At 30.3% G+C, this 57,671-nt stretch carries 50 protein-coding genes and 1 pseudogene (1 of these 51 running past the window's edge); 12 read left to right on the top strand and 39 right to left on the bottom strand.

Going from position 1 to position 57,671, the window contains the following annotated elements; genetic code table 11:
* Together LGK95_RS08920 and LGK95_RS08915 are read left to right on the top strand one after the other, a co-directional pair.
* On the top strand, positions 1–66 hold the 3' end of the coding sequence (locus tag LGK95_RS08920) for a Crp/Fnr family transcriptional regulator (RefSeq protein ID WP_226124233.1). 645 nt of this gene lie to the left of the window's left edge; only the last 66 of its 711 coding nucleotides appear in the window; its start codon lies beyond the left edge, outside the window; it ends in the stop codon at positions 64–66.
* 192 nt (positions 67–258) lie between these two features.
* Positions 259–1,014 carry a DUF438 domain-containing protein gene (locus LGK95_RS08915; protein ID WP_226124232.1) on the top strand — a complete coding sequence of 252 codons (756 nt, stop codon included), beginning with the start codon at positions 259–261 and terminating at the stop codon, positions 1,012–1,014.
* Between the two features lie 127 nt (positions 1,015–1,141).
* On the opposite strand, the gene LGK95_RS08910 is transcribed toward LGK95_RS08915, so the two are convergent.
* From LGK95_RS08910 to LGK95_RS08865, 10 genes are all read right to left on the bottom strand, one after another.
* Positions 1,142–1,471 carry a hypothetical protein gene (locus LGK95_RS08910; RefSeq protein ID WP_226124230.1) on the bottom strand — a complete coding sequence of 110 codons (330 nt, stop codon included), beginning with the start codon at positions 1,469–1,471 and terminating at the stop codon, positions 1,142–1,144.
* A gap of 262 nt (positions 1,472–1,733) precedes the next feature.
* Positions 1,734–2,162, bottom strand: coding sequence for a hypothetical protein (locus LGK95_RS08905; RefSeq protein ID WP_226124228.1), 429 nt, complete (start codon positions 2,160–2,162; stop codon positions 1,734–1,736).
* A gap of 457 nt (positions 2,163–2,619) precedes the next feature.
* A complete protein-coding gene (locus LGK95_RS08900) occupies positions 2,620–3,435 on the bottom strand; it encodes an FTR1 family iron permease (RefSeq protein WP_226124226.1) in 816 nt (271 codons plus the stop codon).
* A gap of 367 nt (positions 3,436–3,802) precedes the next feature.
* Complete coding sequence (locus LGK95_RS08895) at positions 3,803–4,969, bottom strand: iron-containing alcohol dehydrogenase (protein ID WP_226124224.1); 1,167 nt, start codon at positions 4,967–4,969, stop codon at positions 3,803–3,805.
* Positions 4,970–5,132: 163 nt separating this feature from the next.
* Positions 5,133–6,212 carry a 2,3-butanediol dehydrogenase gene (locus tag LGK95_RS08890; RefSeq protein ID WP_226124222.1) on the bottom strand — a complete coding sequence of 360 codons (1,080 nt, stop codon included), beginning with the start codon at positions 6,210–6,212 and terminating at the stop codon, positions 5,133–5,135.
* Between the two features lie 339 nt (positions 6,213–6,551).
* Complete coding sequence (locus tag LGK95_RS08885; RefSeq protein WP_226124220.1) at positions 6,552–8,516, bottom strand: sigma-54-dependent Fis family transcriptional regulator; 1,965 nt, start codon at positions 8,514–8,516, stop codon at positions 6,552–6,554.
* 487 nt (positions 8,517–9,003) lie between these two features.
* Entirely contained in the window at positions 9,004–9,573 is a 570-nt protein-coding gene (locus LGK95_RS08880; RefSeq protein ID WP_226124218.1) for a hypothetical protein, read from the bottom strand.
* Positions 9,574–10,538: 965 nt separating this feature from the next.
* Positions 10,539–11,501, bottom strand: coding sequence for a hypothetical protein (locus tag LGK95_RS08875; RefSeq protein WP_226124216.1), 963 nt, complete (start codon positions 11,499–11,501; stop codon positions 10,539–10,541).
* Positions 11,498–14,113: a UvrD-helicase domain-containing protein gene (locus LGK95_RS08870; RefSeq protein WP_226124214.1), complete on the bottom strand. Its 2,616-nt coding sequence runs from the start codon at positions 14,111–14,113 to the stop codon at positions 11,498–11,500. The genes LGK95_RS08875 and LGK95_RS08870 overlap by 4 nt, the downstream gene beginning before the upstream one ends.
* Positions 14,114–14,465: 352 nt before the next feature.
* Positions 14,466–14,699 (bottom strand): hypothetical protein, encoded by a 234-nt coding sequence (locus LGK95_RS08865; RefSeq protein ID WP_226124213.1) that lies wholly within the window; start codon positions 14,697–14,699, stop codon positions 14,466–14,468.
* Positions 14,700–15,164: 465 nt separating this feature from the next.
* On the opposite strand from LGK95_RS08865, the gene LGK95_RS08860 reads away from it, so the two are divergent.
* From LGK95_RS08860 to LGK95_RS08835, 6 genes are all read left to right on the top strand, one after another.
* Positions 15,165–16,238, top strand: coding sequence for an ABC transporter ATP-binding protein (locus LGK95_RS08860; protein ID WP_226124212.1), 1,074 nt, complete (start codon positions 15,165–15,167; stop codon positions 16,236–16,238).
* Positions 16,239–16,247: 9 nt separating this feature from the next.
* Positions 16,248–17,105: an ABC transporter permease gene (locus LGK95_RS08855; RefSeq protein ID WP_226124211.1), complete on the top strand. Its 858-nt coding sequence runs from the start codon at positions 16,248–16,250 to the stop codon at positions 17,103–17,105.
* Entirely contained in the window at positions 17,105–17,887 is a 783-nt protein-coding gene (locus LGK95_RS08850; protein ID WP_226124210.1) for an ABC transporter permease, read from the top strand. Before LGK95_RS08855 ends, LGK95_RS08850 begins: the two co-directional genes overlap by 1 nt.
* Positions 17,888–17,939: 52 nt before the next feature.
* Positions 17,940–19,016, top strand: a complete 1,077-nt coding sequence (locus LGK95_RS08845; protein WP_226124209.1) for a polyamine ABC transporter substrate-binding protein — start codon at positions 17,940–17,942, stop codon at positions 19,014–19,016.
* A gap of 200 nt (positions 19,017–19,216) precedes the next feature.
* On the top strand, positions 19,217–20,170 hold the full coding sequence (locus LGK95_RS08840) for a ketopantoate reductase family protein (protein ID WP_226124208.1): 954 nt from the start codon (positions 19,217–19,219) through the stop codon (positions 20,168–20,170).
* 67 nt (positions 20,171–20,237) lie between these two features.
* A complete protein-coding gene (locus LGK95_RS08835; RefSeq protein ID WP_226124205.1) occupies positions 20,238–20,609 on the top strand; it encodes a YkvA family protein in 372 nt (123 codons plus the stop codon).
* Between the two features lie 117 nt (positions 20,610–20,726).
* Here the strand turns inward: LGK95_RS08835 and LGK95_RS08830 are convergent.
* The 19 genes and pseudogenes from LGK95_RS08830 to LGK95_RS08740 all read right to left on the bottom strand — a co-directional run.
* Positions 20,727–21,227, bottom strand: a pseudogene (locus tag LGK95_RS08830) (pyruvate, water dikinase regulatory protein); the annotation flags it as partial.
* Positions 21,228–21,248: 21 nt separating this feature from the next.
* A complete protein-coding gene (gene ptsP / locus LGK95_RS08825; RefSeq protein ID WP_226124203.1) occupies positions 21,249–22,961 on the bottom strand; it encodes a phosphoenolpyruvate--protein phosphotransferase in 1,713 nt (570 codons plus the stop codon).
* Between the two features lie 203 nt (positions 22,962–23,164).
* Positions 23,165–23,638 (bottom strand): PTS sugar transporter subunit IIA, encoded by a 474-nt coding sequence (locus LGK95_RS08820; RefSeq protein WP_226124201.1) that lies wholly within the window; start codon positions 23,636–23,638, stop codon positions 23,165–23,167.
* A 63-nt stretch (positions 23,639–23,701) separates the two neighbouring features.
* On the bottom strand, positions 23,702–24,976 hold the full coding sequence (locus tag LGK95_RS08815) for a PTS transporter subunit IIC (protein WP_226124199.1): 1,275 nt from the start codon (positions 24,974–24,976) through the stop codon (positions 23,702–23,704).
* Between the two features lie 91 nt (positions 24,977–25,067).
* Positions 25,068–25,367, bottom strand: a complete 300-nt coding sequence (locus tag LGK95_RS08810; RefSeq protein ID WP_226124197.1) for a PTS sugar transporter subunit IIB — start codon at positions 25,365–25,367, stop codon at positions 25,068–25,070.
* Positions 25,368–25,434: 67 nt separating this feature from the next.
* The gene (locus tag LGK95_RS08805) at positions 25,435–26,328 is read right to left on the bottom strand and encodes a class II fructose-bisphosphate aldolase (RefSeq protein WP_226124195.1); all 894 of its coding nucleotides are present in this window, start codon (positions 26,326–26,328) and stop codon (positions 25,435–25,437) included.
* An 82-nt stretch (positions 26,329–26,410) separates the two neighbouring features.
* Positions 26,411–27,475, bottom strand: coding sequence for a 2-hydroxyacid dehydrogenase (locus tag LGK95_RS08800; RefSeq protein ID WP_226124194.1), 1,065 nt, complete (start codon positions 27,473–27,475; stop codon positions 26,411–26,413).
* Between the two features lie 67 nt (positions 27,476–27,542).
* Entirely contained in the window at positions 27,543–28,109 is a 567-nt protein-coding gene (locus LGK95_RS08795) for a glycerol-3-phosphate responsive antiterminator (RefSeq protein ID WP_226124193.1), read from the bottom strand.
* Between the two features lie 96 nt (positions 28,110–28,205).
* Positions 28,206–29,246, bottom strand: coding sequence for a 2-hydroxyacid dehydrogenase (locus LGK95_RS08790; protein ID WP_226124192.1), 1,041 nt, complete (start codon positions 29,244–29,246; stop codon positions 28,206–28,208).
* 408 nt (positions 29,247–29,654) lie between these two features.
* Positions 29,655–30,491, bottom strand: a complete 837-nt coding sequence (locus LGK95_RS08785) for an ABC transporter permease (protein ID WP_226124191.1) — start codon at positions 30,489–30,491, stop codon at positions 29,655–29,657.
* 7 nt (positions 30,492–30,498) lie between these two features.
* Positions 30,499–31,413 (bottom strand): ABC transporter ATP-binding protein, encoded by a 915-nt coding sequence (locus tag LGK95_RS08780; protein WP_226124190.1) that lies wholly within the window; start codon positions 31,411–31,413, stop codon positions 30,499–30,501.
* 422 nt (positions 31,414–31,835) lie between these two features.
* The gene (gene arcC / locus LGK95_RS08775; RefSeq protein WP_226124189.1) at positions 31,836–32,786 is read right to left on the bottom strand and encodes a carbamate kinase; all 951 of its coding nucleotides are present in this window, start codon (positions 32,784–32,786) and stop codon (positions 31,836–31,838) included.
* A gap of 28 nt (positions 32,787–32,814) precedes the next feature.
* On the bottom strand, positions 32,815–33,936 hold the full coding sequence (locus LGK95_RS08770) for an aminotransferase (protein WP_226124188.1): 1,122 nt from the start codon (positions 33,934–33,936) through the stop codon (positions 32,815–32,817).
* Positions 33,937–33,959: 23 nt separating this feature from the next.
* The gene (gene arcD, locus LGK95_RS08765; RefSeq protein WP_226124185.1) at positions 33,960–35,381 is read right to left on the bottom strand and encodes an arginine-ornithine antiporter; all 1,422 of its coding nucleotides are present in this window, start codon (positions 35,379–35,381) and stop codon (positions 33,960–33,962) included.
* Positions 35,382–35,476: 95 nt separating this feature from the next.
* A complete protein-coding gene (argF, locus tag LGK95_RS08760) occupies positions 35,477–36,475 on the bottom strand; it encodes an ornithine carbamoyltransferase (protein ID WP_264174511.1) in 999 nt (332 codons plus the stop codon).
* Positions 36,476–36,519: 44 nt separating this feature from the next.
* Positions 36,520–37,743, bottom strand: a complete 1,224-nt coding sequence (arcA, locus tag LGK95_RS08755) for an arginine deiminase (protein WP_226124184.1) — start codon at positions 37,741–37,743, stop codon at positions 36,520–36,522.
* A gap of 910 nt (positions 37,744–38,653) precedes the next feature.
* Complete coding sequence (locus LGK95_RS08750; protein ID WP_226124183.1) at positions 38,654–39,748, bottom strand: GerMN domain-containing protein; 1,095 nt, start codon at positions 39,746–39,748, stop codon at positions 38,654–38,656.
* Between the two features lie 85 nt (positions 39,749–39,833).
* Positions 39,834–41,378 (bottom strand): MBL fold metallo-hydrolase RNA specificity domain-containing protein, encoded by a 1,545-nt coding sequence (locus LGK95_RS08745; RefSeq protein ID WP_226124182.1) that lies wholly within the window; start codon positions 41,376–41,378, stop codon positions 39,834–39,836.
* 229 nt (positions 41,379–41,607) lie between these two features.
* A complete protein-coding gene (locus LGK95_RS08740) occupies positions 41,608–43,173 on the bottom strand; it encodes an FAD-dependent oxidoreductase (RefSeq protein ID WP_226124181.1) in 1,566 nt (521 codons plus the stop codon).
* A 382-nt stretch (positions 43,174–43,555) separates the two neighbouring features.
* On the opposite strand from LGK95_RS08740, the gene LGK95_RS08735 reads away from it, so the two are divergent.
* From LGK95_RS08735 to LGK95_RS08725, 3 genes are all read left to right on the top strand, one after another.
* The gene (locus tag LGK95_RS08735; protein WP_226124180.1) at positions 43,556–44,185 is read left to right on the top strand and encodes a TetR/AcrR family transcriptional regulator; all 630 of its coding nucleotides are present in this window, start codon (positions 43,556–43,558) and stop codon (positions 44,183–44,185) included.
* A 136-nt stretch (positions 44,186–44,321) separates the two neighbouring features.
* On the top strand, positions 44,322–45,557 hold the full coding sequence (locus LGK95_RS08730; RefSeq protein WP_226124179.1) for a macrolide family glycosyltransferase: 1,236 nt from the start codon (positions 44,322–44,324) through the stop codon (positions 45,555–45,557).
* Positions 45,558–45,598: 41 nt separating this feature from the next.
* Positions 45,599–46,303 carry a YiiX/YebB-like N1pC/P60 family cysteine hydrolase gene (locus tag LGK95_RS08725; protein WP_226124178.1) on the top strand — a complete coding sequence of 235 codons (705 nt, stop codon included), beginning with the start codon at positions 45,599–45,601 and terminating at the stop codon, positions 46,301–46,303.
* Positions 46,304–46,398: 95 nt separating this feature from the next.
* On the opposite strand, the gene LGK95_RS08720 is transcribed toward LGK95_RS08725, so the two are convergent.
* The 6 genes from LGK95_RS08720 to LGK95_RS08695 form a co-directional block, all read right to left on the bottom strand.
* A complete protein-coding gene (locus tag LGK95_RS08720) occupies positions 46,399–47,808 on the bottom strand; it encodes a glycoside hydrolase family 1 protein (protein WP_226124177.1) in 1,410 nt (469 codons plus the stop codon).
* Between the two features lie 29 nt (positions 47,809–47,837).
* Complete coding sequence (locus LGK95_RS08715; protein WP_226124175.1) at positions 47,838–48,116, bottom strand: hypothetical protein; 279 nt, start codon at positions 48,114–48,116, stop codon at positions 47,838–47,840.
* A 28-nt stretch (positions 48,117–48,144) separates the two neighbouring features.
* Complete coding sequence (locus LGK95_RS08710; RefSeq protein ID WP_226124173.1) at positions 48,145–49,494, bottom strand: PTS sugar transporter subunit IIC; 1,350 nt, start codon at positions 49,492–49,494, stop codon at positions 48,145–48,147.
* Positions 49,495–49,522: 28 nt separating this feature from the next.
* Complete coding sequence (locus LGK95_RS08705) at positions 49,523–50,941, bottom strand: GH1 family beta-glucosidase (protein ID WP_226124171.1); 1,419 nt, start codon at positions 50,939–50,941, stop codon at positions 49,523–49,525.
* A 148-nt stretch (positions 50,942–51,089) separates the two neighbouring features.
* The gene (locus tag LGK95_RS08700; RefSeq protein ID WP_226124169.1) at positions 51,090–51,398 is read right to left on the bottom strand and encodes a PTS sugar transporter subunit IIB; all 309 of its coding nucleotides are present in this window, start codon (positions 51,396–51,398) and stop codon (positions 51,090–51,092) included.
* A 48-nt stretch (positions 51,399–51,446) separates the two neighbouring features.
* Entirely contained in the window at positions 51,447–51,776 is a 330-nt protein-coding gene (locus tag LGK95_RS08695; RefSeq protein ID WP_226124168.1) for a PTS lactose/cellobiose transporter subunit IIA, read from the bottom strand.
* 265 nt (positions 51,777–52,041) lie between these two features.
* Between LGK95_RS08695 and LGK95_RS08690 the strand changes: the two genes are divergently transcribed.
* A complete protein-coding gene (locus tag LGK95_RS08690; RefSeq protein WP_226124165.1) occupies positions 52,042–54,717 on the top strand; it encodes a sigma 54-interacting transcriptional regulator in 2,676 nt (891 codons plus the stop codon).
* Positions 54,718–55,013: 296 nt separating this feature from the next.
* On the opposite strand, the gene LGK95_RS08685 is transcribed toward LGK95_RS08690, so the two are convergent.
* From LGK95_RS08685 to LGK95_RS08670, 4 genes are all read right to left on the bottom strand, one after another.
* On the bottom strand, positions 55,014–55,148 hold the full coding sequence (locus LGK95_RS08685; RefSeq protein WP_226124163.1) for a DUF2922 domain-containing protein: 135 nt from the start codon (positions 55,146–55,148) through the stop codon (positions 55,014–55,016).
* 121 nt (positions 55,149–55,269) lie between these two features.
* Positions 55,270–55,707, bottom strand: coding sequence for a hypothetical protein (locus LGK95_RS08680; RefSeq protein WP_226124161.1), 438 nt, complete (start codon positions 55,705–55,707; stop codon positions 55,270–55,272).
* Between the two features lie 278 nt (positions 55,708–55,985).
* Positions 55,986–56,984: a hypothetical protein gene (locus LGK95_RS08675; protein WP_226124159.1), complete on the bottom strand. Its 999-nt coding sequence runs from the start codon at positions 56,982–56,984 to the stop codon at positions 55,986–55,988.
* A gap of 363 nt (positions 56,985–57,347) precedes the next feature.
* Positions 57,348–57,671, bottom strand: a 324-nt coding sequence (locus LGK95_RS08670; RefSeq protein ID WP_226124157.1) for a putative ABC transporter permease, incomplete at its 5' end; no start/stop codon positions are given.

Here is a 57,671-nt window from a genome sequence, read left to right as displayed (position 1 = left end):
AGTCTTAAGGGTAACAAAGTACTGATTATAAAACAATTAGATATGTTAAAATCATATGTGGAATAATACTTTCAAATCAACCTAGGCCTATTATATAAGCTTTTGGGTTGATTTTTTATTTATAGAGTCATTAATTTAACTTATATATTTATTTTTAAAATTTGATTTGAATCATATTTCTATCAGTCAAAACTAAGTAGAATTATGGCATAGGAAAATTAGATTTCGAAAAATAGATTTATAGAGGAGACTTTAAAAATGGATAATATAAAGATAGAAAAATTAACTCAGGTTTTGCAAAAGTTAAATCAAGAGGGTGTAACCGAATCTCTAAGAAAAGAAGCAATAGACATTGTTTCAAATATAAGCCCCATTGAACTTTCAATTGCAGAACAAAATTTAATAGAAAAAGGAATGAAGCCTCAAGATTTAAGACATCTTTGTGATATTCACATGGAAGTTTTAAAAGGCGAACTTGATAAAATTAAAACAAAAATTGAACCAGGTCATGTTGTGTATACCCTTATTGCTGAGCATGATAAAATCCTTGAATTTTTAACACAACTTGAAGAAATTAATTCTAAAATTCAAAGGACCGAAAACTATGCTAACAGTTTACAAGAAATTGAGTTATTAAAGATTGTTATATTTAATATATTAGATGCAGAAAATCACCACCAAAGAGAAGAGAAAGTACTATTTACCGAAATGGAAAACAGAGAAATTACTGGTCCAACTCGAATAATGAGAATGGAGCATGAGGATTTAAAAACCAGGAAAGAGTTTTTAAAAACTTTGGCAGAGGATGCCTCGCAATCAAACTTCGATGAATTCAAAGAAAAAGTGGATGAGACAGCAAAATATATTATATTTAACTTAAGAGATCACATATTTAAAGAAAACTATATTCTATACCCTACAGCAATAGAATCTATACAAGGAAATGAAACCTGGAATGATATGAAGAGAAGGTGCGATGAGATAGGCTATTGTGGATTTACACCTAAAGTATAATTTAAACAGGATCCCATAACAATTACACTATCACATTGGGACCCTGTTGCTAATTTAATTAGTCCCTCTCCATCTAAGTATCTATAAATTATTGTATAATATAAAAACAAGCATCCGATGCCTAATATTATAATTCATAACAGCTACAGAACCCTTTAATATAACCAACATAAAATTCTTGAGTTAAACCTTCAACTTCTGAAAATGATTTTGTAGTTCTCTCAAAAGCCTTCATCGCTTCTACCCTGATATTTTTAATATGACTAGGTAATCGCCCTTTATCTTCATTTATAAGATAGGAAAATAAGCCTACCTCAAATCCATTGATTTCTTCTAAGCAAGATGTACCTTCTTCCTCCACATAAAAGTCACGGGCAAATTGATGAATATATTCAAAAGATTCCTTTTCAGTACTATCAGTGTTCCCTTCCTTTTTCAATTCGATTACTTTTCCCATTAATATTCCCCCCCCATATTAACTTTTCAGTCCTATCTGTTATTATTTTATTAGTTATATTATCATTAATATTCCACTAATTTATTAATTTCTCTAATTTCTTTTAGTAATCTTATTAACCACTCGGTAAACCATTGTTTTTTATAGACTTAAAAATGTTTGACAAAAAATAAATAGCAACAAAAACTTTAACAGTTTTTGTTGCTAATATTATTTTCTATAATCATATCATCGATGACTTAGCAGAATATAGAATAAAAAACTAATTTGTTTGTTTGCTAAGAAGACTAAGTTCATCTTCTATAAAATTATTTATCATTTGTAATGCATTTTCGTTAATGTATTTGATATCAAACAAATCTTCTTCATCTATAACAATATCACTTTCCCATACATTATATAAATCTATTTTTATAAAATTAAAATATTCCTCATCCTTGTTATATAATTCTTGTAAATCTATATCATTAGGAAAAGCTCTTATACCATCATATTGAAGTAATATATCCATCATTTCATTTGGGCATAAATCAAAATTTTTTTCAATACTCACAGCTTTAGTTTGCAATACTTTTATTAACTTCACTAAATCTTTTTCTAACAATTCTGACTTAACATAAAACTCCTCATTTTCTTTAATACAAGTATGGACTAGTTTAAATACACTAACTTTTTTTTCATTTTTTTTCATTTTATGCCTCCTAAATGATAAATTATTATAAAGTGAATTATATTATGTGTATCTCTCTTTAATATTATTACAAAAATCTAGTTATTATTATATAATATTAAAAATAATAAAAAATGTTATATTTATTTATATATTTATATAGTATTATTTACAATATATATAAGTATCTGCTAAGTTATTTCTTATCTTATTTACATTGTAATAGTTTTGTAATATGTTACATTCAATAATTGTTTAATATTATAAACTATAAATGGTGAAACAATATGGAGTTTTATACTTATAGATTATTTTTATTTATATTTCAATAATCTTATGAATGATTACAACAAACTGGACTATACCATAAACAATATACTTATCAACTTCTTATCTTATATAGCGGACAAGTATATATAAAAAAAGAAGATATCTCAAAATGTCTTTTAATCATTTCGAGATACCTCCAAAAATTTCGCTATTTTCTTACCTCTCTATACCATATAAAAATCAAAAGGAAGGTGTAAGCATATTGAACAACAAATTGTATTATTTCAGGTTTTGAGTACCACCCAATTAAAACGTAAAGAGGAAGTCCTATTATACCTTCTTTATGGTAGAAGATAGTTTTTGAAAGGTCGAACGCCTTAATTAATAGTGGACTTGAACTTGAAATAATATTTAAAGAATGTAGCGCAGATAATCCTTCATGGATGCCGTAACCTAACAAAAATCCAGCTTGTATAATTAAATATACTAAAGTTACATTAAATAATATCTTTAAATTTATCTTTACTAAAGAGAAATAAATCAATATGCAAAAAAACAATGCGAAAACTACACCTAAAAATATTGATAATAAAATATATTTGCCAGCAAAAACAAATACTGCAATTTCAGTACCTTCACGAACAACCATAAAAAAGGTAATACTAAAAATGCCTATAGCTGAAAGATTAGTTTTTACTTGGGTTTGAACTTGCGTAACCATATTTCTTCCATGTTTTATCATCCAATAGATAAAAGTAGTTATTAATATCAGTGCCACAATACTTGATGCGCTTTCCCATAACTTAGTTAATTCATCTGTTTTGCCAATAGATTTTGATACGAATAATAAAATCCCTCCAATTCCTACTGAAGCTAAAATTCCTATTAAAGCTCCTGAAAATGCATTCTTCATAAAAGTAGTATTGTCACTCTTTTTTAAATATTGAAGTATAATTACAACGATTAAGAAAGCTTCAAGGCCCTCTCTAAAACCCATAATTAGTCCTGGTAAAAAATTCGCCATAAATATAACCTTCCTTTCTTTTATATGATATCGATTATCATTATTAATTGATTATAGTATGCAGCTATATTTTTGTCAATAGTGGGTAGTATCTCAAAGCGTAAATTCACAACGCTAAGCCAATTATTTGCAATACAATATTTGGACAAGAATCTTACATAACTCAAAGTGTGGGGTGTAGGGCTTAGAGTATAAAAAATAAGGACTTCATATTTTTGAAATCCTTAGCGTATAATCACCTTTACAGTGATATTATTTAAAAGATAAAAAAAGCAAGCTCATAAAGAGTTTGCCATAATACGAGATCCACTTGTTTAATTTTTAATTATTATTTGCCTTAGCATGCTAAATGTGGTTACAATTATTTTTAGAATGTTACATCTTCCCCGTAGTAAGCACTATTAAACATTTTTTCCATTATTTCATCATCAATTTCTCTTGGGTTAGATCCTGTACAGGCATCTAACACTGCGTTATGAGCAATGAATTTAACATTAGCTTTGAAATCTTCCTCTGTTATTCCGTAATCCTTCATTGTAAGAGGCATATTCATTTTAACGCTCAAATCTCTTACCATCTTAACTAGTGCATTGACTAAATCAGTATCTGTTTTTCCAACAAGTCCTAATCTCTTTGCAATAGTAGCATATCTATCTGCACAGTTTTTAGCATTATATTGGATAACAAATGGTAAGAAAATTGCATTAGCACATCCATGAGGAATATGGAAAACTGCACCTGTTTTATGAGCCATTGAATGAGCTATTCCAAGAAGTGCATTAGAAAATGCCATTCCAGCTAAACACTGAGCGTAATGCATTTGATTTCTAGCTTCTTTATCTCCTGCAAAAGATTTAAGTAAATGTTCATCTACCATCATTATTGCTTCCATAGCAAGTGGATCTGTAAATGCAGATCTTAAACCAGCAACATATGCTTCTATTGCATGAGTTAAAGCATCCATACCAGTAAATGCTGTAAGTTTTGGAGGCATCGTTTGTGCAAGTGCTGGATCAACTATTGCAATATCTGGAGTTAAGTTAAAGTCAGCCATTGGGAATTTTATTCTTTGTTTGTAATCTGTTATTACTGCAAAAGCAGTAACTTCAGTTGCAGTACCACTTGTTGAAGGAATAGCTACAAACTTTGCCTTTTGTCTTAGTTCTGGAAGTCCAAAAGGAATTATTGCTTGCTCAAATGTGAACTCTGGGTATTCATAGAATATCCACATAGCTTTAGCTGCATCTATTGGTGAGCCTCCGCCCATTGCTACAATCAAATCTGGCTGAAATTCTCTCATCGTAGCAGCACCACTCATAACTGTTTCCACAGATGGATCTGGCTCTACACCTTCAATTAACTTAACTTGGAATTTAGCTTCGGTCAAATAATCTACAACCTTATCTAAAAATCCAAATCTTTTCATTGAACCGCCACCTACAACAACTACAGCCTTTTTACCTTTTAATGTTTTTAAAGTCTCAAGTGCACCCTCTCCAAAATAAATATCTCTTGGTAATGTAAATCTTCCCATAATAAATTTTCCTCCCTATATTTTAATACTTCTGTTCACCTACCACTGATTTTAAAAATACTATGGCTAATTATTATATTATAATTATCAAGATTAAAAAGTAAAATCTCTAGTTTTATTGTAAAAATTAGATATAACTGGATTTTACTTGCTATTACAGTTTTCAGTCAGATAAAAGAGACTTATCTGGCGTTACAAGTATTTTAACGTGTTTCTTCTTTTCTGGTCCAGTTAAAGTTCCGAAGCCTTCTTCTACTATATCATCAAGAGCTATTTTTTTAGTTATATATCCGTCAGATTTAATTCTTCCGTCACTCATTTGTGCAATAGTTGCTGGGAATTCATGTCTATACGCTAATGTTCCTACTATTTTCTTTTCAGAGAATACTAAAACATTAGGATTAAAGTTCATTTCACCTTCCCAAATACTTGTTATAACCATAGTTCCTCCGTATTTTAAACTATCAATACCTATATCAAAGCCAATTTTTGCTCCAGTAGTTTCAAAAGCTGTATTTACGCCTAATCCACCTGTAAGTTTTTTAACTTCTTCAGCTATATTAACTTCATTTGGATCAAGAACATGGTCTGCCCCTGCTCTTTTTGCATATTCTTGCCTTATTGATTTTCTTTGTAATACTATCACCAAACTTGCCCCTGCAGCTTTTAGACATTTAATTGTTGCAAGTCCTATTGGCCCTGAACCAAGTACAATCGCAGTATCTCCAGTATTGAAATTAGCCATTCTTATTGAGTGAATAGCAACTGCTATCGGCTCAATCAATGCTGCTTGTTCATAGGACATGCTGTCAGGTATTTTATGCACATAATCTTCAGCGAATACAGTGTATTCCGCAAATCCACCGCCACTTCCACAAAGTCCATGAAATCCTAATAATGAACAAAGGTTATATTTTCCTTCTTTGCAAGCTGGGCATTTACCACAAGCCACAATAGGTTCCACTGTCACTCTGTCTCCAACTTTAATGTTAGTTACACCTTCACCAATTTCTACAACTTCACCTGAAAATTCATGACCTAAAACAACCGGTGCAACGTTACCAGTTAAAGGATGGGGTTGGCCAACTGGTATAAAAATTGGTCCTCCTAAATATTCGTGTAAATCTGATCCACATATTCCACACCATTTTACTTTTATTTTCACATTTCCTTTGATAACTTTTGGTTCTTCTATTTCCTCAACTCTAATATCTTTTTTCCCATACCATAATGCTGCTTTCATAATAAAAATTCCTCCTAAAATAATAAAATTAGTTTAAACTGTTTAACTCATCCTCTGCATGATAGGAACTTCTTACAAGGGGACCAGAAGCGCTTCAGCACAAATGGTATATGAACTGTATTTTTTCAATATATTACTGATATCACCTGTATTGGATCCAGCCTTTATTCTTATTTTTAACCACTCTGGTTTTTTTATACATATCATTTTATCACCTCATATTAAATTAATACATCCAAAATGTTTTGAAAAGATATGTAACAATCATCTTATTCAAGATTCATTTTTGAAAAAAAGTACCAAAGTGAGAATATTCATTTTCCCACCTTGGTATTATACTCAATTGTTATATTTTTTCATTTTTCTATAAAATGTAGTCTTTCCAATACCAATAAGTTTGCTTGCCTTAACAACATTTCCATCACAATATTCTAAAGCCTTAACAATTAAGTTTTTTTCAATTTCTTCTAACTTATAAGTTTTAAATCCATTGTCGTCGGGTATACCTATAGCATCTTCTATACGTTCTGCATGTTCTATCTCTTTTATATCTTCTATATGTTCATTGATATATTCAGGAATAAACAAACATGAAATTATATTATTTTCTGATAAATAATATGCTCTTTGAATAATATTTTCTATTTCTCTAACATTTCCTGGCCAATTGTATTTTTTAATGGAATTAATAAACCCTTTATCAAAAAACTTCTTGCTTTCTGAATTTTTATCATTTAACTGCTGTAAAAAAAGTTCTGCATAAACTTCAACATCTTCTAGACGCTCTCTAAGTGGAATTAGTTTTATATTAAATACATTTATTCTATAATATAGATCATCTCTAAAATTTTTTGTTTGGATTTGGTTGTACAAATTTCTATTTGTTGCAGTTATAACTCTTACATCTAGTTTTTTTTCGTACTTTCCACCAATCCTTGTTATGGTATGATTATCTAAAACTCTAAGCAACTTAGATTGAATCTCCAATGGCAATTCTCCAATTTCATCTAAGAAAATTGTTCCCTTATTTGCCAATTCAAACTTTCCAGGACATCCTTCTTTAGATGCACCAGTAAATGTACCTTTATCATAACCAAATAGCTCACTTTCTACTAAGTTCTTGGGTAAAGCTGCACAATTTATTGCTACAAATGGCCTGTCACGTCTAGTACTAGCATTATGAATAGAGTGTGCAAACAACTCTTTACCAGTCCCGCTTTCTCCAGTAATTAACACAGTACAATCATTGGCTGCAATTCTTTTAGCTTCTTCAATAAGAGATATCATTTTTAGATTTTTAGTTTTTATGTTATCAAAAGACCATTTTGAGTAAAACCCCGCTATTTTATTAACCACATGTCGTAAACTATCAGCTTTTTTAACAAGAATTACAAACCCTATATATTCTTTCTCATTTTTTACTGGTGTAACACTTACATTACATTCTACTCTGCTATTATTTAAATAAAAGCTAATTTCTCTATAGTTAATTTTATCGCTATTACTAAAATTATACATATCTTTAATTATGTCTTTCAGTAAGCCTCTTATATCAATTTTATGTATTTCTTGTCCAGATATATTTAATATTTCACAAATTTTCAAATTAAATTTTTTTATCATAAAATCATTATCTATAACTAAAATCCCATCCTCAATAGAATTAAAAGCTGCTCCCACCCACTTTCTTTGCTCATTTATTGAAAATTGTTTTTGTATAGCATTTGCAGCTTCAATAGCTATTCCAAGTGTATGTGAATGAAAATTATAAAAATGACCTGATAAATCAATAATACCTATAATTTTTCCTTTATCATTATGTATTGGTGCAGCAGAACAGCTCCATCCATGTTGTGCTTTACAATAATGCTCTGCGCTCAATGCATGAAATGGTTTATTTAGATAAAGGCATGTTCCAATAGCATTTGTACCCACATTTTCTTCATTCCAATTACATCCTTCCAAAAAGTTTAGCTCTTTATTTTTTTCAATTATCTCTTTATTTGCCATAACCTTAAGTATCACCCCATTCTCATCTGTTAATACAATGGAGTAATTTGTTTCATTTAAGAGTTTGAATATATCAAGCATTACAGGTATTGCTATTTCAATAAGTTCCTTATGTTCAACTAATATTTTATGAAATTGAACCTTATCTATCTCTACCCCTTTTATGTTTACATCAAGCTTATATTTTTTACATCTAATCCAAGAATCAAGAATGTCTTGTCTCATACCTTTAGGTATTTTGTTTTCTTCTACAAGCTCGCTCCATTTACTTTCGATTTTTGAGATATCAATCATAATTTACCACCTTCCCTAGTTATATACTAATTAATACTTCAGGTACATCATATAAAAAAGTTGATTTATTATATTTTATTTCAGTGATATGAACACTAATTTTCCTAATGATATATCAATTTTTTTTTGATTAGCTATGTTAATCACCACTTGAATTATTTATAGTTACTTTATGTTAATATTCTGCATTTCGCTATAAAAACCTCTAAAAAAAGGAAAGTCTGGATAGACTTCTCATCTAGTGTTCCTTAGTATTATAATTATCTCATTCATAATACATTGAAACTTTTAGGAAACAAATAAGGCACATGATTTCTCACATACCTTTTGGTTCTCCATATACTTTTATCATGCCATTCTTGTAATCAGTCAGGCCCTTAGACTATTCTGTTTTACTCTTTATATCCCCTCTAAGGCATCCTAATGATTATTACGTATAATCCCACATCTAAATAATTCATAAGGAATCTAATTATCATATTAGAGCCTATTTTTGAGATATTTGAGTATCTTCATTTGATTTTTCATAAGTTTTAATTGTATCTTCTAATAATTTTGAAAGTTTAACTGCATTTTTTATTAGACTATCTATTCTTTTTGAATTACCCATTTGATTAAATATTTCAGCTGATATCGAATAATAAAATGATTGTAATGCTAGGATATAATCTAACTTCTCTATATTTTCAATTGCATCACTATGTTTTTCCCATTTATCCATTCTAAGCATATTATCTAAATTTCTTTCTTTAAAATCTACAAAATCTGTTTTTTGAAGCATCATATATCTTTTCATTTCAATAAAATGATGTGAATTAAAATCTATTTCACTTTTAACTGACTTTAATGCTATTTTTTCCTGCTTTTTTTGTTCTAATTTTGCTAATTTTTTTTGATGTTTTTGTTCTAATATTGCTGAATTGTTTTGATTTTCAAGTTGTTTCTTTAGAGAATTTTTTGTAACTAAACATGTAACAATTCCTCCAACAATAGAACCTATAAATCCCGAAAAAAGAGTTGATATATATTGTATGTTAGTGTTAGTGTTAGTAAACATGTTACCCTCCTTTATTTTGTTTCTGCTGTATCTTTTTTAGACATTGGTACTGCTCGCCATATGTGCCTCTGTATAATCACTCTAGACTATTCGGCTTAATACCTATAAATTTTAATCATTGAGAATAAGAGTAACTAGAAAAAAACTAGTACAATTGCTAGGGTTTTTCTTAGATCTTAAGCCTCTAATTTTGACAATAACCCCTTATAGAACATCAAATTATATACAAAATAAAAGAGGACTAAATTAATAGTCCCCTTTTGTATGTAAAAAACAAAAAGCAGAAGGCATCTTTTGTGGAACACCTTCTCCAAATCCAATAAAGGACTTATAAAGAATACTATAAGCCTTCTTTATTATAAAGGACTTATTATAAATTATAAGCCTGTTTTTGACAAAAAGCAACAAAAAAACGTATATAAAAACGACTGATTACTTATATTATTTCCTAAAATTAAAAATCATTCAAGATAATTAAAATTATCTTGAATGATTTTATACTCTCTATTTGGAAATAGTAATGATTTTTAACATATCAAAAGACTACACTATTAAGTCTTTTTTATTATAAGATTTTATAACATTGTTATTAAAAAGCCTTTAAATTTCTAAGTAATAAAAGAGATGTAGACGTCTCTTTTATTACTTACAAAAATATAGAAAGTGGCAACTTTCACTATTTATAACATGCAATAAGTATGCCAATATTCTATATTTTTACATTTAGCTGAAAACATATTATTAAAAAGGCTTATACAAATATGGGTAAGCGAATACTACTACTCACTTTAAGGCAAACAAACTTATTAGTATTGAAAAGGGTACATCTTACAGAAAATGAAAAAGTATATCAAGTGAGTATAATCCCAAAATGGGAAAAACAGCTGAATATTTCCCACTTTGGTACTTTTTTTCCCGAAATGGGTCTTTAATAAGTAATTCATTTGTATTCCTAGCGTTTTTTGTTAAATAGAAATATCCCCCTCCTCAATTGATGTAGGAGTTAAATCATTATATAATTTAAATTGTTTTAAATCGGTGCCAATTTCAAATGTATCGTAATAGCTCTTATCTTTAAGTCTTTTTCCATATGCAATTAAGCTAAAATGTTCCCCAACTAATCTTTGCCCTATTCTTTCTACTTTAAAATAGAAATCACCAGTCCAAGATATTCTTTTTACATCAATTGGTAAATTTCTTCCTTTTGCAATATATAAATTATAGATTGTATCAGTTTCCCCTAAAGTATTATACCTAGTGATTGACTCAACAAGATTGTTTGAGATATCGTCAAATTTATTAATTAAAAATTGGTTTTTATCATTAATAGATTTATTGACACTATCATTTATCAATTTTAAGGTTACCTTTTGAAAATCCATTAACCCAGTATTTAATTGCTTATTAAATTCATCTAACATTGTTTTCTTTACTATATTATTACTCTTTATTCTTTTATTTTGGTCCTCAACATATCCTTGTAATTCATCTAATATATTTTTATTATTAATAGAATAATCATTTAACATGAAATTCACTTTTTTAATTGCATTATCCATTTGATGAGGCAAGTCATTAAAGTTGTTAAGTACAACTCCTAATTCATCTTTATGCAAGTCCAATTGTTGTTTTGATGACTGCAAAGATTTTAATAACTGTGGAATATTATCGTTAAAGTAATTAAAAATATCTTTCATGTTATCAGTAACAACAAGTAACCCTTTAATATAATCATTAGAATTTAAGTTTCTCTCTATTCCCTCTAGCTTTGTCACATTTTTTTCGACATTAAGGTATATATCCGTAAACTTTCCAACACTGTTTGATAAATCAGCAGCAGTATCAGCGCATTGTCTAAATTTCAATATCATCTCGCTTATATTTTCAACATTCTCCACCTCTAATAATTTTTTATTTTTATCATTCATGGATTGTCCCTATCCCCCGTCATTGCTATAATTCCTTTATTTATTTTATCTATATCATTTAACATATGAACTAATACATAATTTTCAATATAATTAAAATGAATCAACTGAGTAAACTCTTTATTAATAATATTATTTACCAAAACTTCATTTATACTATCTATTCCATACTCTTTTTCTAGTTCTTCAAAATTTTCATCTCCAGATAACATAGCTGCTAGTATAATCATGGATTTATCTCCACTTACCTTAGCATATTCCTTAGCATATTTATATTCACCTATTTGCAACATTATTTTAATTGCACTATCATATTCTTTTGCTTTTGCCTTTAATTTTGCTTCACACCGGGAAATGTTTTTATTATCTAAGTTTGCTCTTTTATATGCTGAAATCGCTTTGTCAAAGTTTTTAACTTCCTCAAGTTCTTTTGCCCTGAGCTCCCAGTATATAGTATCCTTATCCTCATTTTCTAAGTATAATTCTTCTGCATTAAACCCATCCACAAACTTAAACAATTGAGATAATTCTTTTTTTAAATACACATTTTCTACTTCATTATAAACACATAAGTATTTCCTTGCACGAGTAATAGAAACATAGAACATATTAAAGTAATAACGATATTTAGCATTTTTTTTCGCTTTTCCACTAAATATATCATCCCAATACGTAGAATATTTTCCAGTAAGATTATAACAAAATATATAATCGAACTCTAACCCCTTTATCTCTACAACTGTATATATATTAGTGGCCGGGCTTCCCATAATAATTTTTAAATATTCCCTATCTTCATCATCAGCCACAATTGTAGCTGCATTTGCTTTTTCATTAATTGCTAACAACATTTGTTTTAAACTATGGTCATCTTTACGTAAATACATCAATGGTTTACCTTCGTTTATAGCTTCTACTAGAAGCTCATTTTCTTCATTTAGCTTTGCAATATTTTTTTTTCTAATACTCGCAAGCTTGTTTGCAAGCTCTACTATATTTTTTTGGCTGCGATAATTCTTATTTAAATAACTTTCGCATATACTTTCACTATTGACTGAAAATAACTTTTTCAACCTACCAGAACTAAAGTATGTTGGATTAATTATTTGATTAACATCTCCTGCGAATAGAATATTTTCTTTGTTATGAATGAGATTATAAAAAAGATAGAGCTGTAATTCGGTCAAATCCTGTATCTCGTCAACAACTAAGTACTCAAAAGTTTTTTTAGGTTTCTTGCTTAATTTCATTATAGTTAATCCAGCAAGATCATTATCATCACATAGATCTTTACTGTCTATATACTCCTGATAATTTGTACATATAGAGTGTATTATTTTTCTCTCATCTTGTGAATATATAGAAACATCTTTGCTTAAATCTAGATATTCTTCCAATGATAGAATTCTTTTATCACAGTTTTTTCTAGTTTTCCTATACACAAATTTTATACTCATCTTATGTATTTTTTTTAAATCTTCAAATATTATCTTTTTTTCTTTTGTTGATATTTCTTCATCTGCATTTAGCGCTTCTTTAATTTTTTTAAATCGTTTCTCAGTTGCATCTTCACATATAATGTGTCTTTCGTCATTTCTATATCTTTTTATATATTTGTATTCATGCTCTAGTACTTTTCGTGATATCTCATTAATTTCTTTAAAAGAGATTGGACAATCCCTAATCCACTTAATTCCCATATATCCTTTAATTATTCCTCTAATCTCAGACCAAATATCAATAACATTTATATTAGATGATAACTCTATAGATCCTTTTATACCCTCAAAATTTTTATTAAACCAAACAAAATCAATAAATTGTTTTTCTTTTAATCCTAAAGTTTTTAGACAATAACTTTCAAGAGTATAAAAATCAATGTCCTTACTACTAGATGAAATTTTATTAAATAATTTTTTAGATTTGTTTTTTAATCCTTCTGAATATGTAAAATACGCTATTTCTCCTGATACTTTTTTAAAGTTATTTAATTTATGCAGGCAAACAAGTGTTTTACCACTACCTGCTCCTCCCAAAAGAATAGTAGGTTTCATATTACAAGCATATTCAGATTGTTGTTTACTAATATACACTTCTTTCATCTCATCATCTTGTTGAAATAGTTTTGATAGCTCATTTTCATTTTTTATATATACAATAGTTTTATCTAAATCAAAATAGTTTTTATCTTTATACTCATAAAATTCAAATTCTTCCTGTTTTACTTCTTCAATTTCTAAAAGTATTTCCTCAGTTTGTCTTTTAGCATCTATCTTCCGCACCTTATTTTCATCAAAATTTTTCGCTTCTTTATTTTGTTTATCATGAGGGGTATATTTAATCAAACAGATTCCTGAACCATATTCATTTCTATAGTTTTCTAAATACTTACTATAAGTAAACATAATCCTGTCTCCACTTGATGCTTTAAATTTAAACAAATGATTAGCATTATGAAATTTTTTCGTTTGTGCTGCTATAGATGTCCCATTTATTCCAGTTTTGCTATTATTTAGTTCTCTCTCTATTTTCTCGCATAATCTATCAACTTTTTCTCTTTTATTTGATGGTACACTTTTATAAAAATTATCTTGTATCAAAACTTTTCTCATATTTCTCACCTACTTTAAATTAAATAAATGCACAAATTTTATGATGATTCATAAATTAGCTTTAATACTGTATCAGTTATAGTCAGTTCTTCATACAAAAAAAAATTTCACCTTACTTAAATATACTTTATAATGTATATAGTAGAACTAACCTGCTTAACTTTTTTTATTAATAGTCTATATAAATTATAAAAGCAAACACACTTATGATAACTTGCACATACTTTTAAATAAATAGTGCAAACAAAAGCATCAATACATAAAATATATTGATGCTTTTGCATATATTAACAGTTTACCATTCTTTACTTATACAACTTTATTCTGCAACTCAAGAACTTCGAATTTATCACTATATAAAACTATTATCATAATCCCTTAGTTCATACTTTAATTCATACACTAATTTGCTTTTCTCTTCCTCCAATCTATTAAATATCTTCCCTCTAACTCTTACTAAATCGAATGCATTCGCTAAAGCTGTAATCATTTCAGCCTGATTCAAGTTATTTTCTTCTGCAAACCCTCTGAATTTTTTTATGTCGTCTTCCTGAACCCTAAAATTTTTGATCTTAACATCGCTCATTATTACGCCTCCATAGATTTTTATATAAAGTACATATACAATTGTAATATATGTAATCCATTACATTGTATTACAATTGTATATCTTATTTGCTAATAATGCAATGTTATATTACATAAAATAAACTAACTTTAGATTGCAATATAAAATGTCCAAGATTTAGAGAAAATATTTAATGAGAAATTACGGCCAAATTAACTCCAAAAAATGTCAAAATAGTTTACAAAATATTATAATACACTTATACTATTATAAACAAATATGATTGCTTGGAATATGCAAATAATTGACTTTAAAATTTCAGTATTAAGGATAGTAGAATGTTTTAAATCGCAAAAAATTTTAAGCATATATATAGTATAATAAGGAAAGAACATCAAAATAATGAACATTCTGGTATGACTTCAATAAATAATTCATAAATTATTTATTGAAGTATAAAAGATACGGGGGGAGACTTAGAAATTGTCAGAAATTATATTAGAAATGGATAATATAATAAAGAAATTTGAAAATGTGGAAGTAATTAAGAATATATCGCTTGCGATAAATAAAGGTGAATTTCTAACACTACTAGGGCCAAGTGGCTGTGGAAAAACAACAACCTTAAGAATAATAGCAGGTTTTGAAAATCCAACAAGTGGTAGTGTTCTGCTTGAAGGCCTACATGTTGAAAATAAGCAGCCTAATGAGAGAAATGTAAATACAGTATTTCAAAATTATGCATTATTTCCACATATGAATGTGTTTGAGAATATATCCTATGGTTTGAAAATTAGAAAGGTAAATAAAATAGAAATAAAAAAGAGAGTTATGGAAATGCTTAATTTAGTGCAACTAGAGGGATATGAAAAAAGAAAAATAGAAGGATTAAGCGGTGGACAAAAACAAAGAGTTGCAATAGGTAGGGCCCTAATAAATGATCCTAAAATATTACTCTTGGACGAGCCTTTAGGCGCACTTGACTTAAAACTTAGAAAGCAAATGCAAATTGAGCTCAAAAAACTACAGAAGAAGTTACAGATTACCTTTGTATATGTTACCCATGATCAAGAAGAAGCACTTAATATGTCTGATCGAATAGCAGTCATGAATGAAGGTATTATAGAGCAGATAGGAAGCCCTGAAGACATATATGAAAGACCGAAGACAAAATTCGTAGCAGGTTTTATTGGAGAATCTAATCTAATTAAGACTACTATAAAAAAAATTGATGAAGAAAAGATATTCGTTGAATTTGGTGGGTATGAAATGAACGTGAATTATAAGAATTATGATAATACAAAAAATAAGGAAAGCTATATTTTAGTCAGACCAGAAAACATTAAATATACTAGTGTAAAACCTCGTTATGGACTTAAATCAATAATAAAAGAACATAGTTATATTGGATCTATCATAAAAACTACTGTGGAACTTGAAAGTGGACAAGAAATCATGGTTTGTGATTATGATAAGAAAAAAGATTTGTTAGGTATAGGTAGTGAGGTCTGGGTGCATTTTGAACCTGAAGATGTAGTTATAGTTGAAGAAGGTTAGGTGAATAAAATGAGAAAGAAAAATGATAATATTTTAAAGAGTTTAACTATAGCGCCAATATCCTTTTGGATACTTTTTTTTGTTGCAATACCTCTTTTATATATTGTGTTTATTAGTTTTATGCAAAGAGGTGATGATGGTAGTATAGTCTATATACCAACTATCTCAAATTATACAAGAATGGCTAACTCATTATACGTTAAGGTATTTTGGGACTCTATTTTAGTAGCTTCTATTACAACTTTATTTACCTTGGGTTTTGGTTACCCTTTTGCATACTTTGCTACTAAGATAAAGAAGTATAAATTTATAATTATGATGCTAATAATGGCACCATTTTTAACTAATTCATTAATACGTACTTATGGGTGGATTGTAATTTTGAGTACAGGAGGAATGTTAAATCATGTTTTGCTTAAAATTGGTATTGTAAAAGAACCATTGAAAATGTTATATACATATGGAGCTGTAATGATTGGAATGATCTATACAATGCTTCCATTTATGGTACTTCCACTTTATAATTCTATAGATAAAATGGATAAAGCTTATATTGAAGCAGCTAAAGATCTTGGTGCAAGTAAATGGAAGACTTTTAGAACAGTTACTATTCCTCTAACTATGCCAGGAATAGTTGCTGGTTGTATTTTAGTATTTATACCATCTGTAGGGTTATTTTTCATACCGGATCTAATGGGTGGAAGCAATGTAATGCTTATTGGAAATCTAATTAAAAATCAATTCTTGGAAGCAAATGATTGGCCTTTTGGGGCAGCGCTATCAATAGTAATGATTTTTGTATCTTTAATTTTAATTTTGGTTTATGTAAAAATTATTGGTAAAAAGTTAGACGCGGAGGTGTTCTAATGAATTCAAAATTATCGACAGGACTTGAAAGAACATATATATTATGTATATTTGCGTTTTTATATGTTCCAATAGCAATCATTATTATGTACTCTTTTAATGCAGCTGAATCAAATGTAGTTTTCAGTGGATTTACTCTTGATTGGTACACTAAGTTATTTAACGATGATAATGTAATTACTGCACTTGTAAATAGCTTAACCATTGCAACTTTAAGTACCGCAATCTCTGCAATAATTGGAACGATCGGAGCATTTGGATTAAAAAGGTATGAATTTAAAGGAAAAGGAATAATAAGTTTTCTTGTTTATATCCCGATTGTAATTCCAGAAATAATTATGGGAATATCCTTACTAGTGTTTTTCTCAATTCTTGGGATTGATTTTGGTATACTTACTTTAGTACTAGCACATACAACCTTTTGTATACCATTTGTACTTATAAATGTTAAATCAAGACTCTCGGGTTTTGACTTGTCAATTGAAGAGGCAGCAATGGATTTAGGTGCATCAAAACTTACGGTGCTTAGAACAATTACACTTCCAATGATTTTTCCAGCAATTGTTTCAGGTGCCATGCTTGCATTTGCACTATCACTCGATGATGTAATCATAAATATTCTCTTAAGTGGACCAGAAAGTACCACACTTCCAATTAAGATATTCGCAATGCTTCGTTTTGGGCAGTCACCCGAAATAAACGCATTGTGTACAATAATGCTATTAACAACTTTTGTTGTTTTAATATTATCACAAGGTATAAAACTAAAAAGGGAAAAATAAAATACATTTCAAATGAAGTTTTACACTTATTAAAGAAATTAGGGGGATTTTAATGTTAAACAAGAGATTCAAAACTGTAAGCATTTTACTCGCAGCTTCCGTTATGGGACTTACACTTATAGGTTGTGGAAAATCAAATGCATCAAAAACTAATACTGAAAAAGTAGTTAATGTTTTTACTTGGGCAAATTATGTTCCAGATAACGTTATTAAAGATTATGAAAAAAAGACAGGAATTAAGGTGAATTATAGTAACTTTTCTACAAATGAAGAAATGCTTGCAAAGTTACAAGCATCTAAAGGTGGACAATATGATGTAATAATTTGTGCCGATTATATGGTTCAGATTATGGCGAAACAGAAAAACTTATTATTAAAGCCTATTAATAAATCTGCAATTCCTAATTATAAAAATTTAGATAAGGCTTATTTAGGTCAATATTATGATAAGACCAATAAGTATTCTGTGCCTTATTCACTTGGAAGTGAAATGATAGTTTATAATCCAGATAAAGTTAAAAAAGATATTAAAGGAATAAGTGATTTATGGGATCCTTCTTTGAAAGGTTCTACAGTTTTATTAAATGATCCAAGGTCTGTTATAGGTATGGCATTAACAAAGCTTGGTTATAGTATCAATGAGACAGATCCAGCAAAATTAGCCCAGGCAAAAGCAGAACTTGAAAAGCTTCGAGCTAACGTTAAAGTGTTTGATGCAGATACACCAATGACAAGCCTCATTAATGGAGATACAACAATTGGAGTTATGTGGGGTTCACAGGCATCAGCTGCAATTAAAGGTAATTCCAAGTTTAAAATAGTTTATCCAAAAGAAGGTATGCAGTTTGAAGAAGATAACTTAATAGTACCTGTAAACGCACCCCACGCAACAAATGCTGAAAGTTTTATAAACTTCGTACTTGGCGGTAAAGCAAGTAGCGATATTACATCTAGTATAGAATATATTAATGTTAATACAGCAGCTAAAAAATATATGTCACAGAAACTTCTCAATAACAAAGCTGTCTATATACCTAAAAAAGAATTCACTAAAGCTAAACATTTAGAGGATGCTGGTAGTGCATCTAAATTGTATGATTCGATTTGGTCAGAATTTAAACAACAATAGGAGTAAAATATAATAAACATGAGGCTTAAATTTATAAGCTTCATGTTTATTTGTTTAGTTAAGCAAAAATAATATAAAATTAATAATTTAATATTATTATAATAATAGATATAACTTATTTCATCAGATTTCATAGTATAATTATAAAATGACAAAGGTTTTAGTACCTAACACACCAGATATTAGAGGGAGAGATATTTATGAATAATAAGAAAGTTTGTGTAGTTGGCTTGGGCGGTGTTGGAGGATACCTGGGATGTATGCTTGCTCAGCATTATGATAATATATATTTTTTTGCCAGGGGTGAGAGGCTTGAGTCCATCAAAAAAAACGGACTACTATTGCATAGTGATGCTTTTGGTGAATTCACGACTCACCCTGCTAAGGCAAGTAATAAGGCTGATGAAATGGGTGTAATGGATTATATCATTCTTAGTGTCAAGAATTTTTCATTGGAACAGGTCTGCAATGAAATATCACCGATGATTGATCGGCATACTGTAATCATACCACTGCTCAATGGTGTTAGTGCTTCCGGTAAAATACGAAACTTAATTGGTAAAGGCCGTGTTTTGGATGGCTTGATTTACATTACATCCGGAGCCAATAAAGATTTTTCCATACACCATACCAGCTCTTATGGTGTTGTTCATATAGGTTATGAAAGAGGAAATCAATATGATGAGAACATATTATCAGAAGTTCAGAAATTACTTCAGAGTGCAAATATTACATGCGTAATAGAGAGTGATATAGAAAGTGCTATTTGGACAAAATATATATTAAATTGTGCTTATAATGTGGTAACCGCCTATTATAAAGCAACAACAGGAGACATCAGAAAAAATAAAATTGCCATCATGCAGCTGAAATCGCTCTTGGAGGAAGCTTGCAGCGTGGCACGCAAGCTAAAAATTAATATTGCAAGCGACCTTGAAGACGTACACTTTAAGCATATACTACAAAAACAGTCTGAATCAGCAACAAGTTCATTAAATAGAGATATTACCTTCGGAAGACAAAATGAGCTAGAGATTTTCTCTGGTCAATTACTTGAATCAGCATCAATTTGTCAGCTAAAAATTCCTATGACTCAATTTTTTTATGAAGAATTGAAGAAAGTCAGTCAATTTAATAAATATTTCAGCAGCTAATTAAATAAGGATACAATGCAAATTAGGGGTGATTATAATTAAAAAAATTATTGAAAGAGTGAAAATAATGTTTAGAAAATTTAAGTTAAAGCTTAAAAATTTGAAGAAGGAAATTGGAGCATTATATATTGCCTCTAAAAGAAGTGATGTACCTTGGTATGCTAAATTGATAATACTATTAGTAGTTGGATATGCTTTAAGCCCTATTGATTTAATACCTGATTTTATTCCTGTGCTTGGATACCTTGATGATTTGATTATAGTGCCTATTGGAGTAGTATTGGCAATTAGACTAATACCAAGTAATATTATGAATGAGTGTAGAGAACAATCAGAAAATACTTTCAAAGGCAGTAAATCTAAAAATTGGGTAGCAGGCGGTATTATACTTTTTATTTGGATTGTAATAATTATTTATATTTTGGAAAAGTTATTTTAATTATATTAGTACACATTGAATAGATTTTAAAATATTTATCTGAAATAAGGAAAATTAAAAACGTAAGTTTAGATTTTTGTATTGATTTACAATTAACCTAAGCCTACGTTTTTCATTTTACCCTATACTTTTCATAATAATTAAAGCAGTTTCCTCTATAGCTCTTTTAGTAACATCGATTGTTAAACATCTTGTTTTTTTCATTATTTTTTCCGCATAATCTAACTCTTCTAATATTCTTGAATCATTAGCATATTGAAAGTTAGAATTAAGTCCATTGAATTTACCCATTCTGTTTTTTCTTATTTCACTAAGCTCAAAAGGATTTATTGTAAGCCCTATGATTTTCTTTCCATGAATGTTATATAGCTCTTCTGGAACAGGCACTTCAGGCACTAAAGGTATATTTATTGCTTTAATGCCTTTATGAGCTAAATACATACATAAAGGAGTTTTTGAAGTCCTTGAAACACCTATAATCACTACGTCTGCATGTTTCAATCCATTGTAATCCCTACTATCATCATATTGTATAGCAAATTCCATAGCTTCTATTCTTTTATGATACTCCTTATCCACGTTCCATATTCCCCCCTGAATATATTCTGGCTGTTTATCTTAAAAAATGTACCTTACACTTTATAGTATCGTTACATCTTTTTCGATGTAACTCTGTATATCCTCTGAAGAAGTCATTGTTAGTATAACATCTGTAAAAATTTTCATATCACTGTAACTTAATGAGTGAATGAGTTTTCTTGCAGGTAAAATAGATATTGGACTCATACTAAATTCATCTAATCCCATTCCTAATAAAATAGGAATGAGTTTTCTGTCTCCAGCCATTTCACCGCACATTCCAACCCAAATGCCTTCTTTGTGTCCATTATCAATAACCATTTTAATAAGTCTTAAAACAGCTGGGTTAAATGGACTATAAAGGTCATGAATTTTTTCATTCATTCTGTCCACTGCACAAGTGTATTGAATTAAATCATTTGTGCCTATGCTAAGAAAATCTACATGTTTGGCCAATATATCACTTATAATTGCTGCTGACGGTACTTCTATCATCATGCCTACTTCTATGTTAGAATCATAGGAAACTTTACTTGTGTCCAGTTCTTCTTTAACTTCATTCAATATATCTTTTGCTAAAAGAAGCTCTTCTAAGCTAGAAATCATAGGAAACATAATTTTAAGATTACCGTACACACTTGCTCTTAGTAGGGCTCTTAATTGAGTCTTAAATAAAGCTGTTTCTTTCAAACAAATTCTAATAGCTCTATATCCTAAGAAAGGATTCATCTCTTTGTCAATGTTTAGGTAACTAAGTTCCTTATCTCCACCTGCATCTAATGTTCTAATAACAACTGGCTTTGGACTTAATGCTTCCAATACAGTTTTGTAGGAATCAAATTGCTCTTCTTCTGTTGGCAAACACTCTCTATTCATATAGATAAATTCAGTTCTAAACAATCCTACACCCTCCGCACCATTGTTTAAAAGTCCAGTAATATCTTCTGGTGTTCCAATATTTCCAGCTAATTCTACTTTTTTTCCATCAAAGGTTACACTTGCTTGGTCTTTAACTGATTGTAGCCCCTGTTTTATTTTTTCACACTCTTTTTTTAGCTTATTGTAGAGAGCAATATTCTCTGCATCTGGATTTATTAAAACCTTACCGCTATCTCCATCAATAATAACATAGTCACCCTGCTTAATTGTTGTAGTGATATTTTTCAAGCCAACAACGGCTGGGATTTCAAGACTTCTAGCCATAATTGCAGTATGGGAGGTTCTCCCTCCAACATTAGTTAAAAAACCAAGTACCTTTTCTTTATCCATGTTAGCAGTTTGAGAAGGGGTTAAATCATTAGAAACTAATAATACACTCTCCTTAAGTGTAGATAAATCCACTGATTTTATTCCAAGCATATATCCAAGCACTCGTTGGGAAACATCTCTAATGTCAGAAACTCTTTCTCTCATGTATTCATTATCCATACCTTCAAACAATTTTATAAAGTCTGTAGTCACTACCTTAAAGCAATAATCAGCACTGAATTTTTCAACTTCTATTTTGTCCACTGTACTTGATATCAGTTCAGGATCTTTTAGCACCATTAAATGAGCTTCAAAAATAGCGGCCTTTTCTTCGCCAAGTTCTTTTAGTGCTTTGTCTTTAATTTGTAACAATTCATTTTTTGAATCTTCTAAAGCTTTAAAAAATCTATTTTTTTCGGCTTCAATATCATTGATCATATTCTTTTTAATTACAAATTCTTCATTTTGTAAAAGTAAAACTTTTCCCATAGCAATTCCCGGTGAGACCCCTGTACCCAAAATCATATTGAAAACTCCTTCCTATTCTTCTCCAAATTTACTCTCTACTAAAATAAATATGCAAGCTCAAGATTTTTTTATGAGCTTGCACATTTATATCCACAGAAAACTAGTAATTATACGCCTTGGCACTAAAAGTATATTATTTCGTCTTCCCTCTATGTCTATTGCTAGTGCACTATAATAAAGACTTTCTCTTAAAAAATGCTTTATTTCTCTGTATTTAATATTTCACATTTGAAAATTTTATTAGCTTCATCTACAGACTTAGCTTCATAAAGTCTTGTAACATTAGCCTCAACTTTACAATAATTAACAATGTTTCTTAGATAGTTGAGATGATTATTTTCACCTTTTAATGCAAGTAAAAATATTATTCCAACATTAACTTTAGAATCTTCGTTACCCATTTCATTAAATTCAACAAAATTATCAGTTATTCCAAGCACAACTGCCTGTTTTATAACATTTTCAGCTACAGAATGTGGCACCGCAATGCCTATAGGTTTTGTAGGAAGTGCAGTCGGATAAGTTAGTTCCCTTTCTATTGTGGCAAGTCCATAATTTTCATTTACATACCCTTTTTCATGCAAATGATTAGCTAGGTAACTTATTGCCTCTTCCTTTGTTTTTATATTTTTTATCATTACTACATCATAAAATACATCAGTTTCATTATTCATAATACAATCCTCCTTTTAATTTTCTCCTTGAATATAGCACTTAGACTACAAATATTTTTCTAATTAGAAGTGAAATAACCATGAAAACATTTTATATACGATAACTATTTCAGGAGTACCTGCAGCGTCCCAAGTGGATATTAATCCTTTAGCAGGATTATATCCAAGAGTACTAGCTAACTGAGTCATAGGTCCAGCCATTAAAGTAGCACCCCAACAGAATAAGCAAGTTATTATGGAAAGTATAATTATATTGTGGGCAATATTCCCTTCAGTAATAGCATTAACTGCAGCACTTTGCCAAAGAATTATTATTAAACTTACAGAAGCAATCATTTGGTTGCCTGGAAGGAAAACAGATATAATTAACGCCAACGGATACATAATTAATGTTGTAGGAATAACTGATGGATGTCCTATAACAGTTGAACAATCAAGTGCTATACGTATATCGTCCCTTTTAAGTTTACTAACAATCATCTTTCTTGAAGCTTTTATAACTGGGAACCATCCTTCTACAAGTATTGCTGCCATTCTAGGAAGAAGAACAAATGCTGCAGCCATCTTAACTCCAAGCAAGAAAGAAGGCATAATTCCTATCTGACTAAATAAACCAATTAAGATACCTAATATTGCTCCCATCACTGAAGTTTCACCGAATATACCAAACTTTTCTTCTATGGTTTCAGCCTGGAGATTTATATTCTTGATAATAGGCGTTCTTTTTAAAACCCATTCAATAGGTATTGAAATACATGACTGGAAGGAAAAATGTCCACCATGAGGCCATGATCCACCAGGAGGAAAATTATTAATTTTCTCTATATATGGTGCCGCGATATCTGCTACCTTTACATCTACCATAAGGAATATTATTACAGCTGCTGTGGCAATTAAAAAACTTCCACTAGCAACCCCTACCATACCTCCGAGTAACATAGGTCTCCATGTATTAAAAACATCTACATACAAAGTTTGGGTATATCTTATAGACACTAAAAATACATTTGCTACTAAAAATACTAGTACACCAAAATAACCATACGTATTTCCAAAAGCATATCCCAAAGAACCCCAACCAATGTCCGTTATACTTTTATTAATTCCATAAATTGAAATCATGTTTGCTATTGGCATCGCCATCTGTGACTGTATTAAATCTACAACAAGAAATATACCGGTAAGTCCTATTGAAACCTTCAATGAACCAAGTATTGCTTTCCTCAGTGGAACTCTTACAATCAGCGAAACTATAAGAATAATACTTATTACAGTTACAGTAGAATTAAATCCGAAAAAAGCTGATAAGGTTGTATTTATTAAATGTATAAATCCCATAATACTATTCCCCCTAAAAATTATTTATAACTGTATACTAGGCCTAGTGGGTAAATTCACAATCTTATTATAGATTAAATTATAATGTTTATTATTGTATTTTCTTGATTTCTTCTACTATCTCATCCAATGCTTTTTTAGCAGCTACATCATCAAGCATTATTCCTAAAGCTCTTACCATAGGAATTGAATACGTTTTCTTTAACTGCACAGTTGTAACAAGTAGATCAGCTCCATCTATTGAATCCTCTAAATCACTTACTCTACATATTTCAATTTTTACATTTTTAAATCCTTCTTGTTTAATTCTGTCTTCAATATCCTCTTTTAAGTAATTTGATGTGCATATTCCTGCTCCACAACAACATAAAATTTTTATTTTATCTTTCATATTTTTTCGTCTCCTTCTATACATATTTATTGAATATATAAACTAAATCGAATTTTACCTAATATTTTTATTTTACCCTATTATTAGATCCTAATAATATTATTTTATCTCTAACAACATCTTTCATTGCTTCTAATGGTCGAGCATAAGCTGTAATTGGCCAAATAGACATTTGTTCCTTACTGTTTAGCAATTCCTTTAGTGATGTAAAGAACCCTGCTAGCATTTCTGAAAATATATTTAATTTACATATTCCAAGTTCAACAGATTTTTTTATTGCTTCATCAGGTGTTCCCGATCCACCATGCATTACCAATGGTAATGTTGAAATTTTATTTAAATCATCGAGTCTATCAAAGTGTAGTTTTGGCTCGTTTACATATACCCCATGTGCAGTTCCAACTGCAACAGCTAATGCATCAATACCTGTACTTTTAATGAAATATTCCATTTCTTTTGGATTTGTTAAAAAATCATCAGGATTATCATATGCATCTTTATCATCTTTTACTACGCCTGTTTCTGAATTTCCTACAATTCCATCACCAACATGGCCTAATTCCGCTTCTACGGACACATTAAATTTATGTGCATATTCCACAACTTCTTTAGTAATTCTTATATTTTCTTCTAATGGTAGTACAGATCCATCAAACATAACAGATGTAAACCCATTATCTATTGATTTCTTAATAAAATCCACATCTGTTGCATGGTCTAAATGTAAACAAACTGGTACACTAGCCTTCTTAGCCATTGCTTTTAGTGCAGTTGTCCAATATTGTAGCCTATCTCCTTCTAGATCAACCTTTAATCCCATTAAAATCACTGGTGATTTTAGTTCTTCCGCTACCTCTATAACTGCCATAGCCATATCATTATTGCTTACATCAAATGCACCTACTGCATACTTATTTTTTCTTGCATCGCTTAATATGCTTTCTAAATTTACCAATCCCATTTTAATTCCCTCCCATATCTTTACTATTGCCTCATTGACATTCCACAAGTTACAATATCTATCCTACTTTTTAAATTTAAATTTATAATTTTCTACAGCTATTTGTATTTTCGCTATAAGTGTCTTTATTTACAACATATCTTGACTTAACTCCAGTTAAAACTTTAATCATTTCAGCTGCTAAAAGTTTTGGTGAATTAGTAAATGCATCTTTAGTTCCACCAGCTAAATGAGGTGTTACAGTAATATTTTCTAAAGTAAGCAATGGATACTCTTTACTTGGTGGCTCTTCATCGAAAACATCTAATGCAGCACCAATAATTTTTTTATTTTTTAATGCATCATACAATGCCTTTTCATCAATTAACCCAGATCTTGCAGAATTAATTAAGTATGCAGTTGGCTTCATTAAGCTTAATAAATCTTTATTAATTAACCCTTCCGTATCTTTTGTTAACCTTGCATGTAAAGTCACAAAATCAGAAATTCTCATTAATTTTTCTAATGTTACCATTTCCACATCTAAAACTTTGCCCCTAAAAAAAGGATCATATGAAACAATCTTCATATCAAAACCAGCTAATCTTTTTGCAACTTTTCTTCCTATTTCTCCAAAACCAATAATTCCTACTATTTTATCAGCTAAATCAGGAACAGAATCAGCATTTGTATAATCCCTAACCCATTTACCATCTTTTAAATTCAAATGACTCTTTGATATATTTCTGCATTCAGAAATTAGAAGTCCCACTGTGAAATCGGCCACGGCATTTGCATTTCTTCCTGGTGTGTTAAATACAATAATTCCTTTTTCATCTGCATACTGAAAATTTATATTTTCATATCCACCTCTTAAAACACCAACAGCTTTTAAATTATCGCAATAATCAATCAGTTTTTTTGTTATTGGACAAAATTGCGTAATGATAATATCTGCATCTTTTACCGCGTCAAAAATATATTTGGGTGGCTCATACGCTTCACTCCCTCCAGTTTCAACCATAAGATTAATGTTTTGTAGTTCTTTATAACTTTCCAGCCTCCATTGAATAGTTTCTACTTTAACTCCCTGCTCTTCAAAGTTTTTAAATCCTTCTTTAATGTAGTTTTCTGGAATTAATGAGTCACCTATTCCAACTATTTTCATGCTCATCCCTCCTTTTATTTAAATTATTCAATGTTATTTTTAGATTATATTACACTACACAACTAATTTATTTTGTTTTCATATCCCACAAGGATTTACAACTTGTAGTAGCTCCTACAAATCCAGCTTCTTTCGCCTTATGAATCATATCTACATCATCAATGAACCCACCCAAAAACAATGGCACATTTTTAACTTTTCTTATTTTTTCGATAAATTTTATACCATAAATGCATGGTCTTATTTCTATTGCAGCACATTTAGAACCTGGAATAGATTTTAACGAAGTATCAAAAGATTTAGAATCCATTAATGTAATCCTTTGTATTGTATCTAATCCAATATTGTTCAACATATTTATCTTAGATGTACTAGCACCAATTACAACATCGACTTTATACAACTGTTTTATAAAAAGAATTCCTATTTTATCTAGATTTAAACCTCCTATCAATTCCAGATTAACTATTACCTTTTTATTAGCTTTATGACACATATCTGCAAGAGATCTTAAATTACCTATATGAGTTTCACTTAATAGTATGTATGGATTATCAAGTGTAAGCGCATATGCTAGATCTTTAATCATCCTCACAGAGGGAATTATTAAAAATTTGTTTCCTTTAATGTCCATATGTTTCATTCTCCAATTCATTCATATTTTATTTATATTACCTCCCTTTTACATTATATATTCAACACTTACTTGTCAACAATGAATCTGAATTACTTAGTTACGTACATTTTGCATTGGTACACCTTGCAAATAATTTTTAATATCATCAAAACCTATTTCAACAGAATTACGCATAGTATCACATGACGTACCTGCCAAGTGCGACGTAAGTGTAATATTTTCTAATTTCAAGAATGGACTATCAGATGGTAATGGTTCGTTATCAAATACATCGATAGCAGCACCACCAATGGATTTTGTTTGTAATGCATGAATAAGTGCATCTGTATCGACTATACCAGCACGTGCAGTATTTATAAAATATGCAGTGGATTTCATTTGAGAAAATTCTTTTTCCCCAATGAACTTATTGGTTTTGTCTGAAAGACGTATGTGCACTGTAACAAAATCAGATTGTGCTAATAACTCCTCAAATGTTACTGCTGTACATCCGGCTTCTTTGATAACCTTAGGATCCATAAATGGATCATATATAATAACTTTAGAACCAAAACCACTTAATCTTTTAACAAGCTGACGCCCAATATAACCAAAGCCAATGATACCTACAGTACATGTACGCATATCATGAATATATTCTTGGTTTACAAATTTTTTACACCATTTTCCTTCAGAAATACACTTATGACTACGTGCGATATTCTTATTTTCAGCAATCATCATACCAACAGTAAAATCAGCTACAGCATGAGCACTCCTCCATGGTGCATTTATAAGCTTAATACCACGTTCAGTTAATGCTTCTACATCAGCGTTTTCATAACCACCTCGTAATACGGCAGCAACCTTTAAATTCTCAGAGGCGTTAATAACTTCTTTATTTATGGAAGCAACATGTACCACTATAATATCTTTATCCTTGCAAGCATCTAGTAAAGGCTTGTAAGTAGGAGCAGCAGCAACACCACCTAATTCAATTTGAAGCATACGGTCAGTGATAGGTCCCATAGCATACATATCTTTGTCTTCTATCATAGATACTTCAGCACCATATTTCTCAAGCTCAAACATTTTTTTCATTAGTTTGGAAGTAACTCCACCGTCAGATACAAGTAAAATTTTTGTCTTTTTCATAATAATTCATTCTCCTTTTTTTATAAATTACGTTGCAAGAAATAAGATAATTTAAGAGATTCTCCAAAATCCATCAGTTAAGTAATTTTTATAAAAAAAATTCGACTAAAAGCTATTATAAATTATAATAGCTTTTAGTCGAATTCAATTACTCTATTCAACTAGTTATTTTGTTTTCTGAATACTTACAAAGTATATATTGATATATTAAGTAAGTTTATAATATGATTGTATACGGTTTCTTTTGATTTGTCAATACTTATATTTAGCTAAATTAATTTCCAAACTAATTATTTACAAAATTGAATATCAACTTACTTGCTTTACAATAATTGTTAGAAAATAATTTCAGAAAAAAATAACACAATGTATAAAAATACTTATACATCGTGTTATTTCTTATTATTACTAACTAAATATATCAGCCTCTTTACTTTTTGAGCGATTAATTCTTGAAAAATCAACCCTTGAAAAAACATAAGTTGATAATAGTAAAAATACGAGTCCGAAAATGATTACAATCACCATGCTGATAAGGGGCGTAATTATAAAATTTCCTATTTTAAAAGCAAGCTGTTCCGCAACCAATTGATTGGTTGTTAAAGACGTCTTTTCCAGTATGATGGTTCTAAAAAACGCTGTTGTATATGTCATAGGATTGAGATATGCAATATATTGCAATACTTTTGGTAACATTGAAAGCGGAATATATGCACCACAAAGAAATGTAAGGGGCATTGTAATCGCCGTTATTACAACTTGAAATGTTTGTGAATTCTTAACCAGAGTCGCTATAAACAATCCAAGCCCGGAAAACACAAGTCCAACGACAATCATCACAGCGATTACCGCAAATGGTGTTATCCAGGATGTAAACTTAAGTCCTATAAAGTAACCAATGAATAAAATAATAATTCCTTGCATAGTTGCTATTGTTGCTGCTGATAATAGCTGACCTGCAGCAATTTGGATTCGTTTAACTGGACTTACAAGAACTTCCTTCATAAATCCCGAAACAATATCTTCAATTGTACTTGTAGCAACGGTAAGGGCGGTTTGAAAGACAGTGGTTATCACAATACCGGCCAGCATATAGTTTACTGGATTTTCAATATTTTGATTTTTAAATACCGAACTGAACACAAATAAAAAAAAGAATGGCATGATAATCGTGAAAATAAGCTGAACGCGATTCCTAGCAAAAATTTTAATGTTTCTAAACCATAAAGCTATTATAATATCCATAAATTCCTCACTTTCTTATATCTTTTCCCGTAATTTCTAAGAATACATCATTCAATGTGCCTTTGTTAATTTCCAAATCTGTTATTGCAGCTTTATGCTCACTTATAATCTCCATAAGTTTTGGTAAATCATTAACTTCAACGCAATAATAACCAGTTTTTTTCTTGTAAATAAACCCAGCCGTATCTAGCAATACCTCTAGACCTTGCTCGTCTGTGGTTGTAATATTTGCTTTATCCTTTGTATATTGCTGTTTCAAATGATAAGGAGTGTCTAATGCAACGATTTTACCGGCATCCATAATTGCAACTTTACTGCAAATCTCGGCCTCTTCCATGTAGTGTGTTGTTAGAAAAATGGTAATATTCTTCTCCTTTTGAAGCTTTACAATATATTCCCACATATGAGCCCTTGTTTGAGGGTCAAGACCTGTGGTTGGTTCATCTAAGAACAATACTTTTGGGTAGTGCAGCAGTGCTCTGGCTATTTCCACACGCCGTTTCATCCCACCGGACAGACTGCTTACCATTGCTTTTTTCCAATCCAGTAAATCCACTAAATTTAAAACAAACTGGATACGCTCGTCGGTTTCACTTTTGGGAATACTATAAAAATGACAATGCATAATTAAATTTTCCAGAACAGTCATTTTATTATCCAATGTCGGTTCCTGAAAAACAACCCCTATAACACTTCTAACGGCATCCTTTTCATGCGAAACGTCTTTTCCGTCAATAGTCAGTGTACCTGAGGTCTTATCGAATATGGTGCACAATGTATTTATGGTTGTGCTTTTACCTGCTCCATTTGGGCCTAAAAATGCAAAAATGCTTCCTTCTTCTACCTCAAATGAAACATTGTCGACTGCTGTAAATTTATCATATTTCTTTACAAAATCCTTAACTTCTATTATGTTTCTCATGGTATCACTCCTATCAACTGTTTTCTAGATTTTCGCGGCCACATTGTCATATACTCGAAGGGCTATAATTAGTCGAAAAAGACTTCATTCATTTTAATGCTCAAAGCGAAGTTTGCCTCGCTTACGTGATCGGCTTTCCTATGTAAAATTATACCTATAATTCGCCTAAATACAACTTATTTTATAAGACGTATGAGCCTTACCCAATGGACTAGGCACTCTAAACTCGTATTATCTCTTGTTTTCATACAACAATTTTAAATATAAAGAATCCTGCTAACAAAAGTAGTTATCAGGATTCTATTCTAATATTTATTACTATTCAGCCTTAAATATCTAATATACATTTTAAAAGCAAATTGAGATAAATACTTTATATACACCTTTGCAGATGTTGTGTCATTGTATATTTCACATGTAAACTATTTTGTTATGACTGTTCCTGCTGCTTCACTTATTGCATCCTTAGCTTTTTCAAGGGATGTTATAATTGCTCTTCTACCCTCTTTTGCATCTACGAAACTAAGCGCCGCTTTTATTTTTGGAAGCATGGAACCAGGAGCAAACTGGCCTTCTTCAATATAGATTTTAGCCTCTTCTACAGTTATTCTTGAAAGATTCTTCTGGTTTGGCTTGCCAAAGTTAATAGCAACCTGTTCAACCGCTGTAAGTACAACAAAAGCATCCGCATTTAGTAGTTCCGCTATTTTGCAAGAAGCAAAATCTTTATCAATTACAGCTGGCACTCCTACAAGATTTCCATTTCCTTTATCAATTACAGGTATACCTCCTCCACCAACAGTTATAACAATATGTCCGGCCTCAACTAGTGTTCTAATGATAGGTTCTTCAACTATATCAATTGGTAGTGGCGAAGCCACAACACGTCTCCAACCTCTATTAGAATCTTCCTTCATTGTATATCCTTTTTCAACCATCAATTTCTTAGCCTGCTCCTGAGTAAAGAAAGAACCTACTGGTTTAGTTGGGTTTTTAAATCCTGGGTCATTCGCGTCAACTATTACCTGTGTAACTATTGTTGCAACTTCCTTATTTATCCCTCTTTTTCTCATCTCTGCTCTAATACTTTGTTGTAGATGATATCCTATATACCCTTGGCTCATAGCCCCACACTCAGGAAAAGGCATTACTGGGCTATTTTCATTTATAGACGCTGCTGCTTCATAAGTAGCTACAAGTTGACCAACTTGAGGTCCATTACCATGAGCAACTATCACCTCATGGCCTTCTTCAATTAAATCTACTATAGTCTCTGAAGTCTGTCTTGCGGTTACTAACTGTGCTTCTGCTGTTGTATCCTTTGGGTTTGCTTGAAGGGCATTCCCCCCAAGTGCAATTACTATTCTTGCCATATTAATTTCTCCTTTATTTAATATTAAATTATTTATCAAACTTTCTTAAATAAGCAGATAATTCTTTTAATCCGTTTTTTAATATTTCTGTATGTGTGCAATATCCTAATCTAGCATGCATTGGAACGTCAAACCGATTACCTGGAACTAAAAGGACTCCTTTTTCTTTCAAAATATCTATACAAAATTGTTCTACATCAACAGGTATATCTAATCTGATAAATGATGTAGAAACATATTTTGGCAATACTAGTGAAACACGGGGTTCTTTTTCAACCCATTCTTTAACTATTTCTAAGTTCGTATGAATAATATTTTTATTTCTTTCTAGTACCAATTCTTTATTTTTTAATACATGAACAGCTAGATAATCATCAAAAACTCCTGAACAAATCATAGTATAATCACGATATTTTCTAAATGAATCTGCTAATTCTTTATTGCTAGCAATCCAACCGACACGTATTCCTGGAACTGAATATGTTTTTGATAAACTGTTTGTTGAGATCCCTTTATCATATAAGTCTACTATGGAAGAAACAGAAATAGTAGACTCTAAAGGTTTATATACTTCATCAACTAAAATGTAAGCACCCACATTACCCGCAATCTTAATTACTTCTTTTAGAAAGTCGTCATCAAATATAGTTCCAGTAGGATTGTTTGCATTATTCAAACAAATTAATTTTGTATTTGGACGTATTAATTTGTTTAGTTCATCAAGCTTTGGTTGCCAATCATTATCTTCATAAATTTCCCAAAAATCCACTTCAGCACCAAAAGACTTTGGAATCTCATATAATTGCTGATAGCTAGGATGCATCGCAATTACATGATCACCGGGCTCGACTAATGAATATAATGCTAATAGATTTGCGCCTGTTGCTCCATTAGTTTGTAGGATATTTTCAGGTGGAACATTTTTATATAATTTACTAACTTCCTTTTTAAACTCTGGAGAACCTTCTATCCATCCATAATTCATTTTTGTTTTTAATATTCCATCAAAAAATTCCTGTGGAGTTGTACCATCTATAGATATTATTTCTTCTAATGAAAATGAAGCAATTGAGCTTCCTGCTATATCGTAAATAGCATCATTCTCCCAAACATTTAACCATTCTTCAACACCAAAATTTGCGATTTTCATATTAAAGACCCCTTTTCAGAAATTTAAATAGTAATTTTTCCTGAGGCTAATTGATAAATAACATATATTGATCCAATAGCAATTAAAGTTGTTAATATTAATTGTGTTTTTGTTAATAATTTCTTTTCACCATTTTCTTTTCTCGCCATGGCAAAAAACACGATTCCAGGAATATAAGCTATAAGGCAAAGTAGAGTATAGTTTAGTCCTGAAACTACAATTGCCCAAATTTCGAAAATTACAGTAATTAAACCTATGATTATTTGTTTTTTTTCGCCTTTTTCATGTCTGTTTAGATAAGATATTTTAAATTGGTACAATCCAACAAATAAATAACATACTAATATTGCAGCAGTACAAAGAGAATAAGCAAATTGGTATGCTTTATCTGTAAATAAGAAAGTAAAAATAAATAGTTGAATTAAGACCGCTGTGGTAATTAAAGAAAAAGTAGGCGCACCCGCTTTATTTACCTTACCAAATATTTTTGGCAATAATTTTGAACGAGCCATTAAAAGAGTTGTTTCAGATGGTAACATCGTCCAAGATAGCCATGCACCTGAGATTGAAATTATTAAACCTATATTTATGAAGGCAGCTCCCCAAGGCCCAACAATATCTTTTAAGATGTAAGCCATTGAAGGAGTGGCTAATTTTGATAACTGATCTTTACTCATAACTCCATAAGGGATCATGGAAGCTAAAACGTAAATAATTAATAAGCCCACTAATCCAAGAATAGTTGCTCTTCCGGCTTCAGATTTTTTATTAGCACGGGAAGATAACATTGAAGCTCCTTCTATACCAACAAAAACCCACATCATTACCATCATACAATTTTTAACTTGTGAGAATATATCTGATAAATTAAAATTAGTAGAAATGTTCCCCCAGAAATGATAAGTAAATAAATCCACCTTAAAAGCTATAATACCTATGACTATGAATAAAAAGATTGGTATTAATTTAAATATGGTAACTACTGTATTTATAACAGCAGCTTCTTCAACTCCTCTATTAACTATGAAAGTAAGTATCCACATAAAAATACTAGCACCAATAATTGAGGCGATATTTTGACCATTTCCAAAGACAGGAAAGAAGTAAGAAAGTGTGCTCATAAGCATTGTAGCAAATGCTACATTACCAAGCCATGCGGATAACCAATATCCCCATCCACTAATGAAGCCTCCAAATTCTCCAAAACCATCTTCTGCATAGCTAAATATACCATTTAATTCAGGTTTTTTTAACAATAAATTGTTAAATGATAACGATAACATTAAAATACCAAAACCAACAATTATCCATGCAATAACTGCAGGTCCTGCAGCAGCACCTGATGCTAAATCACCCGATATATTAAATATACCAGCACCTATTGAGGAAGTAATAACTAGTGCTGTTAGTGAAAATAAGCCTAGTTTTTTAGATTTATCAGCCATTTTATAATCTCCTTCCGTCATACTAGCAATATTGAAATTTGGCGAGAGCAATCATTTTACCCCCACCAAATTTTATAATTGTAAATTATTTTAGGCTAGTTTCCAAGTGTAGCAACCATAACTGCTTTGATTGTATGCATTCTGTTTTCTGCTTCATCAAATACAATAGAATGTTTACTTTCAAATACTTCATCTGTAACTTCTAAACCTTCAAGACCATATTTTTCAAATATTTCTTTTCCTACGATAGTCTTTAAATCATGGAAGGCTGGTAGACAATGCATAAATTTAACATTTTTATTACCTGTCTTATTAAGCATTTCCATATTAACTTGGTATGGTCTTAATAGCTTTATTCTTGATGCCCAAACTTCATCTGCTTCACCCATGGAAACCCATACGTCTGTGTAGATTACATCTGCATTTTTAACGCCTGCATCCACGTTATCTGTAATAGTGATTTTTGCTCCTGTTTCTTTAGCAATTTCATTACATTTTTGGACTAATGCTGTTTCTGGGAATAAGCTCTTAGGTGATACGATTCTAAAGTCCATACCCATTTTAGCAGCACCTATCATCAATGCATTTGCCATGTTGTTTCTTCCGTCACCAGCATATACAAACGCAATGCTACTTAATGGTTTATCAAAGTGTTCTTTTATAGTTAAAAAATCTGCAAGAATTTGTGTTGGATGATCCTCAGTTGTTAAGCCGTTCCATACAGGTACCCCTGCATATTTAGCTAAATCTTCAACAACTTCTTGACCATATCCTCTATATTCTATTCCATCATACATTCTTCCAAGAACTCTCGCTGTATCTGCTACAGATTCTTTCTTACCAATTTGAGTTCCTGTAGGTCCAAGGTAAGTTACATGTGCTCCTTGGTCTAGTGCACCTACTTCAAAAGCACATCTTGTTCTTGTAGAACTCTTTTCAAATATTAGAGCGATGTTTTTACCTTTTAAGTTCTGTTGTTCTGTACCTGCATACTTAGCTTTTTTTAAATCCCTAGCTAACTCTAAAAAGTAGTTTATTTCCTTTGGAGTAAAGTCCATCAAAGTTAAAAAGTTTCTGTTTCTTAAGTTAAACATAATAAATTCCTCCTAATATTGTTGTTTTTATTTTATTATTGTTATTATAAGTCATCTCTATTTAGTGGCATACTCATACATCTTGGACCGCCTCGTCCTCTTGATAATTCAGCACTTGGCATTGTTAGAACTGTTATACCACGTTTTGATAAAATTTCATTTGTAATATAATTTCGTTCATAAGTTATAACCTTTCCTGGTGCAATAGCTAGAGTGTTTGATCCATCATTCCATTGTTCTCTTGCAGCTACTATAGAGTCGCCACCACCACATCTTATTAATTCAACTGAAGGTAATTTTAATGCAGATTTTAATATATTTTGCAATACATCTTTCTCTTGTTTAATGCTTAATTCACCATCAACGCCTTTTGTAATTTCAAAAACATTAAGTGGTCCTTCTATCCCAGGGTGAATTGTAAATTTATCATAATCAACCATAGTAAATACAGTATCAAGATGCATAAATGCTCTACAGGCTGGAATCTCAAATACTAATACTTTTTCAAAAGAAGTATGTTTATCAAATAAATTTCTTGCTACCACCTCTATAGCCTCAGGTGAAGTCCTTTGGCTACATCCTATTGCAAGAGTTGTTGCAGATAATATAAGCTCGTCCCCACCTTCAATATTATTGGGAAGGCTCCTATCATACCAAAGTGGCACTTCAGATTGCTTAAAAGAATTATGATATTTATGAATAAATTCTAGAAACATAGTTTCTCTCCTTCTAGCTTCAGTTTGCATGGTATTTATAGTAATACCATTTCCAATTGAAGCACCTGGATCTCGAGTAAAATAAAGATTAGGCATAGGATCTAAGTAGAATGGATACTGGTTTTCTATTAATCCTCTTAGAGAATGCATTCCCTTAACCTCTATTTCATTTTTTCTAACTCCTGCCATAAGTATATTGATCATCTCTTTTGTAGACTTTGACATTAAATAGGTATAAAGAGATTCATATATTTTCATATTACTAATGTGACTTTCTTGTAAAAACTGTTGTAAAAATATTTTTTTTATTTTATCGTCATTCAAAGCCTCAGTAGCAAGTTCTTCTAAATAAAGAACCTCAACATCGTTTTCTCTTAGTATTTGTGCAAATATATCATGCTCTTTTTTCGCCACTTCTAAATAAGGTATATCATCAAAAAGTAATTTTTGAAGAAGATTAGGCACTAAATTTTCTATTTCTCTACCAGGTCTGTGTAGGATTACCTTATTAAGTTTTCCTATTTCGGAAGTTACGTTTATAAACGGTTTCATTATATTTTGTCCCCCTCTTCATTTTTCTTGTTGCCCCCATTATAAAGTGTACAATTTAATATTGAAAACCCATTTTAACGGTGTAATCGTATATTTACGTGCCTTATTATCGGTGTTGTTAATCTAACACTTTATACGTATCTTAAGCTATGCTTTATTCAATAATGCTATACATGTTTACACTTGATATTTTAGAATATTGAATTATCTGTATATATATTCACAATATTCTAATTTGTTACGTATAAAAGTAAAAATAAGGCATAAACATTCATAAAACCTTTTTATGGTTATTTATACCTACAAATGTATAATATTACACATGTAAAGGGTACGTCCCTTATGTTGTTTTCTATAGTTGAAAATTTCCCCATATTAGAATTGAAAAAAATCTCCTCACCCTATATCAATTGATAGCATTTGTGGTTTGTCATTGACATTGAGTCTCTACGCATATGATTATATGCCATTAAAGAAGCCATTATATGTACTCTCAATGTAAATGGTACGCTTCGCCAACCCACTTAAAATTGTCAATTGCAAATTAGGCAGAGAAATAATTCAACTGTAAAGCGGGGGAGTTTTAAATTAGTATAAACATATGTGCTATTAATTACTTCGTTCATAATTATTCATATAAGTTAAATTTTCACCATTTTAAGGAACCTAAATGTTGACAATAATGATATTGTTAACATTATGTTCATAATATTAGTATCTAAGAAATCATAATCCATCTAAAATAAAAAAATATTTTAGATGGAAATGTTCTTTTATTATTATTTATAATTATAGATATATAATTAATGCATAAGAAAACCCTCAACTAATTAATTAGTTGAGGGTTTTACTGGTTGAAGCGATACAACTGTTCTTAATGTTTTAAATTCTGGATCATAAAGATGAATAATTATTTAGTGTTTTTATAATCCACAATAAAAGCTTCACCCTTATTCTTTAAAATATGACCAGAACTATAAGGTTTACCTTCCACGGTTATATATACCTTTTTCACCATATAATAATCACCCAGTGTATTAGTAATGCATTGGAGTATCTGACTTTCATAACCACTACCAGCATTCATTTCCTGTGTGAATTCCTTTGAAAAGTCCACGTATACTATATTATCTTTATTTAAATAAAGACTTTTTATTGTTGTGTTAGGGCTAATTAATCTCCCTACATTCTCATTTGGAACTTCCTTGAATTTTTTCTCAAATATTTTTCTTGTTATATCATTTGTATCAAAGGAAAGCTTTTTTTCTGTAATATAATTCATACTGTCATTTCCATTTGGATAATAAAATTTAACCATTTGAACAAAGGGTACCTTTTTCTCCATCTTACTTAATGAAGAACTTACATCACCATTAGATGTGAATAATGTTTTAACTAATCCAATATTAGCTGCATAATAATCTTTGTCTGTACTATCTTTTCTCACAGTTGTAACCTCTATACATTCATAACTAGCTAAAGGAGTTTTTATAGCAACTTTAACATTGGTTATACTCCGTTTGCTGCCATCTTTCAATGTCCAAGAATTACCTTTAGTAAGTGGTTCCTTCAATAAAATTTCAGGTTTATTATTAATTTGGGAAGTAAAGTCTTCTCTGTAATAGATCTCACCTTTAGAAAATATAAGTCTTAATTCTCCATCCTTATTTTCAAGTACTTTTACCAATTCGGAGCCACCATTATCAATTCTAATCTGTTGGCGGTTTCCTCTTAAATAGTCCACAAAGACAGAATAAGTTGCGTATTCATTACCCTCACCAACATACATATACTTTAAGCTTTTTTCAAAAGGATAGTAATCCCCTATCTTAGCTGTAGCAACATCACCTTTTGAATTATCAACCTTAGGCTTTGACATATCCACTTTAGGCTTTGCATTACCTGCGTTATCTGGAACCTTAGTTTTCGACGTTATTCCCTTGCTACAACCAGTTAGTAAAATAAATGTAACAATTACTAATATGACGCGAATATTTTTTTTCATATCATCATATCCCTTCTGTTTTTTATTTACCACTAAATCAAAATCTTATAGAAAATTCATTTAGCCACTTTTCAGAGTATGATTTTTATTTTAAAATATCATTAGATTCCTTTTCATCGTAAATAAAATCTTTCATAATATCAAGCAATTTTCCCTTATCTAGACTTTCAATATTATTTATTGATTTAATTTGTTTTATCAATCTATTACTTAGATTTTCATCATTTTTATAAGTTTTTTCGTTTATATAGAATTCCTCTCCACTTTCAACTATTCTAGAGCTGTAGCCCTTAGAATCCAATAACTGTTGAAAGTTCTCTTGTGCCTCTTCATCTCCATGAACAAGCAGAATTTCCTTTGGTTTTTCCATAAATCCTTCTATCCAATTTAATAATCCGTTTCTATCAGCGTGTCCTGATAATCCCTCTAGGTTATAAATATGAGCATTAACAGCAACGGGTTCTCCAAATATTTTAACTATTTTCGCACCCCCTACTATATTTCGTCCCAAGGTGCCTTGTGCTTGATATCCTACAAAAACAATTGATGATTCTTTTCTCCACAAATTGTGCTTAAGATGATGTTTTACTCTACCTGCATCGCACATACCACTCGCTGAAATAACTATTGCATTGCTTTTAATTTTATTTATTTCAGCTGAATCATTTGAAGAAACTGAGAATCTTAAACCATCAAATCTAAATGGATACTCACCCTTCATTACAAGTTCTTTAGCCTCTTTATCATAATCCTCATTATGGCTTTCAAATATTCTTGTTGCTTGAATAGCTAAAGGACTATCGATATAAACTTTAACATCCTTCAACTCTTCATTTTCTACATATTTATTTAATTCATATAAAATCTCCTGAGTCCTACCTACTGCAAATGAAGGTATAATAACATTTCCCCCTCTTGCAAAGGTCTCCTTAATTATTTTTAATAACTCCTTTAAATTTTCCTGAATCTCAGGATGAACCCTATTGCCGTATGTGGTCTCTATTATCAAGTAATCGGTGTAATTAATGATTGTTGGATCTTTTAAAATTGGCTTATTTATATTGCCCAAATCACCACTATACACGAGTTTTACTTCTTCTTGATTTTTTTCCGTCATATATAATTCAATAATAGCAGAACCCAAAAGATGCCCTGCATCCCTAAATCTTATTTTTAACCCTTCAAAAACCTCTATCATCTCATCATATTGAAATGCTCTAAAAAGATTAAGAGAAAGCTCAGCCAATTTAACTGTATAAAGTGGTTCTAGAGTTTTTAATCCCTGACGTATTCTTTTTCTATTTTTCCACTCAACCTCAGATTCATGAATGTGCCCACTGTCAGGAAGCATAATACTGCATAAATCCATTGTTGCTTCAGTTGATAAAATTTCTCCCTTAAATCCCAACTTATAAAGTAGCGGTATTCTTCCACTATGATCAATATGGGCATGTGATAAAATCACATAGTCTACCTCTTTAGGATTAAAATCAAATTTCTCATTTCCAAATACCTTTTCACCTTTGCCCTGATATAAACCACAATCAAGCAAAACAGTCTTTCCATTTATGTGTAAAATGTGACATGAACCTGTAACAGTTTTTGCTGCTCCATAGAATTGAATTTTCATAATAATCCTCCTCTTCATCATGTGAATAGTTGCTTTATATAATGTTAAGGGTTTAGGGTTTACTTTTCATTGGATAAGAGTACGTAAGCATTACGCTGAATTCCATCTAAAGTTTTCAAAAAATTCAGATATTTCTTTCTATTATAACAGATATATGATAATATACCTAGCATGTCTTTGATTAATTTCTATCTTTATCCATCTTTTCAAGTATGATTTTTTGTATTTGTTAAATTATATTTGAGTCAATTGTATTATTACTTTCTTTGTAGTGATTTAACCTGCTAACAGCCGGTCCCTCTATAATATCGCCTTCAAAAGTAAATCTTGATCCATGACAAGGGCAATCCCAAGATTTTTCTGCACTATTCCATTTTAGCTCACACCCTAAATGTGTACATGTTATATCAACTATATGTAGTTCTCCATTCTTATCTCTATATGCCCCATATCTATCTCCATCAATCTCTACTATCTTTCCCTCATCATTTTTTAAATCAAAATCATATTGTCCAACCTGAAGTTTTCCTTTTATTAGTTGCTTTGCAACATCAAAATTTTCCTTAACTAAGTTCTTAATTCCATCAGTTGAAATTTTACGTGATGGATTATATACCTCTTGATAAGGGCTTTCATTTTTAACTATAATATCCCTTAGTATACCTGCAGCTGCTGTTCCATTTGTCATGCCCCATTCACCATAACCAGTAGCAACGTAAATATTTTCTGATGAAGAAGTAAGATTACCTACATATGGTACACCATCTAATGTTATATAATCTTGAGTTGACCATCTATATAGAAACTTTTCAACATCAAAGTTTTTTTCAGCATAATTTTTTAAATTAACATAATGTTTAATCATGTCACCACCATGAGCAGTTTTATGATCTTGACCTCCAATAATTATCATCTGACCATCCTTATAATTTTGCGTACGAAAATACCAGCCTGCTTCTCCTGCATCTACAAATGTGCCTTTGGGCAATTCATCCTTTATTTTTGCAGATATTACGTATGACCTTTGTGGACGAAGTTTTGAAAAATATAATCCCAAACCATCATAAAAAGGAAAATGTGAAGCCAAAACAACTTTTGGTGCTATTACTTTAAATCCTGTATCTGTTATTATTGTATATAATTTATCATGTTCTATATCTACAGCTCTTGTATGTTCATATATTTCACTATCATTACCAGGAATGTTTTCCGCAACTTTAAGCAGGTACTTCCTAGGGTGAAATTGAGCTTGATTTTCAAAGCATAGGGCACCCTTTACTTCAAATGGTAAATCTAGTTTTTCAATATATTCGGATTTTATACCTAGGCTTTTAGCTGCTTCTGCTTCTTCTTTTAAAGTATCTATATAACTTTCATCTGTTGTATATATATAAGCTGGTAACCTGCAAAAGTCACATTCAATATTATATTTTTTGACCATATTTTCTATAAAATCTATGGCGCCTTCATTAGCATCTGCATACTGCTTAGCCTTTTCAATTCCCATAGTGTTAATTAAATTACTATATATTATATCATGTTGTGAAGTAACATAAGCAGTAGTATGTCCCGTAGTTCCCTGAACTATATTATCAGCTTCGATTAGTGCAACTTTGTAACCTTCTTCTTTTAAAAGGAGGGCAGTGGTAATTCCAGTAATACCCCCTCCGATAATTACTATATCAACTTTAATGTCTTTTTCTAAAGTTGGGTAGTTTGTCTCACCGGTTGAATCAAGCCAATAAGATTTAGGTGTTAAAATATTGTTAATACACATATTATTTTTTCCATTCATAAATTTACTCCCTTCCTTTAACATAATTAAACATATATATTTTGTGTTTATATAACCAAAAATATGTATATTATTAATAGCATTCATCAAAATCCCACTCATATAATTCACAGTATATTTATCCATTTAATAATAAAAAGTAAATGGCATTAGTAAATATCTTACTAATGCCATAATCTAAAACTATATCTAATTTTTTATTGCCTAATTTCTGTTTATTAATTAATCTGCTATACTTTCGATTAAAAGAAGAATTCAAAAAAATGCTATTTTGAACTTATATAGGTTTTATTGACAAATATTTAGGGTAGATCTATAATGTATACTATAATACGATTTTAGTCTAAACGACTAAAATTAAGAAAGGTTAAATGGTACAAAAATGAAAACTAACAAAGAACAAATAATAAGAGAAACAATAATTGAATCAGCATCGCTCCTTTTCAAAAAGTGGGGTTTGAAAAAAACATCAATGGAAGATATAGCTAAATCAGCTGGAAAAGGGAAAAGCACCATCTACTATTACTACCCCAATAAAGAAGAAATTTTTCTTATTGTAATGGAAAGACTTGCTAAAGGTATAGTAAAAAGCTCAAAGGAAGTTATAAACAAAGAAAAAAAAGCAGAAGATAAGCTTAGAAAATATCTACTTGAATATAGTTCTGAAATAAAAAAATATGCTGATTTATATGATATTATACGATATGAAATAAAAGAGGATGTTGAACTGAAAACCAAAATAAGGACTAGCTATGACACGGAAGAAAACGAATTAATTAAGGATATAATTAGATATGGAATTTTGAATAAAGAGTTTAAACCGTATACTGAAGATGAAGTTAAAGCAATTTCTAGTACTATTTTAAACATTGCAAGAAGTATGCTGTTCGATTTGTATATTGAAAATCTACCTTTCGATGGCGAAAATAGGATGACTATATTTTTGGAAGTATTATTTCATGGGGTGAAAAGACAAGAAATTAATGATGTTAACTCTAATAAAGCTCATTAGTTGAAAGTAGAAATACTCCAATAAATTTTTGTGGAGTATCTTCAGACTTTAAAAGATAATGATAACTTTAGTGGACTTTAGGCGCTGAAAAATAGAACAATGTATTACTATAAAACAAAAAAAAGGACTGATAAACATGAAGAAAGCATTATTTATAAATATGTGCGGTCAAGGACACTTTAACCCTACTCTAGGTCTAGTTAAAGAATTAATAAATAGAGGAGAACAGGTTACTTATATTGCCGGTGAAGAATTTAAAAATAAAATAGAAAAGACAGGAGCTACGTTTAAAGGTTATAAAAAATCATATGATGTGCAAAATTTATTTAATGGAAGCTTAAATTCAGAAAATAATGAACCACTATTAAAAGTCATTGGTACATTTAAAGAAATAATTGAAACTTTATTTAATTTAAATGAAAAATTTGATTTCATTATTTATGATTCAGCATTTATGCTAGGTAATGAAGTAGGAAGAATATTAAAAATACCTGCAATTTGTTCTATTACTACTTTTGCAGCAAACAAAAGAACAAATTGTTTATCAACGCAAATTAAAAGATTTGGACCTAATATACAAAAACTTCTAAATTCTTTAGAGTATAAAAATTTCGTTAAATGTCTTAAAGAAGAATATGGTATAAAGTGTCCTAGTATAGTTAATGCAGTTTCTGCAAAAGGCATGATTAATATTGTATATACCTCTAAATATTTTCAACTTTGTGGTGAAAGTTTTGATGAAAGCTATAAGTTCATTGGCCCATCAATAGTAGCTCGAAAGGAAGATATGAGCTTTTCTTTGGAAACTAATGAAAAGAAGAAAGTTATTTATATATCTTTAGGTACTATATTTAATAATTCTATTGAGTTTTATGAAAATTGCTTTAAAGCTTTTGATAATATGGATGTAAAGATTATTATGTCTGTAGGTAAAAACATAGATATTAATGCATTTAAATCTATTCCATCAAATTTTATTATTCATAATTATGTATCTCAACTCGAAGTTTTAAAAATTGCAGATGTGTTTATTACCCATGGTGGAATGAACAGTACAAATGAAGCATTGTATTATTATGTTCCATTAATTCTTATTCCTCAATTCATCGATCAGCCTTCTGTGGCTAATAGAGTAGCTGAACTTGGCGCAGGTATTGTTATTGAAAAAGATAATGTTACTCCAGAGGTGTTGAAGCAGTCAGTAGTTAATATTCTTTCAAACAATAATTTTAAAACAAGCAGTGAAAAGATTGGGAAATCGCTCAGAGACGCAGGAGGATATAAAAAAGGTGTTGATGAAATACTTAATTTAAGTTTTGTATATGAAGAAGTTGCTTGTGACAGTGACAGTGATAGTGAAAATAAAGAATAAATTACATATATTAAATACATTTAATTTTAGGGGGATTTTTTATGAAGAAAAAATTAATTATATCTTTACTTAGTGTGGTGTTAATATTTATCGATACAAGTTATATAAATGTAGATGCTACTCCTTTAACCATCAATTCTGTTAACTATGGTAATACTACTGATGTTTCTGGAGGTTTAAAAACAGCTTATGAAATCAGAAAAGAAATAGAAGATGCTTTAAGATTTCAAGTAAAAATAGATGTAAATTGGAATGATTTAAAAGTAGAAAAGGATATGGACTTGTATAAGTCTAAAGGAAAAGCTGTTGGAAAACCTGGTGACATATTAATTTCAGTAACTGATGATAAAAATACAGATATAAATGCAATTATGATGGGTTCAATTACTACTCATGCTGCTATGGTAGATTCAGACCCCCAAAAAGTTCTTGAAGTCTACCAGAACAATGTTGAAAACCGTGCAAATGATTGGAGAACTAGATATAAAAAAATTCTTGTTCTACGTCCAAAGACTAATGAAGAAACCATTAACGGTGCCATTAAATATGGACATACTAAATTGGGTACACACTTTAACTTTGATTTTTTCAATAAAACTACAACTAAACAATTTTATTGTTCACAATTTGTATGGAGATGTTACTTTAACAATGGCCTAGATTTGGACAGAAATGGTGGACGAGCTGTTTTCCCATATGATCTTATAAGCGATAAAGCTACAATTGTTTATAAACAAGGAGAGTAATCATTTAAAAAGTAATGATCTAGAAACAAAAAAATTAAACCTAACATTTTTCATAAAAGATAGACTTTATGAAAATGTTAAGTTTAATAATATTATTATAAATTTTTTCCATTCGTTGAAATTACATTTTTGTACCAGTAAAAGCTTTTCTTTCTTATACGGCCTAAATCTTTCAAATCAAACTCATCTCTGTTAACATAAACAAATCCATAACGTTTTTGGAATCCTTGATGTGTGCTAACAAGATCTATGGCTGACCAAGGACAATACCCTATTAATTTCACACCATCAGTAATTGCGAGTTGTGCTTGTTCAATATGTTTACGTAAGAAGTCAATACGATAATCATCATTGACAACATTGCCCTCTTCTAATTTATCAAAGGCACCTAAACCATTTTCAGTTACTAGTAGAGGTAAATTATATCTTTCGTTTAACTCACGTAAGGTAATACGAAATCCAACTGGATCAATATCCCACCCAAATTCTGTTTTTGGCAAATTTGAGTTAGAAGCTCCACGATATACCCCTGACTCCCCAAGTACAATTTGTTGATCACCTGTAGATAATTTATCAGTACCATCGTTTTTACTTTCAGCTACAGTTGCTGTACAGTAGTAGTTGAAGGCAATAAAGTCTGGCTTAGCTTCACTTAAAATCTCCATGTCGCCAGGTTCAATTGTTGGGGTATAACCTTTTTCCTCCATAAAACTCCATGCTACTGTATTATAACGTCCCAATACCGCCATATCCAAGTATAACCAGTTACGAATTGATGACCAATTATTAGCTGCTAACACATCCTCTGGTTTTGAACTATCTGGATAAATACTTGTAATGTTTGGCGCTGGTCCAATTTTTGCATTAGGACACATAACATGACAAAGTTTTATTACCTTCGCTTGTGCAAGAAGCATATGATGATTTTGATTATATAATTCTTTTTCTAGATTTTCTACTTCTGAGTTAACTATCCCAAGGAGTGACCCATGTATAATCATCATATTTTGTTCATTTATAGTTAGCCAGTATTTAACCCTGTCACCATAACTTTCAAACAATGTCTTTCCATAGTTTTCAAAGGCATCAATGGTTTCTCTATTAGACCAACCACCTTTTAACTGCAATACCTGAGGCAAGTCAAAATGGTACATTGTAATAATGGGTTCTATATTATGTGCCAACAATTCATTAATTAAGTTATTATAAAATTCAATACCTTTCTGGTTAATTTCTCCTGTACCTTTTGGAAAAATTCTAGTCCAAGCAATTGAAAAACGATACACTTTAAATCCCATTTCAGCGAGTAATGCGATGTCCTCTTTGTAATGATGGTAATGATCACTAGTTACTTTAAAATCTGCAGTACTTTCAGGATGATTCCCCATATCCATAACCGATGGTCCCTTCCCATCTTCATTCCATGCACCTTCTACTTGATAAGCTGATGTTGATGCCCCCCAAAGGAAATCCTTTGGAAATGGTTTAAGTTTTTTGTGATACATATAAATTCCACCTTTCGTTTTTAGAAATACTATCTACTTAATTTCTTTATAAAATCATAAACATCTGTAGTTTTTATCAAATCATTTTTTGAAAATGCCCTATCTACTATTTGAGTAGTCATATTAACTTTAATATTTACAGGTTGTGGTCCACCATTCTTTTGCAAATCTACTAAAAACATTTTATATTTTTCTTGCTGAGCCCCTGTAAACCCACAGTCATTATAATCAAGAAAATTAGATGAAACAGTATAATTTATTGTAAAATTTTCATTATTTCCTGTCACAATCAATTTGAATAATTTCATTTCAATACCTCTCCTTCATATAGCCTATTTATACATCCAAAGTGTTGTGTTCGCCTTCGTGATTGCTTGCGATTATTTCTTGTTCTAACTTAACATTAATAGCATCTTGTTTCATAAAGAATGGGAAATAGGCAGCACATGACCATATAATAATTAATGCTTGCCACACTGCACCCTTCCAACCTTGGAGAATAAAACCCGATACTATTGGGGGAGTTGTCCATGGAACTTCTACTGCAGAGAAAGGATGTAAGATCCCAAATTTTATTAAGAAATAAGTTCCTACTGCTGAACCAAGTGGTACTATTACAAAAGGTATAAACATAAAAGGATTCATAACTATTGGGAATCCAAAGGTAACCGGTTCGTTAATATTAAATATGCCTGGGATTAATGCTAATTTACCTAAAGTTTTTGACTGTCCTGATCTTCCTTTTACAACCATTGCAAGTACAAGTCCTAAGGTTATTCCAGAGCCTGTCATAATGACAAAGCTATTTAAAAACTGAGCAGTTACTATATGAGCTCCATTTGCCATAGTTAAAGCTTGGCCACTTTGAATAATTGCTTGATTAGCTAACCCATTTGCAGTCAATAATCCTAACATTACACCAGAAACAATTATTGAACCATGCACACCAAACCACCATAATAGAGGAATAGCTGCTCCAATAACTATAGCTCCTCCTAGAGAGTCTGTTGCACCTTGTAATGGAATTTGTAATACTTTATATATCCATTCAATAAAGGTTGTATTAAGCCCATATTTGAAGAAAATATAAACAACCATAGTTCCTACCATAATTACTGCTCCTGGTATTAAAGCTGTAAATTGATTAACAACACCTTGAGGTACTCCTTCTGGCATTTTGATTGTAATCTTCTTAGTCAAGAACCAAGAATATACTGCACCGACAATTAAACCAACTATAATAGCCGTAACCATTCCTTGACCACCTGTCCATGTCTTATCAATTACGTTTGTTACTACTACACTTTTATTGTTAATTAAAGTAGTAGCCGTAGAATTGTTAATACCTAAAAATGCTACCAATGCTAAGATTGCAGCAGTTAATGGTTCATGACCTTCATTTTTTGTATAAGCATATGCTATACCCATGGTAGCTGCAATTGCCATAATTTGAAAGGATACTCCATAAATTTGCATTAGTGGCATTGTCCACTGATCACCTAAAATGCTTGTAACCCAATCATTAAAAGGTTTATAAGGAATTTGTGCAAGCAACAAGAAAATAGATCCTACTAAACTTAAAGGTAGCGTATACATAATTCCATCCTTTAATGCAATAACGCCTTTGAGATTAACAAATTTCATTACCGCTGGTATTACTTTATCTATTAACTTTTCATTTTCCATAATATAGTCCCCCCTATGTTATTAATAATTATATATATTTAAGATTTTCTCCTCTTTCTTCTATTATCTTTTTATACCAATAACCAGACAATTTTATCTTTCTATTTAAATTATCTTTATGATCTACATATATAAATCCATATTGTTTTTTGTAACCATTTAACCAGCTCAACAAATCAGTTGAAGACCATGCATAATATCCTTTAAGATTTATACCTTGTTCTATAGCCTTTTTGATAGCTATTAAATGTTCTTCAATATATTTTATTCTAGGAACATCTACAACTTCATCTTGGATTATTAGATCTTCATCACCTAACCCATTTTCTGTAATATATATTTTTATGTCACCATAACTTGCTTTGAACATTTTTAGTCCTTCTAAAAATGCATCTGGCGCAATTTCCCAACCCCATTTTGTATACTTTTTATCATCCATTTTTACACTTTTATACACACCATCAAAGGATATATTACCAGGGGCTCCTGTGGAATTCTCTCTTGAGGACTCTTTTAAATTATCAGCAATAATGTTTCTCATAACCCTTTGAGGTTGATAATAATTTAAACCAATAAAATCATTATCATCTGCAGAGGTTTTTATAACATTTAGTTCCTCTTGTGTCCACTCTGGAGTTAAATTATTTTCAGTTAGGTATTTGATAACGTACTGTGGATATTCACCTTTTAATACAGGATCATAATACCAAGCTATTCCATATTGGTTTGCATGGTATGCTGCGAACTCATTATCTGGATTGTTATCTATACTAAAGGCAGGGCTAAAAACATGAGTTATTCCTATTTCGCCAAACTGCCTTAAATTTTTATAAGCAACTACTGCTTTAGCATGCGCAGTAATAACATTATGTGAAGCTTGAAAGTATTTTTTTAAATCATTTTTAATGCCTGGCGGATGTGCTCCTGCTATATAGCCCAGACTACAAAAGACAATTGTTTCATTAAAGGTAATCCAATGCTTAACCCTATCTCCGAAAGCTTTATAACATACATTAGCATATTTAACAAAAGCATCAACAGTTCTCTTATTAATCCAACCACCACATTCTTCTAGTACCTGTGGTAAATCCCAATGATATAGAGTAACGAAAGGAACAATTCCATACTTTAAACATTCGTCAATAAGTTTATTATAAAACTCTAACCCCTTCTGATTAATTTCACCATCTCCGTCTGGAATTATCCTTGCCCAAGATATTGAGAATCTATAGGATTCAAGTCCCATTTCAGCCATAAGTTTTACATCTTCTTTGTATCTATGATAATGGTCTACTGACACATCTCCATTTGTACCTTTAAATGTTTTGCCAGGAATTTTGGAAAACACATCCCAATTAGAAATGCCCTTACCATCCTCATTCCACGCACCTTCTACTTGATATGAAGCCGATGCAGCTCCAAAAAGGAAATCATTTGGAAATTTCATAATTACATCCCTCGCTTTTATTATACTTGTAAATATAATTGAGTTAATTTAGCACAATAGGTATAATTAATTAAAGTACCTCTTTATGTTAATTATTATATAGTGCCACGCTCATGTCACCGTTAATTGTAACTAGAGGTGCTTTTAATTACTTATCAATTAATTTAAGTGCACTTTCTAATACTTTTGCGCCATTCATCATGCCATAATCTACAGAAGCAATTACAGCAACTGGAATTCCTAGTGCACCACATGTTTTTTTTGCTTTTGGTAGTACATATCTTATTTGTGGTCCAAGTAGTGCTACCTCAACTCCATCTAGATGTTTTGACATTTGAGCTTCTGGAAATGCCTCAATTTCTACTTCTAAGCCCTTTGCCTTTGCTGCCTTTTCCATTTTTGTAACTAGTAAACTAGTTGACATACCTGCTGCACAGAATAACGCTATTTTAATCATAATATTACCTCCCATAAATGTTTATTATTTAATTCTCATATATCTTTTTTAATTTTCTTTAATACCTAATAGAGGATTTATAACCTTTCTTAATTCGATAATCTCACTAATTAAGTTTTTTTCTGATATAGAAGTCATCAAATGGTCTTGTGCATGTACAAATAAAAGTGAAACTTGGAGACTTTCACCTGCAGCTTCTTTTTGTAATAATGAAGATTGTATTTTATGAGTTTTATCAATCATTTCATTTGCTTTCTCGAGTAATGCATCTGCTTCCTCATATTTTCCTTCCTTTGCCTTTTCGAGTGCTTCGTATGCAAAAGATCTTGTTTCACCCGAGTTTATAATAAGATCCATTACTGTTTGTTCAATTTCCATTTTTGTCCCTCCTTATATTTTAGTTTATAAAATTATTATATTTAAGTTGTTACACTTTCTATATAGCAACTTGCGTGCCAAAACACTAAAAGATTGATTAGCACATGTAAACGGTTCAAGCAATGTAGTGTTTTATATAAGTGTTTTAAATTTCCACTAGTGTTTCAATTACGTTTTATATAGTGTTTCTATATAAAACGTAAAATGCCACATAGTATTACTTAGGTCTGTGGTATATAATTGTAAGAAAATGGGGGTTAAAAGAATGAACAGAAAGGAAACCATATACACATATCTATTAGAACAACCTGAAGAGGTAGGCGTTGATGCTCAAAGCGTATCAGCAATTTTGAATATTAGTAGAGCGAATGTTAGCCATGAACTTAATAACTTATGCAAAGAAGGTAAGGTATATAAATCTTCTGGACGGCCTGTTCTATTCTTTATAGCAAAAGATCAAAACACTATAGTTAAAAAATCAAAACTAGATGAATTGGTTAAAAATAATATAAGTTTAAAAACTGCAGTTGAACAAGTGAAAGCAGCAATACTATACCCACCTAATGGAATGAACTGTTTAATTCTCGGCGATACTGGTGTTGGAAAATCTATGTTCGCTTCTTTAATGTATGAATATGCCAAAGAAATGAAAGTTAAGAAAGAAGGTTCTCCCTTTATTGCATTTAATTGTGCTGATTATAGCAATAATCCACAGTTACTTACATCACAACTTTTTGGTGTGAAGAAAGGCACCTATACTGGAGCTGAAACAGACAAGGTTGGATTAATTGAAAAAGCAAATGGAGGAATACTTTTCCTAGATGAAATACATAGACTTCCACCAGAAGGTCAAGAATCACTTTTTACTTTTCTCGATACTGGCTTATTTAGACGAATGGGTGAATTTGAAAGTAGAAAATCAGATGCATTAATTATTTCTGCAACTACAGAAAATCCAAATTCAGCCTTATTAAAAACATTTACTAGAAGGATTCCTATGCTAATAACAATTCCAACCCTCAAGAATAGAACGTTAGAGGAGCGCTTTTTCATTATAAAGAGTTTTTTTAAGCAGGAAAGTATTCGGTTGAATAGAGATATTCATGTATCATTAAACACAATTAGAGCATTTTTATCATATGATTGTCCAAATAATATTGGTCAACTAAAAAGTGATGTGCAACTTGTTTGTGCAAAGGCTTACTCCGAATTTCTAACAAATATAAAATATGATGTAAGGATAAACAGTAGTAGTCTTCCAAATTATATTAAAGTAGGGCTATATAAAGAAAAGGAACATAGAATCATGTGGAATAAACTTGTAAGTGAAGATATTGAGTACTTTAAATTTTCTAGTTCAGTTGACTTCACATCCTATGAATGTAATCAAGAGAATAATAGTATTTATGAAATTATTGAGCAAAAATTAGAAGAATTAAAAGCAAAAGGTGTTTCTGAAATTAATATTGAAAATATGTTAGAAAAAGATATAACCAAATATTTTCAAAAATATATTATTGGGATTTCAGAAGATATTAACAAAAAAAACTTACTTAATATACTAGGTAAAGATATATTAGATTGTGTTGATAAAGTAACTTATACTATAGTTAACGAATTAAAAACTACATTAAATAATAACACATACACTGCATTGGCTTTACATATAGATACCTTAATTAAAAGAATAGGTACTAATAAAACCATTGTTAACCCTCAATTAATTAAGCTAAAATTGTTATATCCTACTGAATTTAAGGTAGCACTTAAAGCTAAAAAAATAATTGAGGATTTTGTACACCATGAAATTCCTGAGGATGAAGCAGGCTATTTGACTATATTTTTAGTTCCAGAAGATCAATACAATCATAAGTTCTTGGAAAAGGTTAAAATAATACTCATAGCTCATGGTGAATCAACGGCAACTTCCATGTCAGATGTTGCCAATAAGCTTTTAGGTGAAAGCTATGTAATCGGTATTAATGCTCCTATAGAAATCAGCCCGTTGAGAGTGTTAGATAATCTAAGAAAAATAGTTAAAGAAAATTTCAGCACTAGTGGCTTCCTATTACTCGTTGATATGGGTTCACTAACAACTTTTGGCGAAATAATAGAGAAAGAATTAAATGTTCCAGTAAAGGTTATATCTCTAGTTTCTACGCTACATGTATTAGTAGCCGCTAGAAAAGCATTACTTGGACTCTCTTTAGATGATATTTACAAAGAAGTTCTTTCTGTAAATTCTTACATGGAACTAAATAGGAATATAAAAGAACCAGAAAATGATAAAAAGAAAATAGCAATAATAACAGCCTGTTTAACTGGAGAGGGTGGATCTGTGGCAATTAAAAGCTTCATTATCAATAACCTTAAGCTTGATAAGAACATATTTGAAGTTATACCACTTAACTGCTTAGACATGAAATACTTTAAACAACAGTTAAAAAAGATACAGGAAGAAAAGGAAATTTTATTTATTGTTACCTCCTTCCCAGTTGAATTAAATATAAGGCAATATAGCATGTTCGATGTAATAAGTATGAAAGTAGTTAAAGAACTTCAGGAAACTATCGATACAAAAACTACACTTCTTAAAATGAGATTGATTCTTAAAGAAAATATTGATAATTTAGATGGGAATGTGCTTTACGCTGACTTAACTCAGTTGTTCAATACAATAGCCACAAATCTATCCATTGAATTAACAGATGAAAATCTAATAGGCTTAATTCTTCATTTAGCCTTTACAATTAGTAGACTTAAAAAGGGAGAAACCCCAATAGAGTATCCTTATAAAGAAAAAATGATGAATAAGCATAAACAAATATATGAAGCTATTAAAGAGCAAATTGTTATCTTATGCAATAAATATTCTATTGACATAAGAGATGATGAAATATGTTATATAATTAATATTTTAGTTGGTAATGAGCTAGTATAGTGTTGCAACCTCATTTTTAATTGGATTGGAGGTTCCCATTAATAATCATTTTAGGTTACATGAGATACTTTAAAATCAAACTTATTTTAAGGTATCTCTATAAACCCGTTAAATTAATCAAAAATATTCTTCCACCTCACAACCTTTATAACAATTTATAACTAAATAATTACAGAGCCGTAATAAAAGAGGCTTGAATTGTATCTAATGCTTTATATTAAATCTCTACAACATATAACTCAACATAAACAAATAGAGCTAGCAGATAATATTTATCCACTAACTCTATAACTTTATTAAGCTACCGCAACTATATTAGTATCAGTAGTAACTACTTTAGCATCTTTCTTGCCAATTAAAGCACCATTAGTTGATATAAATATATTCTTTGCAATTACTAAATCCATAAGAGCATTTACCTCTTCTTCCACAACAATTGCAGCTCCAGTTTCATCTGATACCTGAGAACATATATTAGGAAGTTTGAAAAATATTCGAAAAGTTTTAGTAGACCTTGATTAGCATTATATTAGAACCAAACTTATAAGTTAATTAACGAAGTATTTGAGCTTCTTTTAAAGAATTATCCAATATTTTTATTAGTTTTGGACTTACACTCCAATAATATCCATTACTATTCATCATTATACCATTATTGCCATCTTGCCAAAATGAACCCCCATAGGTAATATTAGTTTGTATCATTAGTTTTTTATACCTATTATTGGCTTCTTTAAGAGGAAAACTAACTGATTCTATTTTATAAATTCTTTCCATTTTTGCTGCTTCTTGAGTTAGCTCCAAAACTAGTTGAGGATTTGTAATAATATAGCTGTTATCTTTGGTGTTAATTAATACATCTTTCAACTCATTTTTAGAAATATTAAATTTCCATATTGAAATATGTGTTTGAGAATAAAATAAAAATCCTGTGAAAATTAAGACTATTATAATTATTATGGATATTCTCAATTTTACTTTATTTTTCATTTTCTCACTCCAATTAATTTTTTTTATATTAGACCTACGTGGAAGTCTGAACAATTTTATCCCCAATAATTACTAAATAATTCGGTAATTGGATTAAAATTTAATAACTAAAAAAAATAAAAATGAAATGGTACAGTAATTTACAAATAAATTCTGCACCATTTATATAATTATATTGATAATCTTAAAATGTAAAGTATGTATTACCTAGGAATACTATTGATGATATCTCCTCTTGAAATTTTAATTATTAAATATTTATTTTTATGTTTTATTTTTTATCTGTCACCAACCAAAACATTTATTACTCCAGTTGAATGATCTGAAAATTTAAAGTCAAGCGTATGGCTTAAGTTAAGCTTTAAATCTCCACTAGTGTTAGTAACCCTAATTCCTGGTTTTGTAGTTAAACTCGAAGTAGCTCCCGCAGAGGGAGCAGCAAACTTCCATTTACCATATTTAGCGCCTTTATTACTTAGGTCAGTAATTTTAAAACCACTACTGTCAAATATCCAGCCTACAGTAGGCACTATACCAGCTAAGCCAACACTAACCTTAGTAGATGAAGTTGAAGTTGGCCCCCAGTCGAGAAGTTGTTGACTAGTATCTGCAACATCTAATGTTGTTATTTCTTCATTTAGACGATCGGTAGTAGAGGTATTACGCTGTACTTGGGAATTTGCTTTGATATCCCAAATAGATCCGATTGTACCGTTAATAGAAGCGGTAGTTGATTTTCTACTAAATTCAATAGAATCTGACATTGTAGCTACAAGTAAGTCTTTACCAAATAAAAGAGATCTATAAAAAGACCAATTGTAAGTTCGTACATACTGACCAGTACCCTGAACAGCGCTAGACGACACTGTGTTAACATCATCATTAGATACTATCTTTTTAAAAACATCATTTATATTATTACTATCATTATTAGAAAAATAATATGTTTCATAATTAATACCATTTTTAATTTCTTTAGATATAGCAACTAATTCATTTCCTTGCTTTTCAACTAACATATCTGTCTTTATTGGTTTTCCATTATTATGTACTACAACTTTTGATTTAGATATATTCATTCTATTAATGATTTCAGTTTTTATTTTTGCAAAAGTAGAGTCTTTAGATCTATCTTCATTCCACTCATTAACAATCACCTCTTTAAATCCTTTAGATTTTAATTCTTGTTGTTGGCTCTTTCCATCTTCAGCAAATATTACACTTGTAGAAAGTAAAGAAAAAGATAAAACTAGTATAATTAATTTTAAAAATTTCATTATCGCACCTCTTTTTTTGTTTTTTCGACATGTTGTGTCACAGAATGCTATTATATTATATATAATACCATATTTTTCTATTACTCTCAACTAAAAAATGGTTATTTTTCCATTAACATCTTTTCAATTATTAATTTATCATACGTTCTAAGTAGACCACAGTATAGGTTTCTAAAATCTTAATGTCGTATGAAAATTAAATCGTGAGAGTTTTCCCAGAGAGAAGGTGTAAAGAAATATGAATAAACAATTCAATATTGAAATGAACATTTAAAATTATAAATAAAAATAAGCCTCGGATTGCTCCAACGCTTTAAATTTGGACTATTTTTAAGTGCAGTGTTTATAAATCAGCATTTTATTCTAATGTCCACTAACTAATTTTTTAATATAACCTACTAATCCATCAGGTTTTTGCCCTCCAAAATAAGTCCACTCTAATAAATCATCAAGTTCTATAGCAATCGGTGATAAGGCTAACCAATACAAGCTATACCTTAAACATATTAAACCTTCCACATTTAAAAACCTGTGGCTATAATTCCAAATTTCCAATCCTAAAGCTCGTAGCAATAAGATAGTGTTAACTAACTTATGAAAAAACAGGAATGTAAATATTAGGGTTTTAATTGCACGTTGAAAAGTGAAAAAATACTTTGAAGAAATACAATGCAGTTTTGTTTGTAG

This window comes from Clostridium algoriphilum (assembly GCF_020443705.1).
Classification (GTDB): domain Bacteria; phylum Bacillota; class Clostridia; order Clostridiales; family Clostridiaceae; genus Clostridium_AD; species Clostridium_AD algoriphilum.
Note: the sequence above shows the minus strand (reverse complement) of the source record. Positions and strands in the feature narration are given on the sequence as shown.

What these genes read in the sequence shown, in the direction of transcription:
- LGK95_RS08780 (WP_226124190.1), bottom strand. Translation starts at nt 31,413, where the DNA reads ATGAGAAACATAATAGAAGTTAAGGATTTTGTAAAGAAATATGATAAA.
- LGK95_RS08885 (WP_226124220.1), bottom strand. Translation starts at nt 8,516, where the DNA reads ATGATTGATATCTCAAAAATCGAAAGTAAATGGAGCGAGCTTGTAGAA.
- LGK95_RS08890 (WP_226124222.1), bottom strand. Translation starts at nt 6,212, where the DNA reads ATGAAAGCAGCATTATGGTATGGGAAAAAAGATATTAGAGTTGAGGAA.
- LGK95_RS08700 (WP_226124169.1), bottom strand. Translation starts at nt 51,398, where the DNA reads ATGATTAAAATAGCGTTATTCTGTGCAGCAGGTATGTCAACTAGTTTA.
- ptsP (WP_226124203.1), bottom strand. Translation starts at nt 22,961, where the DNA reads ATGATTTTGGGTACAGGGGTCTCACCGGGAATTGCTATGGGAAAAGTT.
- LGK95_RS08695 (WP_226124168.1), bottom strand. Translation starts at nt 51,776, where the DNA reads ATGGAAATTGAACAAACAGTAATGGATCTTATTATAAACTCGGGTGAA.
- LGK95_RS08805 (WP_226124195.1), bottom strand. Translation starts at nt 26,328, where the DNA reads ATGGGATTGGTAAATTTAGAAAGCATATTAAGCGATGCAAGAAAAAAT.
- LGK95_RS08720 (WP_226124177.1), bottom strand. Translation starts at nt 47,808, where the DNA reads ATGTATCACAAAAAACTTAAACCATTTCCAAAGGATTTCCTTTGGGGG.
- LGK95_RS08680 (WP_226124161.1), bottom strand. Translation starts at nt 55,707, where the DNA reads ATGAAAAATAAAGTAAAATTGAGAATATCCATAATAATTATAATAGTC.
- LGK95_RS08715 (WP_226124175.1), bottom strand. Translation starts at nt 48,116, where the DNA reads ATGAAATTATTCAAATTGATTGTGACAGGAAATAATGAAAATTTTACA.
- LGK95_RS08910 (WP_226124230.1), bottom strand. Translation starts at nt 1,471, where the DNA reads ATGGGAAAAGTAATCGAATTGAAAAAGGAAGGGAACACTGATAGTACT.
- LGK95_RS08835 (WP_226124205.1), top strand. Translation starts at nt 20,238, where the DNA reads ATGTTTAGAAAATTTAAGTTAAAGCTTAAAAATTTGAAGAAGGAAATT.
- LGK95_RS08795 (WP_226124193.1), bottom strand. Translation starts at nt 28,109, where the DNA reads ATGGACATTAAAGGAAACAAATTTTTAATAATTCCCTCTGTGAGGATG.
- LGK95_RS08865 (WP_226124213.1), bottom strand. Translation starts at nt 14,699, where the DNA reads ATGAGCGATGTTAAGATCAAAAATTTTAGGGTTCAGGAAGACGACATA.
- argF (WP_264174511.1), bottom strand. Translation starts at nt 36,475, where the DNA reads ATGTTTAACTTAAGAAACAGAAACTTTTTAACTTTGATGGACTTTACT.
- LGK95_RS08905 (WP_226124228.1), bottom strand. Translation starts at nt 2,162, where the DNA reads ATGAAAAAAAATGAAAAAAAAGTTAGTGTATTTAAACTAGTCCATACT.
- LGK95_RS08870 (WP_226124214.1), bottom strand. Translation starts at nt 14,113, where the DNA reads ATGAGAAAAGTTTTGATACAAGATAATTTTTATAAAAGTGTACCATCA.
- LGK95_RS08855 (WP_226124211.1), top strand. Translation starts at nt 16,248, where the DNA reads ATGAGAAAGAAAAATGATAATATTTTAAAGAGTTTAACTATAGCGCCA.
- LGK95_RS08675 (WP_226124159.1), bottom strand. Translation starts at nt 56,984, where the DNA reads ATGAAATTTTTAAAATTAATTATACTAGTTTTATCTTTTTCTTTACTT.
- LGK95_RS08915 (WP_226124232.1), top strand. Translation starts at nt 259, where the DNA reads ATGGATAATATAAAGATAGAAAAATTAACTCAGGTTTTGCAAAAGTTA.
- LGK95_RS08875 (WP_226124216.1), bottom strand. Translation starts at nt 11,501, where the DNA reads ATGAATGATAAAAATAAAAAATTATTAGAGGTGGAGAATGTTGAAAAT.
- LGK95_RS08845 (WP_226124209.1), top strand. Translation starts at nt 17,940, where the DNA reads ATGTTAAACAAGAGATTCAAAACTGTAAGCATTTTACTCGCAGCTTCC.
- LGK95_RS08745 (WP_226124182.1), bottom strand. Translation starts at nt 41,378, where the DNA reads ATGAAAATTCAATTCTATGGAGCAGCAAAAACTGTTACAGGTTCATGT.
- LGK95_RS08840 (WP_226124208.1), top strand. Translation starts at nt 19,217, where the DNA reads ATGAATAATAAGAAAGTTTGTGTAGTTGGCTTGGGCGGTGTTGGAGGA.
- arcA (WP_226124184.1), bottom strand. Translation starts at nt 37,743, where the DNA reads ATGAAACCGTTTATAAACGTAACTTCCGAAATAGGAAAACTTAATAAG.
- LGK95_RS08770 (WP_226124188.1), bottom strand. Translation starts at nt 33,936, where the DNA reads ATGAAAATCGCAAATTTTGGTGTTGAAGAATGGTTAAATGTTTGGGAG.
- LGK95_RS08750 (WP_226124183.1), bottom strand. Translation starts at nt 39,748, where the DNA reads ATGAAAAAAAATATTCGCGTCATATTAGTAATTGTTACATTTATTTTA.
- LGK95_RS08880 (WP_226124218.1), bottom strand. Translation starts at nt 9,573, where the DNA reads ATGTTTACTAACACTAACACTAACATACAATATATATCAACTCTTTTT.
- LGK95_RS08785 (WP_226124191.1), bottom strand. Translation starts at nt 30,491, where the DNA reads ATGGATATTATAATAGCTTTATGGTTTAGAAACATTAAAATTTTTGCT.
- LGK95_RS08735 (WP_226124180.1), top strand. Translation starts at nt 43,556, where the DNA reads ATGAAAACTAACAAAGAACAAATAATAAGAGAAACAATAATTGAATCA.
- LGK95_RS08800 (WP_226124194.1), bottom strand. Translation starts at nt 27,475, where the DNA reads ATGAAAATAGTTGGAATAGGTGACTCATTAATTCCAGAAAACTACATT.
- LGK95_RS08810 (WP_226124197.1), bottom strand. Translation starts at nt 25,367, where the DNA reads ATGAAAGATAAAATAAAAATTTTATGTTGTTGTGGAGCAGGAATATGC.
- LGK95_RS08850 (WP_226124210.1), top strand. Translation starts at nt 17,105, where the DNA reads ATGAATTCAAAATTATCGACAGGACTTGAAAGAACATATATATTATGT.
- arcC (WP_226124189.1), bottom strand. Translation starts at nt 32,786, where the DNA reads ATGGCAAGAATAGTAATTGCACTTGGGGGGAATGCCCTTCAAGCAAAC.
- LGK95_RS08815 (WP_226124199.1), bottom strand. Translation starts at nt 24,976, where the DNA reads ATGGGATTTATACATTTAATAAATACAACCTTATCAGCTTTTTTCGGA.
- LGK95_RS08690 (WP_226124165.1), top strand. Translation starts at nt 52,042, where the DNA reads ATGAACAGAAAGGAAACCATATACACATATCTATTAGAACAACCTGAA.
- arcD (WP_226124185.1), bottom strand. Translation starts at nt 35,381, where the DNA reads ATGGCTGATAAATCTAAAAAACTAGGCTTATTTTCACTAACAGCACTA.
- LGK95_RS08740 (WP_226124181.1), bottom strand. Translation starts at nt 43,173, where the DNA reads ATGAATGGAAAAAATAATATGTGTATTAACAATATTTTAACACCTAAA.
- LGK95_RS08710 (WP_226124173.1), bottom strand. Translation starts at nt 49,494, where the DNA reads ATGGAAAATGAAAAGTTAATAGATAAAGTAATACCAGCGGTAATGAAA.
- LGK95_RS08725 (WP_226124178.1), top strand. Translation starts at nt 45,599, where the DNA reads ATGAAGAAAAAATTAATTATATCTTTACTTAGTGTGGTGTTAATATTT.
- LGK95_RS08705 (WP_226124171.1), bottom strand. Translation starts at nt 50,941, where the DNA reads ATGAAATTTCCAAATGATTTCCTTTTTGGAGCTGCATCGGCTTCATAT.
- LGK95_RS08820 (WP_226124201.1), bottom strand. Translation starts at nt 23,638, where the DNA reads ATGAATAATGAAACTGATGTATTTTATGATGTAGTAATGATAAAAAAT.
- LGK95_RS08895 (WP_226124224.1), bottom strand. Translation starts at nt 4,969, where the DNA reads ATGGGAAGATTTACATTACCAAGAGATATTTATTTTGGAGAGGGTGCA.
- LGK95_RS08790 (WP_226124192.1), bottom strand. Translation starts at nt 29,246, where the DNA reads ATGAAAAAGACAAAAATTTTACTTGTATCTGACGGTGGAGTTACTTCC.
- LGK95_RS08730 (WP_226124179.1), top strand. Translation starts at nt 44,322, where the DNA reads ATGAAGAAAGCATTATTTATAAATATGTGCGGTCAAGGACACTTTAAC.
- LGK95_RS08900 (WP_226124226.1), bottom strand. Translation starts at nt 3,435, where the DNA reads ATGGCGAATTTTTTACCAGGACTAATTATGGGTTTTAGAGAGGGCCTT.